The following is a 57,671-nucleotide window of genomic DNA, read 5'->3' on the forward strand; positions in this document are numbered from 1 at the left end:
CGCCAACCCCGGGCTATCAAAAGAACAACTCGTACCGAGTTGCGTGGTTGTAACATTCACCATGAGCGATGTGTTCATTAGGATATTGGCGCATTTTGCTATTTATTTATTCATATGTTGGTATTAATTGTATTATAAAATGAACGTTTCAACGCCGTAAGTGTTGCGCTTTTGATAGCCCAGGGTTGCCAAACGATAGTGCAGGCTACCCTGGGTTAGCGTATGGTTTGTGGGAAACAACGCCGTAGGTGTTGCGCTTTTTTTGATTAATTTGCCATAAAATGTTTCATTATAAGCGTGCCTTCGTGGAAAAAGCTCAACACCTATGGCGTTGAATCTCCTTGCGAACGTTGACCCGGGGTAGGCTCGTTCCTCGCCAACCCCGGGCTATCAAAAGAACAACTCGTACCGAGTTGCGTGGTGAGAGTATTCAGGGCGGCAGATACATTCATTGTAATATTGGCATAGCACCTGTGGCGTTGCGCGCTGTAACAATATTCATTGGCATAAAATTTTTATTGCATGACAATTCCAAATGATTTTTATTATTCATTCAACGATAATTCATTATAAAATCGTTTGACGCAAATGGGCGCACGATTTGGTGCATTTCACCATGCAAAATATAGCGAATCACACGATAATATGACTCAAATCATTTTGCCATCTAAAATAAACTGCATAGACACCTCTGATGAAATCCAATATCACCAGAAAGATACCGCACAGACTAAGGTTGCACACTGCATGGGCACCTCTAATGAAATCCATTAGCATCCCCTTTATTTCTGAGGTCAATTTCTCTCCTCCCTCTTCGATGAATCATTGGTTGCTGTTTGTGAAACCTATGAAACGGAGAGCGCAAGGGGCTGGAAATGGGATGCGAAAAGGCGAAGAACCCAGCACGAAATGGGAGTGGGCACAGCTTCGTTTCCCTTCTTCCATTATGCTTTTTTACGCTTTTCTTTTCGTGTTATTCATTGATTATCATTACCTTTGCAGGCAACTTTGAGGGAGTTGGGGTTAAATATAGATAATCAACTCCCATGTATTTAGGAGGAATTGCGCCCAAATTAAATGGCTGGGAGGGCGTTGTATCTCCACATTTAATAAGGAAAAAGATTGAAAACATTTGAAGAATTAGGCGTGAACGAGAACATTCGACGCGCCATTGAGGAATTAGGCTTCGAACATCCGATGCCTGTTCAGGAAGAAGTTATCCCCTATTTGTTGGGTAACAAAAATGATGTTATCGCATTAGCACAGACGGGTACGGGCAAGACGGCAGCCTTTGGACTTCCCCTTTTGCAGAAGGTCAACGCACAAGATCGTGCCACCCAGGCTATTGTTCTTAGTCCAACACGCGAACTTTGCGTTCAGATTGCCGACGACTTGAAAGACTTTAGCAAATATATCGACGGCATGCACATCGTGCCTGTATATGGAGGGGCGGACATACGGCCGCAGATTCGTGCGATAAAACATGGCACTCAAGTCATTGTTGCGACGCCCGGCAGACTCGTAGATCTAATTAATCGCGGTGTGATGGAACTCGAAAAGGTCAACAATGTCGTTCTTGACGAGGCCGATGAGATGCTAAACATGGGATTTTCTGATAGTATCAACGCCATCTTTGAACAGCTTCCAGAAGACCGCAACACCCTACTCTTCTCGGCAACGATGAGCCGTGAGGTGGAGAAAGTGGCCAAAAGCTATCTCCACGACTATAAGGAGATCGTCGTAGGAAGCCGTAATGAGGGTGCCGAACACGTCAACCACATTTATTATCTCGTACATTCTAAGGACAAATATCTGGCACTTAAACGCATCGTTGATTTCCATCCACGCATCTTTGCCATTATCTTCTGCCGCACAAAAGCCGAAACTCAGGAGGTGGCCGATAAGCTAATCAAAGACGGTTATAATGCCGAAGCCTTGCATGGCGACTTGAGTCAGCAGCAACGCGACCTCACTATGCAGAAGTTTCGCCAGCATACGGTGCAATTACTTGTAGCTACTGACGTTGCCGCTCGTGGGCTTGACGTAGACGATTTGACGCATGTCATCAACTACGGACTGCCTGACGACATCGAAAGCTATACGCATCGAAGTGGTAGAACGGGTCGCGCGGGGAAGAAAGGAACTTCAATCAGCATCATACATATAAAGGAAAAGTGGAAGGTTAGACAGATAGAGAAGCAAATAGGCAAAGACTTTATCGATGGAGAACTGCCAAAGTCTGAAGAGATTTGCAAGAAACAGCTTTTCAAAGTGATGGACGACATCATGAAAACCGATGTTGACGAGGACCAGATTGCCCCCTACATGGCCGATATTATGCGTCAGTTTGAGTATGTAGATAAGGAGGATATTATCAAGAAAATGGTAACCGTTACCTTCGGACGCTTCTTAGATTACTATCAGCATGCACCCGAAATAGAGAAGCCTGTGGCTGGAAAAGGAAGCCGAAGTGAGCGTGGTGAGCGCAACACACGGGGCAAAGTGGGCAACGGACGACGTCAACACGTGGCCGAAGAAGGCTTCCGTCGTCTCTTCATTAACCTTGGAAAGAGTGATGGTTTCTATCCCGGTGAGATCATGCAATACCTCAACAAGCACGTTCATGGACGTCAAGAGGTGGGACACATTGACTTATTGCAGAAGTTCTCTTATATCGAAGTGCCCGAAGACGATGCACAAAAGGTGATGAAAGCCCTTAATGGTACCACGTATAAAGGGCGCGAAGTGAGATGTAACGACGCTGACGAAACCGGACACGGACGCAGTAACGGCCGCATGAGTAGAGGCGAACGCGGAGACAAAACAACGCGAACAAGCCGTAGAAATAACGGCGAACGACAAGGTCGCGGACGTCGAAACACGCACGAAGATGAAACCGATTGGCGCAGTCTTATTGGCGGAAAACCATTTAGATTCAAAGGAGAAGAGCCCGATTTCAACGAAGAAGGCTGGGCAAGAAGACGCCCGAAGAAGAAATAAAAATACTTAAAATAAAGGTGAAGGATAACATTTCTAACACCTTTATTTTATATTTTTGCGTAAGATATGCCTCATCCTCGACGATGAAGGCTTTCGTTTGGACAACATAACAACATTAAACAAAGGGATATGAAGAAAACAATTGCAGCATTATCACTATTGTTTGCCGCGCAAGGAGCCTTTGCAGCAGACGATGTTTTCACGCTGAAGGGCGAACTAAAAGACTTTGGTGACACAGTAGTGGCCATGATTCCAAATGGTTTTGAGTTTCAACGCGACACAATACTCGTAAAGAATGGCAAGTTCACTACTACGATTAAGGTAGACGAACCGAAAGATATCTACTTGGTATCTATGAGCACTTTGCACCGGAAAGACAACAAACAACTCAAGATTGTGGCTGTACCGGGGGAGACAGCTGAACTGAAAGGCGACGCCGTTACAGACTATCAGATAAGTGGAACAAAGTTCTATCAGCAGCTCGGTCAACTCAATCGACAGCTCGCATCGACTCAAAAGGAGTTGGATACCTTTACAGAAAGTCTTTCAAAACGCCTCAAAGCAGGTGAAGAACGCTCAAAGCTGATGGACGAATATGAGGCAAAAGCGCCTGTATATGAAAAGAAAATCAACGACGCTATCTTTGACTTCATCAAGAAACATGCCAGTTGGGAGGCCAGCGCTGTAGCCGCTGTGACGCTCGGAAAGGACCAGATTGAAGAGGGAATCTCCTATCTTTCCAACACCGTTAAGAACGGACGAATGAAGAACTACTATCAAAAGGTGGTCAAAGCCTATAAAGATGAGGCTGAGGCTGAAGCCAAATCAAAGGCTGCTCAGGCTAAAGGTGTCGTGGCACCTAACTTTACCCTCAACGACATCAATGGCAAACCACTCTCTTTGGCAAGTCTAAAAGGCAAATATGTGCTATTGGATTTCTGGGGCTCATGGTGCATTTGGTGCATCCGTGGCATTCCGAAGATGAAGGAATATTATAAGAAATATGACGGAAAGTTTGAGATTTTAGGCATCGATTGCAATGATACTGAAGCCAAATGGAAAGAAGCTGTGAAGAAATATGAGTTGCCTTGGCTCCACGTTTATAACCCAAGAGGCGGTAAAGTGCTTGCCGACTATGGCATACAAGGCTTCCCCACCAAGATACTTATAGGCCCTGATGGCAAGATTGTGAAGACAATCGTTGGCGAAGATGAATCATTCTATAAGTTCTTGGATGATACTTTTGGAAAAAAATAAGTTTGCATCATAATCTTTTTTGTCTGTAAACAAGACATAAAATCAAAGCGAAAGCCTCCGCTACACACGTTGTAGTCGGGGTTTTCTGCATTTTTTAGCACCATCATCCGCCCTACATCGTGAGTCAAAAACGGCCTTTATCTATTGCTTAATAAATTTTTTCGATTGGAGAAATCATTCTAATTCACTAACTTTGCAACAGAAAAAGAATCCCAAACGGGATGATGAAAGGAGATTATTAATAGTAAGAAACATTTAAAAGACAAAGACATGATGAAAATAGAAATGCCAAAATTGGCGTATGCAACAACGGCTTTAGAGCCTGTTATCAGCGAACAAACAATTAATTTCCACTATGGTAAGCACCTGCAGAACTACGTAAATACACTTGGTTCGCTTGTAAAGGACACCGAATGGGAAGGTAAGAGTGTTGAAGAAATCGTTGAAGGAGCCCCTGAAGGCCCTCTGTTCAACAATGCAGGACAGGTATTAAACCACGCCCTCTATTTCGATCAGTTCCGTGCACCACGTCAAAACAACTTGCCAACAGGTAAGATTCTCGACGCTATCAACGACACTTTCGGTAGCTTCGACAACTTCAAGGCACAGTTTACTCAGGCAGCTACAACGCTGTTTGGTTCGGGTTGGGCTTGGCTTTCACAGCAAACGAACGGCAAACTCGTTATCACTAAGGAAGCAAACGGCAGCAATCCATTGCGCCAAGGCCTTACACCTCTCTATGGACTTGACGTGTGGGAACATGCTTATTACCTTGATTTCCAGAACCGACGCGTTGATCATATCGCTGCAAGTTGGGACATTATAGACTGGGAAAAGGTCGAGGCAAGGTTGAAGTAAAGCCTCACCCCCAGCCCCTCTCCAAGGAGAGGGGAGCGCTAAAAGTGAGGAAATGGAGGAGGAATTACAATTCATTATGAAGAAAAAAGATATTGATTTTTGTGTAGAAAAATAGATTAGGAGAGTTATCTTGCTTTAAGTTTTTTCATAAAAACATAGTTACTGAAGTTGATATAGACCGAGAAGGGGAACCATTTTCAATGGTTTCCCTTTCTTGTTTTTTATAGATGGCATGAAAAAAAGTGGGAAAAAGTGGAACAGTTCAGTCACTTTTTCATCATGAAAAGCGTTATATCTATGAACCGGTTCAATGAAAACAGAATGTATAACAATTAAAACATAAAACTATGAACAATGTAACTTCAGCTTATCAGATGATATTTATGATCGCGATTTGCGTCTTGCTGCCTATCACAATGGCCTCTCTTCGTTATAAAAACAAGCAATATGAAACGCAAAAGAAAAGCGATATACTCATGGCAGCCATAGAGAAGAATGCGGATATCAACGTGCAAGACTTCCTCAACAAGTTTAATCCACCACGCAAATCCTTTGAAGAGAAAATGAAAACAATGCTGCATCTCGAACTGCTTTGGGGCGCAATACTCCTCATTTTGGGGCTACTTTGCATGCTTTGTTTCATCGGATTATGCAGCTTTGAAGGCTTCGACACGGAGTATATGACGCTTGGAATTATCTTCGGTATTATTCCAATAGGCATAGGAGCAGGCCTACTCGTAGCTCATTCCAACGGGAAGAAGACCATGGAAAGGAACAAAGCGCAGTCATAAGATGATGACAAGAGACCAATTCGTCAGGCAAATTAGTCAGGAACAAGCTGCATTGCGGCGGTTCCTAACAGCCTTATGTTGTGGTAACAGCACGACAGCTGACGACATGGCTCAAGACACATTGCTGAAAGCCTACATGCAGTTGTCACAATATGATGAACGCAAACGGTTTGCTTCGTGGCTGATGAAGATAGCCTACCACGTATTCATTGACGATCGGCGAAAGCTGAAAAGCCATGCAGAAGAACCGATAACAAGTGCTAAATTCATTCAAGATGCGCAGCAAACCGACAACACCTTTCGCTATCAAGCCCTATACCTTGCGTTAGAATCTCTATCAGAAAAGGTGCGGATAACAATGCTATTACATTACATGCAAGGCTATCAAGTGAAAGAAATAGCCGAAATAACCGATGCCACAGAGAGTGCCGTCAAGAAGCAACTCTCACGGGGTCGCGAGGAACTTAAAAAGAGATTGAAAAATGAATGAGAATAAGTTTTTCAAAGATATGTTAGCAAATTATCGTCCACAACTGTCAGACGACAACGCTTTCATGCAAAAACTGCAACGGCAGATGACGCTTATCGACGAGGTGAAAGCCTATCAGCAGGCACAGAAACAGAAGAACATGCGCATAGCCTCCTTTACATTCGCTGTGGGCTTGTTATTGGGTTGCATCGCAACATTAGTCATCTTTGCACTTCCAACGCCTGTAGAGGGCCTTATTTTCGGTGCAAAAACAACGCTGATGACATTCTTGTTACAGAACATTCTGTATATAGGTTTGGCTATCGGTGCTATCACAATAGGTGGCTCCTGGTGGCTTTCCAAGAGAGCAGAAGCCTGGAGTTTCAGCTTCTGAACATTGAGATTTAGGAATGTGTTGATGCTCGTCTACAGCCTTTACAAATGCCCTTGCACAACTCGCAAATTCAAAAATAGTTCTCCCTTAGCCCAAAATACGCGAGTTTTGAGGATGTTTTGCAATGCATTGACTATCAAACGATTATCTCATTTGCTTGGGATGAATGTGCATTTTGACGTTAAAGATATTGTCATTTGCGTCAGATTAGGCAGTGATTTAAGTCATTTTCTCATGTGATTCCATTCACTTTACGCGGTCATTTGGTGCAAATGGCGCGGTAAAGTGGCGTGGATTGCGCGACTGAGGAGTGCAAACGCCAATGGACATTCATTCGCACTAAAAAACAAAAAGAGGGAACCCATGTGTGGATTCCCTCTTTTTTATGCTTTATTTTGCCTCAGAACATGAGACAGAAAACACTTAATCACTGAGTTTTGCCTTGATAAACTCGCGGTTCAGACGAGCAATGTTGGCAATCTTTTCATTCTTAGGACAAACTGCTTCGCATGCACGTGTGTTCGTACAGTTACCAAATCCGAGTTCATCCATACGCAAAACCATAGCTTTAGCGCGGCGAGCTGCCTCAGGTTTACCTTGTGGAAGCAAAGCCAACTGGCTCACCTTAGAGCTTACAAACAGCATTGCTGAGCCGTTCTTGCAGGCAGCTACGCAGGCACCGCAACCGATACAAGTAGCACAGTCCATAGCTTCGTCGGCATTATCCTTAGCAATGAGGATTGCGTTTGCATCCTGAGCCTGACCTGTTCTGATGGAAGTATAGCCGCCCGCTTGAATGATTTTATCGAATGCAGAGCGGTCAACCATGCAGTCTTTGATTACAGGGAAGCCTGCGGAACGCCAGGGTTCAACGGTGATAATGTCGCCATCGTTGAAACGACGCATGTAAAGTTGGCAGGTTGTTGCACCTCGTTCGGTCTTTCCATGAGGTGTTCCGTTGATGTAAAGTGAACACATACCGCAGATGCCTTCGCGGCAATCGTGGTCGAAAACGAAGGGTTCTTCACCGCCAGCGATAAGTTCTTCATTCAGAATATCAAGCATTTCAAGGAATGAAGTATCATCTGGAATGTTCTTCATCTCGTGTGTATCGAAATGTCCTTGGTCTTGAGGACCATTCTGTTTCCAATACTTTATTGTGAAAGATATACTCTTTGCCATGATGTTATGTTTTTAAACGTTGACATGTAAACAAGTAAACAAGTAGACAGAGTTATTTGTCTAATGACTTAATCAAAGCTGCTAACATCTTGATTATATTCTGAACATCATTCGTTAACTGCTCAACTATATTCAAAGGCATATAACCTAAGTCCTTAGAAAGGAGCAACTGAGTCTCCAATTCACAAGCAGAGCCTAATGCGATACTAAGGAAATTTCCCGTCTGGCGTGTATAACAACGACCATATCCCTCTGCAATATTAGAAGGAATTGATATAGCTGCCCTACGCATTTGAGAGGTAAGTCCGAATGTTTCCTCACGAGGAAACGTCTTGGTTGCTTTATAAACATCCGAGACTAAACTCATTGCTCTTTGCCAAACGACTAAATCCTTATGCGTATTCATACATCAGTTTAAACAAAATGCACTTGTTTATTTTTGTCTTAATTATTAATTAAATCTATTTGAAGCACAACAAGCAAACAACTTGTTAACTCGTTAACTTGTCAGCTCGTTCACTACGTCTCGTTAACTAATTCTTATAGTTACGTGTTTGAACTTTAATAGCCTCGTATTCGAGAGGTTCTTTGATCAACTCTGGAGCCTTAGTATCGTCTCCTTGGTATTCCCAGCAGCCGACATAGAAGAAGTTTTGGTCGTCACGTTTAGCCTCTCCTTCTTCTGTTTGATGCTCTTCGCGGAAGTGACCACCACAACTTTCCTCACGATGTAGGGCGTCATAAGCGATAAGTTCGCCCATCAAGATGAAGTCACGCAAGTGGATTGCCTTGTCAAGCTCAATGTTAAGACCCTCTTTCTTGCCTGGAATAAAGAGGTTGGTATTAAACTCTTCGCGAATCTGTTTGAGTTGTTTCAGACCCTCTTCAAGGCCTTCTTTCGTGCGACCCATACCCACATGTTCCCACATAATGTGGCCAAGTTCTTTGTGAATAGAGTCAACAGAGCGCTTACCTTGAATGCCCATGAGGCGATCTATCTCTTTCTTTACGCCCTCTTCTGCCTCAGCAAATTCAGCGCGGTCGGTTGAAACCTTACCCCATAGCGACTGATCTGCGAGATAATTCTGAATGGTATATGGCAAAACGAAATAGCCGTCAGCCAGTCCTTGCATTAAAGCAGAAGCACCAAGTCGGTTAGCTCCGTGGTCAGAGAAGTTGCACTCACCGATAGAGAACAAGCCCGGCACGGTGGTCATCAACTCATAATCTACCCAGATACCACCCATTGTATAGTGGATAGCAGGGAAGATCATCATTGGATTATAGTATTTCACGCCGTTAATCTCATTGGCAATTTCGCCAGGATTGACGTCGGTAATCTCTTCATACATATCAAAGAGGTTTCCATAACGCTGGAGAATCGTGTCGATTCCGAGGCGATTGATTGACTCAGAGAAGTCGAGGAATACCGCTAATCCCGTATTATTTACGCCGTAACCCTTGTCACATCGTTCCTTAGCTGCACGTGAAGCGACGTCGCGAGGAACAAGATTTCCGAAGGCAGGATAACGTCTTTCGAGGTAGTAATCACGGTCTTCTTCTGGGATATCTGAACCCTTTTTAGTTCCTTCTTGCAGTGCTTTTGCGTCCTCAAGTTTCTTTGGAACCCAGATGCGTCCATCGTTACGGAGAGACTCTGACATAAGGGTTAGCTTAGATTGCTTATCACCATGCACTGGAATACAGGTCGGGTGGATCTGTACATAAGAAGGATTGGCCATGTAAGCACCCTTACGATAGCACTGAACGGCTGCGGTACAGTTACATCCCATAGCATTGGTTGAGAGGAAATATGTGTTTCCGTAACCACCCGTTGCAATGACAACAGCATTTGCAGTGAAGCGTTCGAGCTCACCGGTAATTAGGTTTTTCGCAATGATTCCACGTGCATGTCCGTCGACAATCACTACATCTTCCATCTCATAACGCGTGTAAAGCTTCACCTTTCCAGTTTGAATCTGGCGGCTTAATGAAGAATATGCGCCAAGAAGTAGCTGCTGACCAGTCTGTCCTTTGGCATAGAATGTACGGCTAACTTGCGCTCCTCCGAATGAGCGATTGGCCAACATACCACCATATTCACGTGCAAAAGGAACACCTTGTGCCACACACTGGTCGATGATATCATTTGAAACCTCGGCTAAACGATAAACGTTGGCCTCGCGAGCACGGTAATCTCCGCCCTTAACGGTATCGTAAAAGAGACGATAAACAGAGTCGCCGTCGTTCTGATAGTTCTTTGCTGCGTTAATACCTCCTTGCGCAGCAATAGAGTGAGCGCGTCGAGGTGAGTCTTGAATACAGAAGTTTAACACGTTGAAACCCATCTCACCAAGAGATGCAGCAGCACTGGCGCCGGCCAAACCTGTACCAACAACGATCACGTCTAATTTCAATTTATTCTTTGGATTGACCAAACGCTGGTGAGCCTTATAGTTGGTCCACTTCTCAGCTACTGGTCCTTCAGGTATTCTGGAGTTTAATGTCTTCGTCATGATTGTTCTTAATTAAATATTCATTTGAAATCACTAATAATGCAAAATCAGTTTATGCAGCACAATGAAGGCTTGGTGCACAACCGAAAGCAAAGGCTAATACTACGACAAGGAAAGCCAACATCAATAATGTTACATAAACAGTGCCGATAACTTTCCAGCGATTAAACCACACCTTACCATTGATTCCGATCGTCTGCATAGCGCTCCAGAAACCGTGAGAGAGGTGATACCACAACGCAACTATCCAAATAACATAGAGTATAACGTATACTTTGTTCTGGAAAGTTGCACGAATCAAGCCGAAGCCATCTGTTGGTTCAAGCACTGTACGCATGCCAACGAGCTCGGCAAACATCATGTTATACCAGAAGTTAAACAAGTGAAGAGCAAGTCCTAAGAGCACGATGATACCAAGAACCAACATGTTTTGGCTGGCCCACTCTACCTTTTCAGGCTTCGCAGTGACCTCATAACGGTTGGCACCACGGGCACTTCGGTTCTGTGCGGTAAGGATAAAAGCATAAACAATGTGGCAAACTGCCAAAGCACCAAGTGCTACAGTTGCCGCAACAGCATACCAGTTAGACCCCAAAAGCTCACAAATGATATTGTAAGCTCTTCCAGAGAAGAGCGCAACAACATTCATACAGCAGTGGAAAGTCATGAATAGAATCAATGCAATGCCCGTTAAAGACATCACAACCTTTCTACCAATAGATGAGTTGATTAACCACATAAATGATTGATTTTTAATTATTTAATATTTGATAATATACAATCGACACCGCATAACAGAACAAATCATGCCCTCAAAGAGCACGCTCACTACCTCATATTAGGTAGTATTACCCCATATTTTTAGTGAGTTACCCTTTAAAATGCAATGCAAAAATACTATATTTTGATGATAAATCAAAGCTAATCCATAAAAAAACCAATTTTATTTCTTACTTTTGCGAAAAATAAAAAGATTCTCAATGTATTTTAATTATGACGTAATTGTTATCGGAGGTGGCCATGCTGGTTGTGAAGCCGCTGTGGCATCAGCTCGCATGGGGGCTAAAACCTGCCTGATAACAATGGACATGAACAAGGTTGGTCAAATGAGTTGTAATCCTGCTGTGGGTGGAATTGCAAAGGGACAAATCGTTAGAGAAATCGATGCTTTGGGTGGACAGATGGGCAGAGTAACTGATAAAACCGCCATACAATTCCGCATGTTGAACATCGGAAAGGGTCCCGCGGTGTGGAGTCCACGGGCACAATGCGACCGAGGTAAGTTCATTTGGGAGTGGAGAACAACGCTCGACAACACTGACAATCTTGACATTTGGCAAGACGAAGTCAATGAACTCATCGTTAAAAATCACGAGGTAATTGGAGTTAAAACGATATGGGACGTGGAGTTTTATGCCAAGAGTGTCGTCGTCACCGCAGGCACTTTTCTTAATGGATTGATGCACATCGGCCACAAAATGATAGAAGGTGGCCGTTGCGCCGAACCCGCTGTGCACCACTTTACGGAAAGTATCACCCGATGGGGCATTACATCTTCGCGCATGAAAACAGGCACTCCAGTGAGAATTGACAAGCGAAGTGTCGACTTCAATGCCATGGAAGAGCAGCAAGGCGACCATGATTTTCATCAGTTTAGTTACTTAAACGAGCACCGAACCTTACGCCAATTGCCGTGTTGGACAACGTATACCAACGCTGCCGTTCATGAGGAATTGCAAAAAGGATTGGCTGATTCTCCTTTATTTAATGGACAGATTCAGAGCACGGGTCCACGCTATTGTCCGTCAATTGAGACTAAACTTGTCACCTTCCCCGACAAACATCAGCACCCACTCTTCCTCGAACCAGAAGGAGAAAACACAAACGAGATGTACTTAAACGGGTTTTCTTCAAGCATGCCGATGGACGTTCAGCTGGCTGCTTTGCATAAGATTCCGGCCTTAAGAGAGGCAAAAATATACCGACCAGGCTATGCAATAGAATACGATTACTTTGATCCTACACAACTAAAACACTCGTTGGAATCGAAGATTCTTAGTGGTTTATTCTTTGCCGGACAAGTAAACGGAACGACAGGTTACGAGGAAGCAGGAGGTCAAGGCATAGTAGCGGGCATCAATGCTGCCTTGAAATGCAGCGGAAGTGAACCCTTTGTGATGCAAAGAGACCAAAGCTATATCGGCGTACTCATCGATGATTTGACCACAAAAGGCGTTGATGAACCCTACCGAATGTTTACTTCTCGTGCGGAATATCGCATCTTATTACGCCAAGATGACGCTGATGCGCGCCTCACAGAAAAGGCATACGAGTTAGGCATTGCATCCAGAGAGCGTTACGATTGGTGGCTACAGAAGAAAGAAGCTGTCCAGCGTTTGATTGATTTTTGCAAGGATTTTCCGATTAAAGCGCAAGAAATCAATTCAAAACTTGAGGCCTTAGGCACCACTCCCCTACGCGCTGGATGTAAACTTTCCGATTTAATCGCGCGACCACATCTAACACTTCAAAACCTTTCTGAAATCATTCCTGCACTCAAAGAGGCTATAAACTTGTCTGAAAACAGGAAAGAAGAAATTGCCGAAGCTGCCGAAATACAACTCAAATATCAAGGATATATCGAACGAGAAAAGTTGATTGCCGACAAGATGCACCGCTTAGAGAATATCAAAATCAAAGGAAGATTCAAGTATAGTGAGCTTCATGAGATTTCAACGGAAGGCCGTCAAAAACTCGAAAAGATTAATCCCGAGACCTTAGCACAGGCAAGTAGAATACCAGGAGTATCTCCGAGTGACATCAACGTATTGCTTGTTTTACTAGGAAGATAAACCTTTCGCGAGCAAGAAGGAAGCGACTCGTAAAGCAAACCAATGTTTCACGTGAAACAGAAACATACATATCTTATTGGTTTTTAGTCCATTAGGTGTTAAACAAAAACGTGAAACTGAAAACAAAATGAATGAAATCATCGAACGATTTGCGTCATTTCGTCTTGCAATATGAGTCAAATTGTGCGGTAAAATCATACAAACGAAAACGAATAAAAACATAACATACAACATGAACAAACAAGTATTATTAGACAATCTGCGTTGCATCCCCGACTGGCCCATTCAAGGTGTGAACTTCAGAGACGTGACTACCCTATTCAAAAGCGCCGAAGCACTCAAAGAAATCACTGAAGAGATGTGCGATATCTACGCAGATAAGGGAATAACTAAAATCGTAGGAATAGAAAGCCGAGGCTTTGTGATGTCGTCAGCTGTTGCTGTTCGTTTGGGCGCCGGCGTTGTTTTATGCCGCAAACCCGGTAAACTCCCTTGCGAAACCGTACAGGAAAGTTACGCAAAAGAATATGGTATAGACACCATAGAGATTCATAAGGATGCCATAAACAAAAATGATGTCGTGCTGCTTCACGACGATTTACTCGCTACAGGAGGTACAATGAAGGCAGCTTGTAACTTAGTAAAGAAATTCAAACCAAAGAAAATATATTGTAATTTCATTATAGAATTGAACTCAGAGTTCCCTAACAGCCGTGCGCTTTTCGACAAAGATATAGAGATTTCCTCTTTACTTCAATTCTAAAATCAATGGAGAAGATTTATGTTTCACGTGAAACAAGAATCTTCTCTTTTACTTTATATAAAGGGAGTTCACGCCTATGACACACGAAGAAAACGAGAAGCGTCTGGCCTATCTTAAGAACATAGTTCTCAATATGCCTGAGAAGCCAGGCAGTTATCAGTTCTATGATGAAAACCATACTATCATTTATGTGGGTAAGGCCAAGCGACTCAAGCAACGTGTTTCTTCATATTTCCACAAAGAAGTAGACAGATTCAAGACTAAAGTGTTGGTATCTAAGATAAGAGATATCAGTTATACAGTAGTTAAAACGGAGGAAGATGCACTGTTATTAGAGAATAGTCTCATCAAGAAATATAACCCCCGATACAATGTTTTGTTGAAAGACGGGAAGACTTATCCAAGTATTTGCATCACCAACGAATATTTTCCACGCATCTTTAAGACGCGAACCATCAACAAACACTACGGCACTTTCTATGGTCCCTACCCTCATGTGGGCAGCATGAATGCTATTCTCGACATCATCAAACGCCTTTACAAGCCTCGCACTTGCCGTCTATCTCTGACAAAAGAAGGCATCGCCCAGGGAAAGTTTAAGCCTTGCTTGGAGTACCATATCCATAATTGTGGTGGCCCATGTATTAATAAACAGAGCTATGAAGAGTATCAAGAGAACATGAACCAAGCGCGAGAGATTCTGAAAGGCAACACGCGTGAGGTTTCAAAGCGACTCTATCGATTGATGATGAAGAATGCAGAGTTGCTGAAATTTGAGGTTGCCGAAGATCTCAAAAACAAGATTTCATTGCTCAACGACTTTGTAAGTAAGAGCGAAGTTGTTAGCTATACTATCGACGATGTGGATGTATTTACCATCATAGATGACGATAACAACCGCAACGCTTACATTAATTATATACACGTGCGCAAGGGAACCATCAATCAAAGTTTTACGTTTGAGTATAAGCGTAAACTTGATGAGCGTGATGAAGAGCTGCTTATCACAGCCATCCCTGACATTCGTGAGCGCTTCAAGAGCCATGCAAAAGAGATTATTGTGCCTTTTGAGATGGAGTGGAAGATGAAGGAAGCCACGTTCGTTATACCGCAACGTGGGGATAAAAAGCATCTTCTTGAGCTGTCAGAAATGAATGGAAAGCAGTATAAATTCGACCGTTTGAAGCAGGCAGAGAAGCTAAATCCTGAGCAGAAACAAACGCGATTGATGAAAGAATTGCAAGAGAAATTAAGACTACCTAAGTTACCTTATCAGATAGAATGCTTCGATAACAGCAACATTTCGGGTACCGATGCCGTGGCAGGATGTATCGTTTACAAGGGCATGAAGCCCTCACGAAAAGACTATCGCAAGTATAACATCAAGACAGTTGAGGGACCTGACGACTACGCCTCTATGCAAGAGGTGGTTCGTCGACGTTATTCGCGCATGAAAGAAGAGCATCTTCCCCTGCCCGATCTCATCATTACAGATGGTGGAAAAGGGCAAATGGACGTCGTAAAAGAGGTGGTTGTCGACGAACTTCAACTTGATATACCGATTGCCGGCCTTGCAAAAGACGACCGACATCGCACTAACGAGCTGCTCTATGGCTTTCCCCCACAGACCGTTGGCCTTGATATAAAGAGTGAACTCTTTAAGGTGTTGACACAAATACAGGATGAAGTTCACCGCTTTGCTATCACTTTCCATCGCGACAAGCGTTCAAAGCACGCCCTACATAGCGAACTTGACGACATCAAAGGACTCGGACCGAAGGGTAAAGAGGCTTTACTGAAGCGCTTAAAGACTGTAAAAGGCATCAAAGATGCTGATTATCAGGAGATTGTTAGCATCCTTGGACAAGCAAAAGGGACTTTAGTTTATAAACATTTTCACCCAGATTCGACCACAACAGAATAATTTTTAGTATATTTGCCCTATGAGAATTATCATTCAACGCTGTGCAAACGCCTCAGTAACGATTAATGATTGCGTGAAAGCCGCTATCAATAAGGGTTATCTTATCCTGTTAGGCATCGAAGAAAGTGATACAAAAGACGACGCCAACTGGCTGATACACAAGGCAATAAACCTAAGAATCTTTGATGATGAACAAGGAGTTATGAACAAATCTATCATGGAAATAGGAGGTGAAATCCTTGTTATCTCGCAGTTTACGCTCTTTGCAAGCTATAAGAAAGGCAATAGACCATCGTGGCTTCGGGCTGCAAAACATGAGATATCTGTACCTCTCTACGAGTATTTTTGCAACGAACTATCGAATAAACTCGGTCGACCAGTAGGCACAGGTGAGTTTGGTGCCGACATGAAAGTGGCGCTTATAAACGATGGACCGGTAACAATTTGCATGGATAGTAAGGCAAAAGAGTAAGGCATCTCCCATAAACCACCTCATCAAAAGCCCCACCCCTATCCATGGAAAGATTTAGAGCATAAAGCGCTTTCATTCAAACAATTAGATAATATACAACAATGACCCTTCAAGAAGCACAGCAATCCGTAGACGAATGGATTAAAACTTATGGCGTTCGCTACTTTAACGAACTCACGAATATGGCCTGTCTCACCGAAGAAGTGGGTGAGTTGGCACGCGTCATTGCCCGCAAATACGGCGAGCAGAGTTTCAAACCGAGTGATAAAGCCAATCTTGGCGAGGAGATGGCCGACGTACTTTGGGTGCTCCTTTGCCTTGCCAATCAAACCGGAGTGGACCTCACGACCGAGTTACAAAAGAGTTTTGACAAGAAAACTCGCCGTGATCACGACCGCCATTTGAATAATAACAAACTGAAATAAGTAGCTTTTCTTGCGCTGAGAGCACTTGAGAAGCGAAAACAGCTGAATCATTATAAACTGAAAATAAATCCTTAACAAAGCAACATTATGGCATATACAAAGACCATTTTGCCTGAAAACGGAGGCAAAAACATGAAGAATGACGACAAGAGTAAATATGAAGAAGCTCTTGAACAGTATGACACTACCCTCAACGATGCCGATGTTCAGGCCGCTGTAAAGCAGATTATCGAAGAAAAAGTGCCTCAAAATGACACACGAGACATCAAGAAATTCCTCTTCGGAAGCATCGAACTCACCACCCTTAGCACCACCGACACCGAGGAAAAGGTGCTGCGTATGGTGGAGAAAGTTAATCAATTCGACCGCGAATACCCTGATATCCCCCACGTAGCTGCCGTTTGTGTCTATCCCGTCTTTACCGAACTCGTGGCCAATAGCCTTGAAGTTGACGGCGTACAGATTACTAATGTCTGTGGCAATTTCCCCTCTTCACAGGCTCGAATGGAAGTAAAAGTGGCTGAAACTCAGCTTGCTGTGGCCGACGGCGCTACCGAAATAGACATCGTTATGCCTGTAGGCAAGTTCTTAAGTGACGATTATGAGGGCATGTGCGACGACATTTCAGAGATGAAACAGGCTTGCGGAAACGTGCCAATGAAGGTGATTTTGGAGACTGGCGACCTGCAATCATGCAGTAATATCAAGAAAGCTGCCCTGCTTTCTATGTATGCCGGTGCCGACTATATCAAGACTTCTACGGGCAAAGAAAAGGTAAGTGCCACGCCAGAAGCAGCATATGTAATGTGCAAGGCTATCAAAGAATACTATGATAAGACTGGCATACAGATAGGTTTTAAGCCCGCTGGCGGCATTAACTCGGTCATGGATGCCATTATCTACTATACAATCGTTAAAGAGGTCTTAGGCGAAAAATGGCTCACTAATCAGTGGTTCCGCATGGGAACAAGTCGATTGGCTAACCTCTTGCTTAGTGAAATCCTCGAAAAAGAGACCAAATTCTTCTAAGACATCGTTCAAAACGCCTCGCTTTCTGTAATGAGAAAGCAAGGCGTTTGCATTTAATATTACTATATAACACCCCACTCTATTCCACGTTTCCAAATGATGAGAAAGACTATCACCCTCTTTTTATTGCTTTTCACCCTATCGACGATGAGTCTAAATGCCCAGATTGGCGTTGCACTCTACCTTGAAAAAGCCAGTATCTGCAAACAAACCAATGGTAAATTCAGCCTCAACGACTTCCACAAGAAGCCCATTATCGCCGATGCCGACACTATATTTAGCACCCATTTCGGTTGCTTTATAGTAAGTAAAGCGGGGCAAAAAGGGCTATACGATGCTGAAGGAAAGTGCATGCTTCCTATCACATTTAATAACATTTCCTTCGATAACGGCCGCTATTGGCTCGTCAACAAGGACGGGAAACAAGGTCTTTATTCGCACATGGGCAAAGAAATTCTGCCGCCACGCTATGATAGTATAGAGGTAGCCTGCAGCTTCTGTACCACTGCAAGCAACTATTTCATCGTGAAAAAAGGCTTATATGGCCTCTGTAATAACGAGGGAAAATTTATTGTCGACCCACAATACACCGCCATAAAATATAGATATTTGAGGTTTTTTAAGCTGACAAAAGGGGACAGTTGCCATTATCTCTTCAACTATAAAGACATCATTAAAGACATCACATTAGACGATGCTATGCCCATTACAATGCAAAGAAACGAACAAAAACTCTTCTATTTCAATTATAAACAGGGCAAAGCATGGGGACTTCTACGTGAAGATGGACAGCCAATCATCGCTGTTCAGTATGACAAACCATTAGAGAAAGTTGGCTATATCCACTCAGACAGCACCGCTTATTTCATCGCTTGCAAAGACAATCTATTTGGACTCATTGACATAAACAACAAGATTGTGCTCCCCTTTCAATACAAAAACATCCAACCTACCTATCTCTACAACACCATAGAACTTACTACCGACGAGGGGAAACAACTCTATAACATGACTAAAAAGCAATTAGCGCTCAACCTTTTCTATGACAACAGCAGTGTTTCTGACCGCTATCTATACCTCAAAAGAAATGGCCTTGAAACAGCTGTTGACTGCAAGCATATGCAACTCCTCTTCCCTTTTAAATACAATTCCATATTCAGTCTCGATGATAATGAGCACTTTATCGTCACCACAGACGGCAAAACAGCAGTTGTCAACCGCCAAGATAAGCAGCTGATCCCCTATGGTTACGATGAAATTAAAGTCACAAACAAGCCCAATCTCTTTATCATCAAGAAAGAAAATCAATATGGTATCGTCAACTTAAAGAACGAATTGGTCTATGGAATGACGCCTTACCATATAGAAGCTTATAATGATCACATAGAACTCACCGACATTTCAACGTGGGAAACCATTAAAAAATTGGACTATAACCTCAAAGAAATCAAATAAAAACCATACATTATAAAACCATATCCTTATGAAAAAACTTGCCTTCCTCCTACTTTTCATGGCATGTTCAACCATGATTGGTCATGCACAAGAGACATCTGACTTTTTGACTCCACATCAAAAGCAAAATATAATTGTTCAATCCAACGGCAAATATCGTATATTCAATGACAACGATAAACCCGTAGCAGTCGATATAGATACGGTTCAAAGAGTCCGAGATGGGTTCATTAAAGTGAGAAAAGGAGGAAAAGTTGGGCTTTTGTTCCAGAATGGAACACCATGTATTCCACTCAATTACGATGATATAGATGCGTATACTGGCACTTTTTGGATTGTAACAAAAGGAAAGTATAAAGGGATATTCAACTATGATGGCAAGCAGATACTCCCCCCTGTCTATCAGGAAATCACTGTTGAATGGCAAAACAACTATGACAAGCCGCCTCACTTCATCGTGAAAAAAGAAAAATATGGTCTTTTTGACAGCAAAGGAAACATGGTTGTTCCAACCGAGTATACAAAAATTGAAGCAAAAGATGACCATTGGAAACTCACGAAAGGCTACCCTTTTGAATATATTTTCAATAACGGAAATACTGTAAAAGATGCTACCCTTGCAGATGAAATAAATGGTATTTGCTATCGGAAAGATGATGATTTAATAGTCTATTATCCATACGAAAAAAATGGACTATGGGGACTTATGGATGGGAATGGGCACACGATAATTACGCCACAATATGATCAACAGCTGAGTTTAATCAAATATGAAGCTGAAAATCAACCTATCAAGCTCTTGGCCTGCAAAGATAATTACTATGGCATTATCGAAACAGACAATAGTATTGTTATCCCTTTTCAATATAAAGAAATCACACGAAAGAACTATAAAGGCTTGTTAGAACTTGAAACTAAAGAGGGGAAAAGACTATACAGTCTTGCAAAAAAATGCTTTCTCACCGATTTCAACTATGAAAAGATAGAGAATAAAGGCCATTATTATATCCTTACAAAAGACTACTTAAAAACAATATTTGATGCAGATACTGAACTGGTTCTTTTCCCTTTCAAATACACTTCTATAGACTGTGCCTATGAAGGTGATTTCTTCATTGTAGAGAAAGACCAACAAGAAGGTGTCGTTAACAGCAAAGATGAAGTATGTATCCCACTTGATTACCAGTATATTGACCCTACCTGCAATCCCAATCTGTTCATTATTGAACGTGATAATAAGTATGGAATCGTCAACACAAAGAATGAAACGGTATATCCTTTCAGCAATAACAACATTGTTAATGAATATGATCGTATAGAAATCCATGATGCCTCAACCGACAAAATCATCAAGGTTCTTGATAATAATCTTAAGGAAATCAAATAAAAATCATACATTATAAAACCATATCCTTATGAAAAAACTTGCCTCCCTCCTACTTTTCATGGCATATTCAACCATGATTAGTCATGCAATATCCAATATAAGCCAAGTACAATAGCCCACAAAAATAGCTGTCAAAGGCTAAAATGAAGCATAGGAAAAGACTATACAATATCCTAAAATACACTGTGCAGCATCGCAACTCGGTAGGAGTTGTGCCTCTGAAAACCCCACGTTGGCGAATAAAATGAGATACGTGGGGAATAAATAGACGAAAGATTGTCAGCATAATTCGTGTTATACAACATCACAAACGTATTGTGTGGCGTCGCAACTCGGTACGAGTTGTGCCTCTGATAGCCCCACGTTGGCGAATGAAATGAGATACGTGGGGAATAAATAAGCGTGTAGAATGAACCCGGAACGGGTTCAGCTTTTTCGCATCCGCTACGTAATTGGAAGAAGCAAAACCCGTACCGGGTTTGAAAACCACCTGTTATCACATACCCGAGGTAGGCTCGCTCCTCGCCAACCACGGGCTTTCAAAAGCACAACTCGTACCGAGTTGACCGTACTCCCCTACTTCAAAAAGAGACACAATACCCATCATGATCGTATAATCAAAGGCTTTCAAAAGCATAATTGCCACGCAATAACTACATGAAAAACATCTCATCGCACGACACAACATCCATCATCATCGTATAATAACAGATAATCCGTAAAACAATTTATACCCAATCATCTGACAATTTCTATTAAATCATAGAATAACTTGCACAAATTACCTTGTAACTTGCATCACTTTACACTGTAATGACTATATCAAGCATTGCAACTCGGTACGAGTCGTGCCTCTGAAAACCCCACGTTGGTGAATGAAATGAACCTACGTGGGGGATAAACAGACGAAAGATTGTCTTGCAATTCGCACTATATTACATCACAAACGCACTGTGTGGCGTCGCAACTCGGTACGAGTTGTGCCTCTGATAGCCCCACGTTGGTGAATAAAATGAGCCTACGTGGGGATTAAATGAACGCATGGAATGAACCCAATATGGGTTCTGCTTTTTCCAAATAATAGGAGTTATACTCCATAAATCTCTGATTTCGTATAACAAAATCGTAAAAACATGGGGGCGAAAAGCATCAACAACTGAAGATTTCGCTATCTTTGCAAAAACCAATTCATAATCTTATGCCACAATATCTCAATCAAATTCTGGTGCATTGCGTATTTCATAAACACGCAAAAGCCGTCAATATTCAAGCACAAGACCAATTACCGCTGAATCAGTTTGTTATGCAAACTTGTCACTTTTTACATTGTCCATGTCTCATTGCCAATGGTGTTGCCGACCATCTACACTTCTTATTGGTGCTTGCTACCAACACATCAGTAGCTGATGTGGTGAAAGAGGTGAAACGAAAAGCCACACTCTTCCTGAAAGAACGCAATCCGTCTTATTATCATTCCTTTTGTTGGCAAGGTGGATATGGTGCATTCAGCGTTTCAATTAAGCACAAAGATAGTGTGTATCAATATATTTATCAACAGCAAGAACACCATAAAAAGATTTCAGCAAAAGATGAGTTTGAGGCATTGTTACGCAATGCAGGCATCACAAAATACGATGAAAAATTTTATTGGAGCACGTGAATGGGGAAAAGGCTAAACCCATACTGGGTTTATTCGGCACACACATTTTACCCCACGTAGGCTCATTTCATTCGCCAACGTGGGGCTTTCAAAAGCACAACTCGTACCGAGTTGATTGTACTCCCCGCCTTCAAGAAGAAAATCATGAGTGATATTTTAGTACAATATCATACAACGTTAAACCCAAACCGCCCAATTTCAAGGAGGAATCTGTGAAAGATTGTCAGCATAATTCGTGTTATACAACATCACAAACGCGTTGTGTGACATTGCAACTCGGTACGAATCGTGCTTTTGAAAACTCCTCGTTGGCGAATGAAATGAGCCTACGTGGGGATAAATAGACGAAAGATTGTCTTACGATTCGTGCTATATAGCATCGTAAATACGCTGTGCAGCATCGCAACTCGTACCGAGTTGCGATGCTTACTATAGTCATTTTACGGCGTAAAGTGATGTAAGTTACCCTATAAGTTAATAGAGATTGTCAGATGAGTGGGTATAAATTATTCTACGGATTATCTGTTATTATACAATGACAATGAGTATTATGTCGTGCGATGAGTACCATACTGAACTATTTTGGCTTTCATGTCTATGAATGACAATAGGCGTTGTGTCATGTGATGAGGCGTTTCTCATGTAGTAACTGCGTAGCAGTTATGCTTTTGAAAGCCCGTGGTTGGCGAGGAACGAGCCTACCTCGGGTGAGCGATAACATGTGGTTTTCAAACCCGGTACGGGTTTTGCTTCGTCCAATTACGTTGAGAATGCGAAAAAGCTAAACCCATACTGGGTTTATTCGGCACACACATTTCACCCCACGTAGGCTCATTTCATTCACCAACGTGGGGCTATCAAAAGCACAACTCGTACCGAGTTGATTGTACTCCCCGCCTTCAAGAAGAAAATCATGAGTGGTATTTTAGCACAATGCCATACAACGCTGGAGCCAAACCGCCCAATTTCAAGGAGAAAACTGCATAAAATAGTTTGTGAAATGTGCACAGAGCAGCCCTAAAACCACTCAAATTAAAGAGGAAACCTGCATATAATTTTTAGCAAAATGCGCATGGAATTCCCCTCAAAACACAGCTATACAAGGAGGAATCTATGGAAGATTGTCAGCATAATTCGTGTTATACAACATCACAAACGCATTATGTACCATCACAACTCGGTACGAGTTGTGCCTCTGATAGCCCCACGTTGGTGAATGAAATGAGCCTACGTGGGGAATAAATGAACGCATGGAATGAACCCGGAACGGGTTCAGTTTTTTCGCATCTGCCACGTAATTGGAAAAAGCTAAACCCATACTGGGTTTATTCGGCACACACATTTTACCCCACGTAGGCTCATTTCATTCGCCAACGTGGGGCTTTCAAAAGCACAACTCGTACCGAGTTGGCCGTACTCCCCGCCTTCAAGAAGAGACACAATACCCACCATCATCGTATAATGAAGGGCTTTCAATAGCATAATTGCCACGCAATAACTACATGAAAAACATCTCATCGCGCAACACAACATCCACCATCATCGTATAATCAAAGGCTTTCAAAAGCATAATTGCCACGCAATAACTACATGAAAAACACCTCAGCGCGCAACACAACATCAACCATCATCGCATAATAACAGACTATCCGTAGAACAATTTATACCCAATCATCTGACAATCTCTATTAAATCATAGGGTAATTTGACATACGTTGCAAGGTAAAACAAGGCATTTTGTAACGCTACTCCATAGTATACAACAAGACATTGATAATCAATGGATTATCAACATATTATATTCTGTCTTGAAAGAAAAATCTCAAGGATGCATTCCTTTCCCTTAAGAAAGGACTGGGATGGGGTTAGATAGGGCCTCTTTACTAAATCTTTCGCTCTATCACAAAGTCAAGATAGGCTTTCAATGCTGCTTTTATGGTGCTATCCCCTACCCTTTCATCTATAAACCGCATGCAAGCGGCATGGAATTTCCACATTTGTTGCTCGGCATACTCAATGCCACCACTCTCTTTAGTGAAGGCCACAAGCTGATTGATTTCACTCTGTTTCACCTCGCGGGCTTTCACTTTGCGGGCAAGTGTCATCATCTCTGCGTTGCCGGTAGACTTTAATGCATAGATGACGGGCAGCGTTAGTTTGCCTTCAAGCATATCATTGCCCGTAGGTTTCCCTATCTCTTTTGAGTCGTAATAGTCGAAAATGTCATCACGAATCTGGAAGATGATGCCAAGATTTTGGCCAAACAATCGCGCGGCTTCTACATCGTCATCGCTCGCTCCAGCACTTTCTGCACCAATAGCAGCACAAGATTCGAAGAGCGCGGCAGTCTTTCGCTTGATGATTTCGTAATAGGCTGTCTCAGAAATTGCTTCTTTTTGGATGTTCGTGAGCTGTAGAATCTCGCCATCAGAGAGTGTGCGTCCGAGTTCAGAAAGCCTTCTAACAATCACTTCCGAGTGGGTTTTTGAGACGTAAAGCAGGGCAGTAGAAAGAATGAAATCGCCCACTAATACACTCACTTTATTGTCATATAAGGCATTAACGCTGGCCTGTCCACGCCGCTCACTGCTTTCATCTACGACATCATCATGCACAAGGCTCGCCGTGTGGAGCAACTCAAGACCTACCGCTGCGTGCTGGGTTACGGAAGAAACACAACCGAAATTTTTCGCCATCAGAAGAATAAGCATCGGTCGCATGCGTTTACCTCCGCGCTGACGAATGTGCATCAGCACCTGAGCCAACAATCCGTTATCGTGTGATAACGACTGATTAAAAAGAGAGATAAAATCATCTAATTCAGCAGAAATCGGCTGTTTGATAAGTGATAAATAGTCCATTCTTCCTTGTATTTGTTACAAAAATAAGCATTTTTTATGGTAATGATAGTATAAAATAAGGATTAATGCTTATTTTTTTGTAATTTTACAGCAAATAAAACAACTATGAACAAATTATTTCTCTTAGATGCTTTCGCGTTGATATTTAGGTCGTATTATGCTCTTATCCGTGCTCCGCGCATCAATTCAAAGGGACTTAACACGTCGGCTATCCTTGGATTTGTCAACACGCTGCATGAGATTATCACGAAAGAAAACCCCGAATATCTCGGTGTTGCATTCGATGCAGGCAAGACTTTCCGTCATGAGGCCTTCCCACCCTATAAGGCTCAACGCCAAGAACCGCCTGAAGATATCGCGTTAAGTGTGCCTATCATCAAGGAAATTCTACATGCGTTTCACATCCCTATCCTTGAAGTTGAGGGCTTTGAAGCCGATGATGTCATCGGAACTTTAGCCACTAAGGCTGGTAATGAGGGTGTAGAGACCTATATGCTCACGCCTGATAAGGACTATGGACAACTCATTCGAAAGAATGTTTTCATGTATCGTCCACGCCATGGAGGTGGATATGACATTGTGGGCGAACAGGAAATTGCTGAGAAATATGGTATCAACAAGCCCGAGCAAGTTATCGACTTACTGGCATTAATGGGTGACTCGGCCGACAATTTTCCTGGTTGTCCCGGCGTAGGAGAGAAGACAGCTGTGAAACTTATCAATGAGTTTGGCTCGATAGATGGGCTTCTTGAGCACACCGATCAACTGAAAGGTAAGATGAGAGAAAAGGTAGAAGGTGCCGTCGAAGATATCAAAATGTCGAAGTTTCTCGCAACAATTCGTACCGACGTTCCTATCGAATTAAATCTTGAAGCATTGCGATTGCAACAACCAGATGAACAAAAACTCTCCGAAATCTTTGCCGACTTGGAATTTAAAACGCTTGCAAACAAGATTCTGAACAAAACAGAACAAAAGCAAAAAAGCGTTAATGTAGAACGCGATTTATTTGCCGATATTCCGATCAACAGCCAAGTTAGTTCAGAAAACGCGAGTTTTGAGAGCCTTAAAACTATCAAACATGAATATAAACTGATTGATAATCAAGAGGAAGCACAAAGAATTTGTGACTTTTTCAAGACAAAACAATTTCTCAGTTTAGATACAGAGACAACATCAACTGATGCAATCGAGGCAGAATTGGTAGGCTTATGCTTCGCTGTTGAGGAACATAAAGCGTTTTATGTAGCAATTCCTAACGACCATGAACAAGCCTTACGATATGTTAATATCTTTAAGTCGGTCTATGAAGACCCGTCAATTTTGAAGATTGGTCAAAACATTAAATACGACTATGAGGTGCTAAAGAACTATGGAGTAACCCTCCAAGGCAAGATGTTTGACACCATGTTAGCGCATTATGTGCTTCAACCCGAGTTGCGACATAACATGGACTATATGGCCGAAACATTGCTAAACTATAAGACAATCCATATAGAAGAGCTTATCGGTGCACCTGGAAAGCATCAAAAGTCGATGCGCGACATTGCTCCAGAAGACGCTTATGAGTATGGCGCGGAGGATGCAGATATCACCCTTCAGCTACGAAACGTGCTCGAACCAAAGTTAAAAGAGGTCGCCATGGAAGCCCTTTTCTGGGACATTGAGACGCCACTTATCCCCGTACTTGCCGACATGGAACTCAATGGAGTGCGTGTAGACACGGCCACACTCCATGATACTGCCGAGATCTTTACAGAGCGAATGAACCGCCTTGAGCGTCATATCTACGAAGAAGCAGGCGAGACTTTCAACATTGCCAGCCCTAAACAAGTGGGTGATATCCTTTTCGGTAAGCTGCAAATCATGGAGAAACCGAAGAAAACTAAGACCGGACAATATGTCACTAACGAGGAAGTGTTGCAGTCACTACGGGCAAAGAATCCCATTGTTGAAGACATTTTAGCCCACCGAGGACTAAAGAAACTACTCGGCACTTATGTCGAAGCACTCCCCAAACTGATTCATAAGCGCACCCAACATATACACACTTCGTTCAACCAAGCCCTTACGGCCACAGGACGATTATCGTCGAGTGACCCCAACTTACAAAACATTCCAGTGAGAAGTGAGGACGGAAAAGAGATACGAAAGTGCTTTGTTCCCGAGCCAGGATGCCTGTTTTTCTCAGCTGATTACTCACAGATTGAACTACGAATCATGGCTCATCTCAGTGGTGATGAGAATATGATTGAGGCCTTCCGCGAGGGCTTTGACATCCACGCGGCTACCGCTGCGAAGATATGGCACAAGCAGATTGCCGACGTAACTCCTGAAGAACGCAAGAAGGCCAAGCAGGCAAACTTCGGTATTATCTATGGCATCACCACCTATGGACTGGCACAACGCATGGGAATTGATAACAAAGAAGCTCGTATGCTCATAGAAGATTACTTCACAACCTTCCCGAAAGTGAAGGCTTATATGGAACAAGCGAAAGAAGAAGCACGCCAAAAAGGTTACGCCGAAACCCTCTTTGGGCGCCGTCGTTACCTGCCAGATATCAACTCAAAGAATGGTACTGTGCGTGGCTTTGCAGAGCGAAATGCCATCAATGCGCCTATACAAGGCTCGGAAGCCGATATCATCAAGATTGCCATGATACGCATCTGGCAACGCTTTAAGGCTGAAAACATCCGTTCAAAAATGATTCTTCAAGTGCACGATGAACTCAACTTCTCTGTTTATCCAGAGGAAAAAGAGCGCGTAGAAAAGATTGTTCTCGAAGAAATGCAAGGCGCATGCCAGCTGAAAGTGCCTCTAACAGCCGATGCAGGTTGGGGAAATAACTGGCTCGAAGCACACTAAAAGGGGAGAGAAATAACTATCCTCCCCCTTCAATCTCTATAAATTATCCAACGTAACAGGGATTTCTTTGCGCTTTTTCTGCGCCATTTGTTTCCCTTTCATCGCCTTTATCGCGGTAGAATCTACTTGTGCTGGCGGTTCAATGGCATAGCTTTGCCACTTCTTTACATGGCGTTCGCTGCGGTCAGAGAGCTTTCCTGTGAGGTATTTTTCAAGGATAATAGCGGCGAGAGGAGCAGCAAGATCGGCGCCAAATCCACCGTTATCAATATACACAGAGATAGCAATCTTCGGATTGCTCATAGGAGCAAAGCCGATAAACACCGAGTGATCATCGCCTATATTCTCTGCCGTTCCCGTCTTACCACATATCTGATAGGTCGGTGTATTGATGCTTGCGCACGTGCCATTTGTTACCGCTGAGCGCATGCCGGCAATGACTTCTTCAATCGCTTTCGGTGTACCTTTAATGTTATGACGCACGGTGAACTGCTCATCGAGTGGCTTTTTGGCCGTAGGTTTGTGCACATGTGGCGTATAGAAAAACCCGCGATTGGCTATGATAGCCGCAAGATTGCAGAGTTGCAGCGGTGTAGTCTTCACCTCACCCTGCCCCATTCCGAGCCACATTATCGTCTGGGCATTCCACCGATTGCCAAAAGTGTGTTGACAATAAGAGGCATCTGGAACAAAACCTCCTTGCTCATTGGGGAGATCTATGCCAAGCGGCATCCCAAGACCCATGCTGGTCATGTAGTCATACCAAGTGTTCAGTGCCTGCGACTGCCCTTTATACTGCGTGCGGTTCTCTATCATTGCCATGAAAGCCTTGCAGAAATAAGCGTTACACGAGGTGCTAAGTGCGCCCGTAAGTGCACGTGGTGAGCTATGTTTATGACATCCGATGTGAATCTTATCACGCCAAAAGCCCTCATTACACGTATATTTTGTGTTATGGTTAATGATATTTTCGGAGACGAAAGCAATGGTATTAGCGAGCTTAAACGTAGAACCTGGCGAATAAACTGTTTCGATGGCATGGTTGACCTCATCATTTTCGTGAGACGAACTCGCCATACACAACACCTCACCTGTAGCTGGTTCGATGGCCACAATACTCCCTTGCTTGCCCTCTAAAAGCTTGTTGGCTAACTTTTGCAAGCCCTGATTAACCGTGAGATGCTTATCTTTCGGCAGAATATGACCTTGAATGGTCAGCGAAAATACAAATAAAGAGACGATTATCCCTAATTTTCTCATGTTTCGTTTTGATTGTTTTGCAAACAGACACATCGTCTTTTGCCGCATGTTCTCTAATTTTTTGTTGTGCCCCATGTGCCCTCTCTCCTTGTGAAAGCCATGCTTTAACGTGCACAAACTCACTGATTTAGCGCTATGAAAACTCCCTTTTACACCATAAAAAGAAGCCGTTTCTCAGCTATTACTTGCAAACTTACGAAAAAAAACTAAAAATTGGGATAGAAAAACAAAAATAAACGAGGACCTCCCCCAGCCGATTGCTGGCCGGTAAGCATTATTGTCATATAAAAGTTAAAGTCAGAATTCCATGCTTCCGTGCGACACTTTGGGGCTAAAAATCTCTTTTTAGCCTTTCTGCAATGTGCAGAAGCATGAAATATCTCTTTTTGGCCTTTCTGCAGTGTGCAGAAGCATGAAAAACTTCTTTTTAGCCTTTCTGCAGTGTGCAGAAGCATGAAAAATCTCTTTTTTATCTTTCTGCAGTGTGCAGTAGCATGAAAAACCTCTTTTTAGCCTTTCTGCAGTGTGCAGAAGCATGGAAAACTTCATTTTGGCCTTTCTGAAATGTTCAGAAGCACGAAAAACCTCATTTGTTAGATTTTTCCTTGTCTCTCACCCTCCCTTATCCCGTTAGGCCCCCCCTCCCCTTTACTTCCCTTCGGTCAGTGACCGTTGGTTCGGGGAGGGATTTCTTTGAAGGCGACACCTATGAAGGGGCAAGCGCGAGGACTACTGAAGCGCCTCCGCCCTGAAGCCGGAGCGGCGGTAGTTGACGCTCACGGTGACGCCACTACTGTAGGGGTACATGTAGTACGCGAAGCCACTGCCCCATGGGTCAGCACTTGACGACCAATAGTAGCCAACGTTGCCAACACTGACCAGCTGACCAGAGTCGTAGTAACCCAAGGCGGGCAGGTAGAAGTAATTACCTGCATCAGCCGCATCGGGGAGAGTCTGAGATACAGACCAGCCTTGTCCTTTGCTATTTGTTCGCCAATCGTTTCCGTCTACAGCTTTGTTAGCGTCAAATCCGCTTATATTCGCCTTCTTCTTAAACCACATACCACCTTTATATAAATGACCCATGGTTGTCCAAAGTTCGTCTGCGTCCCAACGTGGTTCGCCCTTGGCGGCGTACCAGGTCATCTCGTTAGCATTTGGAAGACCTGCGCAACTATGAGTTGCATCGAAGCGACTTGAACCGCCGCCCTCATGGTACCAACGAGACACATCACTGTTACTCTGCGCGTAATTAGAGGAATAATCATAGTTTAGTGTCGGCTGGCCTGTGAATCCAGGCAAGTGCTTTGTCCATTCATAACCATACCAATATTGCTGCTGTGCATCCCACATGTAGTAATGGTCGCCGTCATAATCATACGGATTAAGATTAGAAGTTATATCATTGATTGAACCTGCCGTACAGTTAAGTGTTACAATTTTAGAAACTGTTCCTTCTATTGCTCCTCCTGGATTGTCCGTTGTATTGCGAAGCCAGTAACGAATACGGAAAGTATGGGTGCCTGGAGCAACAACTGCATAAGTAGCATTCTTGCTCATATCATCAGCAGAGTTGTCTATATCAAAGCCCGAACCAGTTGTTACCGTAATTGTCTTTGAACCACCCGAAGCGAGGGTAAGAGCTCCATTAGCTGCTATGTCGTAAGTTCCGGCAATATCATCGTCGCTCATAATCTCAACCTTAATCAACTTGCTGCGCTTTACATATTCGTTACTTGTGCGAGGAATGAAACAGAGATAAGAAGCTTTATGATTAAGGGTGAATTTATAAACATTACCAGCCTTGCTGCCTGTAGCGATTCCGCAATCTCCTGACTCACCAGCATGGTCAAAGTTGTTTGGGGCAGACTGTGTTTGTGCTGCCTTTATCTCTACTTGCGGTTGCGTTCCTGTCACAGCCATGTTTGTATATAGAATGTCGTGTGAAGCACCAGTATAAGCACCCGAAAGGGTAAACTTTCCTTCCGCCTTATTAGTAGCAAAGGGGAATGTTACAGCTCCACTCTGCTGCCAATTTCCTCCATCGTCCTTTACCCATATCTTATCCGTGCTACTCCAATTTACGGAAGCACCTGCGCCCTTTGTATGGTTGAGAATTGCTGTACGCGTTGTAGCATCTGGCTGGGACGTACCTGTAAATACGGTTGTACCCACTGGAATGTTATCTTTCTTCTGCTTTTCGTCCTGTGTAACGTTATCATTCGCACAGCTGGCAGCAAACAATAAGGCTGTGAAACCATAACACATACCTCGCATTACTGAACCGATAGTCGTTCTATTCATAAACTTATTCATTTTCGTTTCCTTTCTGATAATCTTTATTTCTTTTCTGTGTCGTCCCAAGAAAAGCCTTCCTGATCTTCATCATTAAAGAAGTTACGTTTGGCATCACCCGCTGTTGTTCCAGGTTGAATCGTTCCTGCATTACCGCTGCCATGAACCAGTAGGGATTCCGCCTCAGTGCAAATGATGTTGCATTGAGGTTTTTGATAAATCTTTCTTTCAATTACTATCATTTCATTTAATTTTTAGGGGATACGAAGTCAGCGCATCCTGTTTATATTGATTAAAATAATTGTTATTTCATTCTTATTTTGTTCTAAATCTAGTTTGCAAACGGGCATAAAAAAGCGAACAAAGGAAACTCCGAAAAGTCCTTTGTTTACAAGGGTTACGGCACGCTTCGCGCGCGCGTATGCGAGAAGAAAAAATGTCTTAGTGACGCTAGGTGCGAATGTGTGTGTGTGTGTGTGTGTGTGTTAGCAAATTATTTGGATTGACCAAAGATAAAGTGCAAAAAGTTGCAAAGAATCGGATAATTCTTTGCAGTACTTCGTTCACTTGATATGTCATTGCTAATTGTTTCACGGCGGCAAAGGTATAACATCTTCTTAGAATATGCAAGAAAATCATAACTATTTAGCAGTATTGACCAGTCTGTATTCTTTCTTCTATAGTCTTCGTATAAAGATGCTCGTCTTTCTTGAACTTCATTCGATTGTAGAAACAGCGAAGAAGCACGACAAACCTCCATATAATGCAATTCAAACCTTATTTAAGGTTTGACAAATTGATATGCACTGTATATATTGGTTACCGCTGAATAGTTACATTTGCCCTTAAAGAACATAAAAAAGGATAATTCTTTCGGGTATTCCAAAAGATTGCGTTAATTTTGCAAGAACAACTGAATGAGAAGACAATGAGTTTGACAAGCATCGCAGGAAAGTTGTTCCTGCCACGACAAAAAGATTTGGAACGCTATGCCACAGAGGCCGTGAAGATGCAGCAAAAGGTGCTAAAGCGTCTTGTTGAACATGGCCGTCATACCGAGTATGGGCGCAAGTTTGGCATGCAAAGCAGTCGTTATGAAGACTTTGCACAAGGTATTCCTGTTGTCAGCTACGAGGAACTGAAAGGCGATATCGACCGCATGCGCCACGGAGAAGCCAATGTTCTATGGCCCGGTCGTGTCAAATGGTATGCAAAATCATCAGGAACAACCAACGACAAGAGCAAGTTTATCCCTGTCTCTAAAGACGGATTGAACCATATTCACTATGCCGGTGGCGTAGATGTTGTAGCGCTTTACCTGCGTAATAACCCTCAAAGCAGACTCTTTGATGGCCGTAGTCTCATCCTCGGAGGTAGTCATTCACCCAACTATAATGTGGCAAATTCTCTCGTCGGAGACCTCAGTGCTATCCTCATTGAGAATATAAACCCATTAGCAAATCTCGTCAGAGTGCCTAAGAAATCGACTGCTTTGTTGAGCGATTTTGAATTAAAACGCGACCTCATTGCACGTGAATGTCTTCATAAAAACGTGACAAACATCTCTGGAGTTCCAAGCTGGATGTTAAGTGTTTTGGTGCGTGTTATGGAACTATCGGGCAAGAAACACCTTGAAGAAGTGTGGCCAAACCTCGAAGTTTTCTTTCATGGTGGCATTGCGTTTACACCTTATCGACCGCAATATGAGATGCTCATCACGAGCCAAAAGATGCACTATATGGAGACGTATAATGCCAGTGAAGGCTTCTTTGGCATTCAAAGCGACTTCCAAGATAAGAGTCTTTTGCTGATGACCGACTATGATGTGTTCTATGAATTCATTCCTATGGATGAGTTTGGCACCGACAATCCAACGATTGTCCCACTCGAAGGGGTGCAAACAGGCATCAACTATGCCATGGTAATCACCACGAGTTGCGGTCTGTGGCGCTACGTTATTGGCGACACAGTGAGCTTCACGAGCACGAATCCCTATAAGTTTGTCATCACCGGTCGCACCAAATACTTCATCAATGCCTTTGGCGAAGAGCTCATCATGGACAATGCTGAGAAGGGTTTGGCTTATGCTTGTGCGCAGACTGGGGCTGAAATCAGCGAATACACTGCAGCACCTGTCTTCATGGATAGCAAGGCAAAGTGTCGCCATCAGTGGCTCATCGAGTTTGCAAAAGCACCTGATTCTCTTGAACGCTTTGCCACTTTGCTTGACAAAAAGCTACAAGAAATCAACAGCGACTATGAGGCTAAGCGCTTTCATGACATCACTTTGCAACCGCTTGAAGTGGTTCTTGCACGCCCAGGACAATTCAACAACTGGCTCAAAGCAAAGGGAAAGCTTGGCGGACAACATAAAATTCCGAGATTAAGCAATAGCAGAAAGGTTATCGAAGAGGTGATGAACATCTCTCCTTCGCCCTCTCTGGGAGAGGAACGCCTATCCAATTGAGCCTTATCTCATGAAAGAAAACAAGAGCGCTATGTGGAAATATATCAAGAAAATCAAGCTGTTCACAAATCGTTTACAGCTTGGATATCCTGGTTTAACAAAAGAAAAACGGAGTCAAAATACAGCTCAAGTTAGCCCGTCTCTATGGGTTCTCCCCTCCTTGAAAGGGATAGGGGGAGGTCTCTCCCTGCTGTTGACGGTTATTATCGGGGGAGTTTTCACCTCGTGTGCACGCATGGGAAACCCTGATGGAGGCTGGTATGACGAGACACCCCCTAAGGTTTTGGGGGCCACGCCTGCCGACAAAGCCACTGAGGTGAAGGTACAGAAGGTGAAAATCAGCTTTGATGAGTTTGTAAAAATCGACAATCCAACAGAAAATGTGATTGTCTCTCCACCCCAATTACAGGCTCCTGAGATTAAGGCTACAGGCAAATCTATCGAAGTTAAGCTGCTCGATTCGTTGAAAGCCAACACCACTTATACCATTGATTTCAGTGATGCTATCAGCGATAACAACGAGGGTAACCCCCTCGGTAACTACACTTATAGCTTCTCTACGGGTGCAGAAATCGACACGATGGAGGTCTCTGGTTATGTCGTTGCAGCCGAAAACCTCGAACCAGTGAAAGGAATCCTTGTCGGTCTCTATGCAAATCTGGCTGACTCGGCCTTTGAAAAACAACCCATGTTGCGTGTAAGTCGCACGGATAGTCGTGGTCATTTCGTCATCAAAGGCGTCAAACGTGGCACCTATCGCGTATATGCCTTGCAGGATGTTGACGGAAACTATCAGTTCAATCAAAAGAGTGAGATGATTGCTTTCAATCATGAGCTCATCAAACCCTCGGTGATGGACGACACCAGACAAGACACTTTATGGTCTGATTCCCTGCATATTGCCGACATCAAACGCGTGGGATATGCACATTTTCTGCCCGATAACATCACGCTGTGTGCCTTTCATGAGGTGCTCACAAGCCGCTATCTGCTAAGTGTTACGCGCAATGAAGCCAACCATTTTGCCGTGAATTTCAGTTATGGTAATCCCAAATTGCCTCAAATAAAAGGTCTGAATTTCAACGCACATGATGCCTTTATCGCCATTCCTAACGCCAAACGCGACACCATCGACTATTGGTTGCGCGACACAGCCTTGGTCAATCAAGACACCTTGCGCATGGAAATGACTTATCTGATGACCGATTCGGCGGGCCAACTCGTCAGTCAAACCGACACCCTTGAGGTGTTGTCGAAACAGCCTTACGAGCGAAGAATGAAACAACTCAAGGCTACCTATGAGAAATGGCAAAAGCAACAGGAGAAATTGAAAAAGAAAGGAGAGCCTTATCAGACGGAGATGCCACGACCAACGCTGGCTATTCGCATGCAAAACACCAATGAAATAGATCCCGAAAAGCGACTGCAGTTGCAGTTTGAAACGCCAATTTCTGCCATCGACACCACGAAAGTACACCTCTATACAAAGGTAGACTCGCTGTGGTATCGTGCCAACTACCAACTGCTGCCTGCCGCCCGACGCAATGCCGAGGGGCACTTTGTGCGGCCTGACTCGCTGAAATATGGCATGAACTATGAGATTTCGGCCGATTGGAAGCCCGGACAAGACTATAGTTTTGAAACCGACAGCACAGCCTTTACCGACATCTATGGGGCTGTTACGCCGAAATATAAACAAGGATTCAAGGTGAAGGGCGACGACGAATTTGGCTCTTTGGTCATCACGCTAACGGGCTTGGATGGCCAACCCAGCATCGTTCAACTGCTCGACCGCAACGACAAAGTGATTAAAGAGGTTGCAGCCGAACACCAACAGGCCGAATTCTATTATCTCAAACCCGAGACTTACTACCTGCGTCTCTTTGTAGATAGTAACCACAATGGCATCTGGGACACGGGCGACTATGCCAAAGACCGCCAGCCTGAGGCTGTATACTACTACCCGGGAAAGATTGAATGTAAGGCGAAATGGGACTTGACGGAAAGTTGGAACCCCACTTCCACCCCACTCTATCAGCAAAAACCTGGCGCTATCACAAAGCAAAAGGCCGACAAACAAAAGACTATCAGACGACGGAATGCCGAGCGTGCGAAGCAAATGGGCCTTCCCTATACGCCTGAAACCAACCCACGCTAAGTAAAAAAAGAAAGGAAAGAAAGGAAAGAAAAGATGAAACAACAACGTAAACTCCTACTGCAGGCAGCCTCAACACTGCGCCGCTGTGCCCTCGTGGCCTTGCTTTTGTGCAGTGCAACGATAGTGACCAATGCCCAAGAAGGGCCATGTGCCTTCCGAAACACCGCGTTTAAATCGGGCGAGTTCCTCACCTACAACCTCTATTACAACTGGAAATTCGTGTGGGTGAAAGCCGGAACAGCCAGCATGTACACCGTGCAGAGCCGCTATGAAGGCAAGAATGCCTATCGCTGTAGCCTCACTACACGCGGCAATGGCAAGCTCGATAACTTCTTTGTACTGCGAGATACGCTGCTCTGTTATAACAGTTTAAACATGGAACCGCTGTATTTTCGCAAGGGCGCACGCGAGGGAAAGCGCTACACAGTGGATGAAGTCTTCTACAATTACAACGGAGGAAAGGCCAATGTTCGCCAGCACCGACTCCACAACGACGGCTCAAACACGTGGGTGAAACATAGTTATAGCGACTGCGTCTACGACATGTTGAGCATCTTTATGCGTGCCCGCTCCTTTGATCCGATAAACTGGAAGAAGGGAACGGCTATCAGTTTCCCTATCGTTGACGGCGATGATCGTACCCCAGCTGAATTGCGTTTCGACGGAAAGGCTACGATAAAGGCGGATAACGACGTTAAATACAACTGCTTGAAATTGGCTTATCTCGAACTCGATGACGGCAAATATAAACGTATTGTCGACTTCTATGTGACCGATGATGCCAATCATGTGCCTGTGCGTCTTGACATGTATCTGCGCTTTGGGGCTGCAAAGGCGTTCTTGGTCGGTGCAAAAGGACTCAGAAATTAACGCTGTGGCGCGTTTGCATCCATAGCAACGATTTACACAGCGATACAAAATAAGCCGCTTATACGCAACGATAAGCGGCTTATTTTGATTCTTTTCGTGTACAGGGCTGCCGAACTTTGTCAACCGAGCGAAAACGCGTTGCAATATCCTTTCACGCAAACCAGCTTTTGAACTGCCGTTAATCAGGCGGTGATTCCTCTCATTTCATCGCGCAATGTTCGTTGAATTGCGCCACCTTTTGCACCAAATTTCAAACCTCCTCTATATCAAGCGCTTAGCCATACACGGCCACACGTCCCACCTCCGCATTTATTCTTCGCACCATGCACATGGCCTTGGCGAGCCGTTTAGTCCATGATTTAGCGACCAGCATAGCCCAACGAAAGCACACTGATTGTCACCTCGCCTGCCCGCGCCAATTCTTTCGCACAGGCAAGCATTGTGGCTCCTGTCGTGATAACATCGTCGATGAGCAACACATGATGTCCGCGCACTCGTTCAGGATGATGTAATTGAAATGCGCCCTTAACGTTTTCGCGCCGCCATTCAATGGTTTGCTGCGTCTGACTGCCATTATAATGCAGGCGGGTTAAAATGTGTTCGTCAATCGCTATGGAAGTAACGTGAGCAATTCCCTCGGCAATCAACAGACTCTGATTATAGCCACGCTCACGACATCTGCCGCGGGTCAGTGGCACAGGCACTATAAAATCGATGCCTTCAAAAAAGCCTTCAGCCTTCAATTCAGTGGCCATGAGTTCGCCAAGTCGCTGTCCGATGGTGGCTTGATGCCTGTATTTCAGTGCATAAATGGCCTTACTGACAGGGGCATGCGCGGCATAAACAACCCAAGAGGCACCGCGTTCAATCGGCACCTGCTTCCAAAACAGGCGACAAACGGGATTGTCGCGCGCCTCAACGCCATAGTGAGTGCGTGGCAGATGACGGTTGCAGGTGGTGCAAACCGCGTGTTCGGTGGGCGCCAACCGATGCTGACAAATCACACAGGCGCGTGGTTTGACAACCTCTTTCACATGCCGTAACAGGCTAATCATCCAAGCTTTCGCCAATTTCTTCTATGCAAAGTCGAACCAATCGCATGTCAAATCCCCGCCCCAAAGCATACTTCATGAGCTTCATTGAGCGTTCATAGTCGTTGCGACCCTTTATCGTTGGCCACTTATGTTGAATGAGAGGGCGAAGTTTTTCTAAATACATCTCGTCGGGAATCTCCTCAAAGAAGGGGTCGGAAAGGCTTCGCGGAATGCCTTTTAGATAAAGCGCCTGCTCCACTTTTCGCCGTCCCCAGCCATTAAATTCTATCTTGTCTTTGATAAACGCCTCACAAAAGCGGGCATCATCCACAAAGTGATGGGTTGTGAGATAGGCCATGATACGCGCTTGCGCCTCATCATCAATCTCCCACTTCCGAAGTTTTTCGAGCATCTCTTGTGTGCAATGTTCTCCTTTTGCACATAGCGTTGCCAATCTACTTTGAGCTTGTTGTTCTGTCATAAGAATGAAAAGCGTTCACCTCCTCCGACACTTCCCAAGCCGAAAAGGTAGAAATGGAGGAATATTATCTTATTTTTTTAAACTTACTTTTTGATAGATGGTGATGTGTAGTGTTGTTTGTTCATCTGCTGCCACCTATATATGGTGACGTGCAGCGTTGTTTACTATCTTGCAACTCCTATCACTACCCTCTCCTTTCCATATTGGTCGGTCTTCACTTCCACCTGCTCATAGCCCTTGCTTTCCAACAATTCGCACATTTCTTTGGCAAAAAGAGGATTGATTTCAAACGCCAAAAGACCATGAGGATTGAGGTGAGTTGTGCCATAATCTGCAATGGCACGATAGAACAATAGCGGGTCATTGTCGGGCACGAAAAGGGCAGTGTGAGGCTCATGTGCCAAGACCTGTTCGGTCATGTCCTTGCGCTCGCTGTCACAAACATACGGAGGATTGGACACGATGATATCAAACGGCGTGGCCGCGAGTGCTGCTTCATCGAGCGAAAGCACGTCATGCCACTCAAAATTCACCTGAGCTTGCAAGCGATGTGCATTCTCTCGTGCCGTGAGTAGGGCTTCGCCACTGATATCCCAGGCTGAAACACTGCTGTTCCAAAGGTCGAGTGCGAGGGTGACGGCAATACATCCACTACCTGTTCCAATGTCTAACACACGCAGGGGCACAGGCGGTTGCAACGCACAATAAGATTGGTTATATGCCGAAAGAATTGTTTTGCAGAGCACTTCTGTTTCAGGTCGTGGGATAAGTACATGGGGATTGACCACGTAATCACGCCCAAAGAAGCGTGCCGTTCCCGTGACATATTGCACCGGAATGCCTGCTTCCAACTGCTGAAGTGACGTTTCCAAACGCTGTTGTTCGGCAGTAGTGAGGTTGTCAAGACCGCCAGCATAGAGGTCGGTCAGCGTCAGTTGGAACAGTTCTTCCACGAGCGTTCTGACAACAGCTTTGGCTTCTCGCTCATCATAATGAGGCAACAAACGCTGCCATAAGTTACTATAAGTCATTGATTTCATTAAGTTTTTGAATAAAATTCATGCGTGCCTGTCTCACCTCTTCTTTCGCCTTGTCGTCAAACAACGCATTAAGGTCCAGATAATTATTCTTATGTCGGTCGGCCGAAGCATTATCCAAGAGTTCTACAATGTGGCCCATGCGCAGATGGTCTAAGCTTAGTGCCGGCTGATAACGCTCGTCTTCATCCTTGGAAGTGGCAACCACCGTAACGAGTTTCACACGTTCCAACCGCATCAAAGCATCGCTAACAAGGCGCACAGGGACTCCCGTGAGCTGCTTTAATGCCAAGACTGTCAGTGCAGGCTGGCCCTCGCTGAATCGCTTTGTGATATGTTTCATCACGAGCAAAGCAATCTTTCGTCGGTTGGCCTCACTGATATCGTGTGGACTTATCATGTATTCGTAGTAGTCAAAATACTGGTTCATGTAACACAATTCGGCACAAAACAGGCAGATATACCACGATATTTGCATCCATAACATGAATAGAGGCAGCGCGGCAAGTGACCCATATACCGCGTTATATCCAGAGAGAAAGAGTTGTCCATGCACGTAACCCCACTGCACAAGAAGCATGGCAATAGCGGCCAAGATGGCTGGACCGACAACGGCAGTGAACTTCACTCGCGTGTTGGGCATCACCATAAAGAGTGCCACAAAGATAAGCGTCAGCACAACAAACGGCAGTAAGCTCACCACAACGCGGGCGATTGGACCCAGAAGAAAGAAGGCTTGCAGGTGCTCAGTAGTAGTGTTTGCAATAATACTTACGCCTGACATGACGATGATAATCACGGGTACAAGGAACATCATTGCAAGGTTATCAGAGAGGAATCTGCCGATAGATCGCTTCGTGTTTACTTGCCAAATGATGTTGAAAACGCTTTCAACGTTATAGATAAGACTTAGTACACTGTAGAGCATAAATAGCAAACCTATGCCTATAAACAAGCCTGTTTGCGCGTGCTGTAAATAGGAATCAGCCAAGGCAATGATAGAGTTGGCGGCCTCAGGCTGGCTACCTAACGATGTGCGCAGCCACGTTTCGATGTATTGAGAGAGGCCAAAGCCGCGACCAATCGCAAAGATAAGGGCGAAGATGGGCACGATAGCGAGAATCGTACTGAATGAAAGTTGGGTGGCATAGTCCACATGTCCGCGCTCAATAAATAGCTTGACAGCCATATAAATCTTGCGAATGACATTCATTCCGATGCGTTTCCATCGGCTATTTTCATGGTCATCCTGTCGCCAGGTGCCAAAAACCATGAAATATTTGAGTTTAGATCGTTTATTCATGCAGTTGCAAATTTAAGGAAATAAAGTTAGGTTTGCAATGAAATGGGATTCAAATTTTTCGTTCTTCTGCCTCAACCTCGCTGATGAAACCATGCGATGCTGCCCACGTAGGCATGCTTTCGGCGCACTATTCCCCCTGCTTTTTCATGTTGCGTGGGTGGTGGTTGAGAATCTCTTCGCGCAGAGTGGTCGTGTCGATATGCGTATAGATTTCGGTTGTTCCAATGTGTTCATGACCGAGCATCGCCTGAATGGCACGCAGGTCTGCCCCACCCTGCAACAACGCCGTAGCGAAACTATGGCGCAAGGTGTGGGGAGAAATGGTCTTCTTGATGCCTGCTTCCTCAGCCTGTCGCTTGATCATGATGAGTATCATCGTGCGGGTGAGGTGATGACCACGGCGATTGAGGAACACAAAGTCTTCCTCTCCGGGTTTGATATCAAGGTGAACGCGGTCGGAAAACCATAGGCGTAACTCTTTGATGGCACGTGGAGAAATGGGCACAAGTCGCTCTTTCGACCCCTTACCGAGCACGCGAATGAAGCCATCATCAAGGTAAAGTTCGGAGAGTTTCAGGTGGACCAGTTCGCTCACACGCAGCCCACAAGAGAACAACACCTCAATAATTGTGCGGTTGCGCTGGCCTTCTGGTTTGCTGAGGTCTATGCTTTCTTCCAAGCGGTCGACCTCTTCGGTGGACAGCACCTCGGGTAAGTGTTGGCCCAAAACAGGCGATTCGAGCAATTCTGTAGGGTCATTGTCGATATAACCATCCAATAACAGGAAGCGAAAGAACGAGCGAATGCCACTCAATATGCGTGACTGCGAGCGTGGACCGATATGAAACTCGTGCAGAGAAGCAGCAAAATGCTGCAAGTCTTCAAGCTGCAGACCCAGCAAATCGCGTTCTTCGCGCTTGCAATAATCAATGAGCCACGCGATGTCATGACTGTAGGCATCGAGCGTATTGGGCGAATAATTGCGCTCTAACTTTAGATAACGCAAATAGGCCTTTAAGATATTGGCACTGCTTTTCTTGTCGGTTTCCATTTATTTTATTATTTTTGCTGCTGCAGCCTTTGTCCAACGATGAAGCGTTATGACTGCATGTCTGTCACCATTGCTGCAAAGATAAACAAAAAAACCGAATATATGAAGATACAAATCATCAATGGTCCCAATCTAAACTTATTGGGAACACGCGAGCCCGGCATCTATGGCAGCAGCTCGTTTGAGGCTTTCCTGCCGAAACTTCAAGCGCAGTTTCCCGATGTCGAGCTTCATTATTTCCAGAGTAATGTAGAGGGTGAGCTAATCAATCAGATGCAAGCGGTAGGCTTCGACACTGATGGCATCGTGTTGAACGCCGGCGCCTACACCCACACAAGCATTGCCCTGCACGATTGTATCCGTGCGATTGTGTGCCCTGTTGTTGAGGTTCACATCAGCAATGTGTTCAAACGAGAGGATTTCCGCCATCATTCTTTCTTGAGTCCAGCCTGTCTTGGTGTCATCTGTGGCTTCGGTCTGCACGGCTATGCCATGGCCATTGATGCACTGATTGACCACCATTCAAACGCAAAATAGGGTATGAGCAGACACGGAGACGCTCAGGTTGACGCATTGCAACACGTGGAAGACCCTATCAACGACTACATTGCACAGCACATCGACGCAGAAGACGACTATCTTTATCGCCTTTATCGCGCCACAAACATCCACACCATACACGGTAGAATGGCCAGCGGACACATCCAAGGCAGGTTGTTGAAGATGCTCGTCACCATGATTCAGCCCCGCAATGTGCTTGAAGTGGGCACGTTTAGTGGCTATAGTGCCCTCTGCTTAGCCGAGGGATTGCCGCCCGAAGGCAAGCTCTATACGTTTGAAATCAACGACGAAATGGAAGACTTTACGCGTCCATGGATAGCGCAATCTGCCGTAGCCGACAAGATTGTTTTCACCATTGGAGACGCTAATGTGCTGGCTCCGAAGCTCGGAATCACGTTTGATCTGGCCTTCATTGACGGCGATAAACGCACCTATATCGAGACTTATGAGATGACGATGCGCCTGCTTCGAACGGGCGGTTACATTCTTGCCGACAACACGTTGTGGGATGGTCATGTCATCGACCCAGCCTATGACCACGACCAACAGACGATAGGCATACGCGCATTCAACGACCATGTCAAGGCCGATTCACGTGTAGAAAAGGTTATTCTGCCGCTGCGCGATGGACTTTCTCTCATCCGAAAGATTAAAGACTAAATCCATTTTAAACCCAAACACTGATGGGAAGGAACAAATTTTCACAACAAGAGATTCACGAAATCGGTAGGTTGCTGCGACTAAAAAATGCGGGCAACCGACTGAAACAAAAGATGATACGACACGATTTGCGTGTAGACTATGAATTTAACATCTCTGATTTCAACGAACCCGGTAAGGCTTTTGGAGAAGAAGAACTGCAACAAGCCATTCAACGCGGTGCAATCCAAGTCCTCGACGACGCCACAATTGCGGCCATGAAGGCTAAACGAGCACGCGACAAGGTACGGGATGAGGCTGAAATGCAACAGGAAGCAAAGGCTGAAGGAGCCGTAGACTGGAAGGAAGCCATGAAAGAATGGGAGGCGTGGCAACAGGAAGAGGACCGCAATGAGGGTGTATAAACGCGCTGATTGCAGTCTTTTTATGCCATCAACTCTATGACTTCACACGATAAAACGCCACGAATCAGCGCATGACCTCACCGCCAATCGCTGCACAAGGCACGATATTGGCGGTGAGCGCACTTATATTTCTTTCGTAAAACGCTTAGTTTTCTTCCGTAAAAAACTTAGATTTCTTTCGTAAAACGCTCGGGAATCACGGGCATCGCACCGGCTTGTGTGCACACATAAGCACTCACATTGACGGCCAACTGATGAGCCTCTTCAAGGGTTTTCCCTGCGAGTAAGGCTGCACAGAACGACGCTGTGAAGCTATCTCCGGCACCAACGGTGTCGGCAACCTCAACATGTGGGGTCTCAATAAACGACTTAACAGCCGGCCCAAAGACATAGCTGCCATTGATACCACAGGTGACAATGAGCATCTTTAGATTATATTTACCGAGTATCAGCCAGCATTTGTTTTCAATATCCAAGCCGGGATAGCCAAAGAGTCGACCGATAGTGATGAGTTCTTCGTCGTTGATTTTCAGAATATCACACGCTGCCACCGACTCACGAATAATGTCTTTGGTGTAGAAATTCTGTCGAAGATTGATGTCAAGCACCTTTAAGCAGTCTTTCGGAGTAGCCTTGAGAAACTGTTGAATGGTGTTGCGTGAAACACTGTTACGCTGTGCCAATGTGCCAAAACACACCACTTGCGCACGCTTTGCAGCGGCTTCAATCTCCTCATTAAAAGGAATATTGTCCCACGCCACATTCTGTTTGATGTCATAAGTGGGCACTCCCTCTTCGTCAAGTGTCACTTGTACGGTGCCCGTTGGCTCTGCAACAATCGGCATGATATAAGGAAGTTTGACGGCATCGAGTTCTTTTCGTGTCTGATCGCCAAGGATATCATTGCCCAACGCACTGATGGCTACGGCGTCATAACCAAACTGATGTACGTGATAAGCAAAGTTAACAGGTGCTCCTCCAAGCTTAGTGCCTTGAGGAAGGCAGTCCCATAACGACTCTCCGATACCCACAATCGTTCTTTTTTCCATAGGAATTTTGTTTTATAGTCCCCCAAACGCTTCCTCCTTCTGAATGAAAGAAGTAGGGCGATGAGGCCTGTTGGTTAATAATTGTGTTTCATTTTATCTTCTCTGTTCGTGCATCTTGCGGGCTGAACGCCCTTTTCTTGCACGCCGATGTGCTTCATTTGATGCGCTCGTGGCTGTGCTTTTATCGGCTAAATCTGCCCTTATGCCAAGCCCATAACAGGTCCATGACACTTTATTTCAAGTCATAAATCGTTACGCGCGCACCCTTACTGACCGTCAACTTATCGTAAGGCACCCTGGGAAACACCAGATTTGTCATCGCCATTCGACCGCTTGCATCGAAGACTTCAACGCTGCATTTGTCGACGAAGAGACGCAATTGAGTGAGCTTTCCGTGTGTCGGTGCGATGGTAATGGCCTTGAAATGATTGCTGAAATCTGTGAGTCCGCTCGCTGTTCTGTCCATACTGAACGTGTGATCTTTGGGCTGATAGGTCATCACTACCTGCTCATGGTGGGCATTGCTGAGGGTAATCGTGGTAGGTTGTGCCTGCGAACGAAGGTCGATGAGTATCTCACAAGCTGCTGTGGGATGGCTCACCTTGTTACCACGCAAGGCCAACAGCTCTCTTGAAGGCGTGACACTGACATAGGTTTCGCCCTGATCGACAAACAAACCGAGGTCGCGTGGCACGCTGTTGGCACTGCGAAACTGTTGTGTAGGCACCTGATTGCCATACTGCCAATTGCTCATCCATGCCATGGCTACACGCCGATTGTCGGGTGCATTGTCAAAGGTCACGGTGGCATAATGGTCTTTTCCATAGTCCATCCATTTCGTTACATTGGGCTGACTCTCACAAACAAACTTATGACCATCAAAAGATCCCACGAAATATTGCGTTGCACTGCCTCCAAAAGGGCCTCCAGGATTGATGTTACAAAGCAGCAACCACTTCGCCTCCTTTGTGCCTTCGACAGGTAGTTTCATGAGATCGGGGCACTCCCAAACGCCATCATGGTTGCCATATTCACGTCCAAACGCACTCTCAAAGGTCCAGTTTTTCAAGTCCTTTGAACTGTAAATGTTCATCTGTTGGCCTGCAGCGAGGATAAGATTCCAGGCATTGAGGTCTGCATTCCAAAACACTTTAGGGTCTCGAAAATCGAGAACTTTGTCGGTCAATATAGGGTTCCCGGCATATTTTGTGAAGCACTTTCCGTTGTCACTACTATGGGCTAAGCTCTGCACCTGACTTGTTCCAGCCGATGTATAGAAGGCAACAACGGCATCTTTTCCCATGCCGGCAGTGTTCGCTTTGTCTACAACTGCCGACCCACTAAAGATAGTTCCCAACCCATCGGGACGGATAGGGCAGCCCTCAAAGGTCCAATGCACGAGGTCTTTCGACGTGGAATGACCCCATGTCATGTTCTCCCATTGCGAGCCATAAGGGTTGTATTGGAAATAGAGATGCCACACCCCGTCTTTATAAAACATGCCATTGGGGTCGTTCATCCAGCCCCAGAGTGGGGTGTGATGATAGAAAGGACGATATTTTTCGCGGTTCGTCGTGTCAAAATGTGCCGCACTTTGCATGACTTTCCAAGCCGTAAAGTCCTTGACATCGCCTGTAAAACGTCGCTCGTTATGAAACGTAACATCAAGCAACACAGGTTTATTTGTGTAGCGACCCAGGTCCAACGGTACGCTATAATCAACGTGGTCGGCAGCTAACTTCACGTTGAGTGTCTCAACAACCTCATTGTCTACAATCACGCTTAGCGCCGCCTGGGCTTCATCTTCCTCAATAGGGAGCAGCAGATAGCGTTGCTCTGGGGTGAGACTTACTAACACATGATTGTCACTGAGCGCTGAGATTTTCATCGGCACTGACTGAGAAAATGCTTGAGTTATCATCATCCAGCAAATTAATAAACATAACATTCGGGGATGACGAAACGACCTTCGCACCCACGTTAACTTCATTTCAGCGTGTACTTGCATTTTATTTCTTGCTTAAGTTACATTTTTCTGAAACCTCTCCATTGTGCTTTTCTGCATCAACGAGCACCACAAAAGAGTAGGGAAGAAGGCAAACGGAAGACTGCCATGGGGCATCACAAGACCGCATACGACCGAAACACGCACACAACTCATGAGAACATGGATTGCACGCCCACCTGAATACTCTCTGCAACTGTCGTTGTTGAGCGTGCTCCTGCCGGTGTCTGACACGCTGATTGCTTTCGGGGAGGTGTCTGAAGAACAGCCAACAGGAACACAAATAGAGTTGGTTCAAAGATAGAAAAGAATCGATGAAAGTCCAAATAAAACCTCATTTATTTTTTCTTTTTCATCAAACATCTTCGTTTTGTCCTCGTTCTTGTTTATTTTTTCCGCTTTCATGCCATGCCTCAGGCAGCCAAACTGCCCCCAGAACTCATCGAAACAGAAAGATAAAGCCATTGAAACGAAAAGAAGACAGAGCAATCATCACGATCACTCTGCCCCTGTTTCAAAACAAAAAACTATAACCTTTAACATGACAAAACATTCTTTTCTCGTCGCATGCTTGTAGGCCTTACCGAGCCACGACTATGGCTCATGCACCACAGCCCGCGCCCTTTGCAGCCTAATTATCCAACACCTTCGTGCTGTTTTCTTTCCGAGCTTGGCGCGATAAGCCTTCCGAATCAGGAGAAGCGATGGCGCCCAACAGGGCAGTGGCTAACGCGATAATGATTTTAATGACTAACTTCCATTGATTACTTCTTATTTTATCCATGATGTTTTTTGTGTTTTAATGTGATTTGTAGCGATTGTTTTTCTCTTTTTTCGGTGTTGTCTGCGGCATAAAACCATAGCATTGGAGGCGCAATCATCTGTTTTCCCTCCGCCCTTCCGCCTGCAAGAGCAGGGTAGGAGAGGGCAGAGGCTGTTGTCGGGTGACGGGATGAGGCCCCTGCTTAGCAAGCCTTCATGCCAGCAGACCGATGCACTCACGCGGCGTTAAGCCTGAGGCTGCGTCTTTTTCTTCTTCTCAATGGTATACTGAGTGCTTTCCTGCACCACCGCACCACTAAGCATTGGTTTGATCAACTTACGCGAATCACCGTCCTTATGCGACTCAGGCATGAAGATGACACGCATGTTTTTGACGTGCTTCAAGGGGTTAAAGCCCTTGGCAGTCTCGGCACCTTTCGTGCTGATTCCAATCTTAAACGTGCCAAAACCATCGAGTTTCACACGCTTAGAGTCCTGGATCTGCATCGTCATCACCTCGACAAGTTCGGTCAAAACGGCCTTCACGTCGCTCTTCTTCATAGAGCAGTTGCGCTCGATGATAGCCGAAATGTCGTCAAGGTTGGCTGTACCATTGTGGATAGCACGTGCATAATACTTGCCGAAACCAGCGTTTTTCTTGTTGTTGTTCTTGTAAATCTTGTAAATAACTGCCATAATTGTTACCCTTTCTTTGGTTTAGTTTGTTAATAATTTTACGATAGTTTTTCCGTACGGAATATTGCGAAACGTTTGCTTTCAAATGGATAGTTCCTTCGCTTTGTGTCGGTTGCGGCTGCTATCTCTGCAATAACTCACATGGAGCCACATGCAACCATTGTTCATGACGTGCTCAAAGAGCAGCTGATCGAAGTCCAACACATGCTTGATATAACGAAAATAGCGCCGTCCCATCTCCTCATTGGAGACATGAATATCGGCGGCTTCGCCTTTGAGATGCTGCGAGTGAGACTCTCCGAAAAGTGCCTCGTTAACGGCTTTTGAGCGATAAGCACTCGTCACGATAATGCGACCGAAACGCTCACGCAAAGGTTCGAGCACATGAGTGCAAAGCGCCTGAAGATTTGCTTCGGCTTCAGCGTCGGGTGTATTGTCTAAACCGAGCCTTATCGCCGTGGCCGATCGTTGCATCTCTTGTTTTGAGAAATGAGGCGAATACATTTCTATGGGTTCATTTTTCATCTTTTTCGAAGTTTTGAGGTTAAAGAAAATGGTTATCCTGAACACGTTGCAAAGATACAAAATCAAGACCCCCTTTGTCAAGTTTTATGTGATACAAAAAAGTGATACATGCTGAAAATCGTCAAGATTTAATCTCCGTTAACCATGATAGCGCTATGAGTGAAGAAATACTTCCATATTAATCACTAACTTTGTAGCCGCAAATCACCTGGTAATTAGGGGCAAAACACAGCGTAACCCCATAGAAAAACTAACGGATGTAGCCTGAGATTGACAGCGTAATTAAATGGAAATCAAGTTGTTATCTTCTCACTGCATCAAGAAAAAAACAGTAAAATGAACGAAAAAGAATGTATGTTTGAAACCATGAAGAGCGAGATTCTTGCAATTCTTGCCCTCCCGCCATCGGCAGGTTACACCTGGAAAGGCACAACGACCGACCTGCTTGAAGTGATCAATGCCGTAGTCATGCGCTATGAACTCATTGACGACACGGGCCAATGTTACACCTTCGGCCGACTGACCCACGACATTTGTCTGCGTCTTAACCGCCGTGAGCCACACAATCCGCGTGCATATCTGGCCAAAGCGCGCCTAAGAAAGAACCTTCGTCGACCTCCTCTCATGTTGCGTTATGAAGCTGCTTTACACCACACGGCAAGTCCGTTATTCAACCAAATTGTCAAGAAATAGTTTTGTTTATCGGGTATTATCGACGAAATATCCGCAAAATCGTCAAATTTGTCCGCAAAATGTGTAACGCAACTCATAGGGGATTTCGTAACTTTGCAGCAGAATCAAGAACATCAACGGCGGCAACACTTGAAAAAACAAGATTCTATAGGCCTTGCCTTTACAGGGAATCAGTATTCCAAGACATAATAAAGGGTAACGACAGAAAACAAAACATAAGGGTTAATGAAAGGAGAGACCCAACTGGATGTGATATCCGGTAATTAGTCTATCTCTGTAGTTATTAGCATTTGATTTAGCAAGTAAAAAGACATTCAGGTTAGACTAGCCCCCTCGCATATGTGAGGGGGCGACTTTTTTAAACAGCCTTCATGACAGGTTTCCACAAATTTCATGCCACAGGCACTATGCTTTCGATAAATTTTTACAGCCATTTCATGGGGTCAAGGCACACAAAAGTCTCGACAAAGCCACTCCCCACTGGCGGAATCATAAAACCAACGGCGACAGCGATGCAAGCAAGTGAGCTGCCAAGAAAAATCATTTGTTGACAACAAAACTTTGCTTTGGTGGCGGAAATGCAAACGAGTCATCTGCCAAAGAAAAACATCTTTTGCCAGCAGCGCATTGTTTCGGCGGCGGCAACGCAAGCAAGTGAGCCTCTAAAAGATTTAAAAATATGCGACCTAAACAAAGCATCGACGACGACGAAAACGCTACTACGTGAAATTATTTAATTGTAAATAAAAATACGACGACGACGAAACACTTCGGCATTGCAGTCTTTTTCTTTTTCGACGTCTTTTTCTTTATCTTGTTCTTGTTATTGTTCTTAAGGAGCGCTAACGTCTTGATACTCAATGGTCTCATTTGTTAATTCCTGTAAAAATAATATTTTTTGGAGAAAAACAAAATTAAAAAACTCTTAAGATTTATTTATTTCACCTCAATTTTTGCTTCATTTTTCGCCACATTTGTTTATATTTTTCATCGTTTTTCACCTCATTTTCCACTCCATTTTGCACGTTCTCATTCACTCGTTTCAACACCATCGCATGACAACCGCCCTCACCTTTCTCCCCAAAAGTTTGTCCGTAGCCTGACCAACACTATCGTTTTCCTCCTCCACGGCAGTCCAAGTCGTCAGTCGTTGGCCTGATTCTCCGCCAACTTTCGCCCCTCCTCACCCACCAAAATAAGGGAGAAGGGAGAATGGGGGAAACGGATTGAGCAGCAGAGGGTTGGGAGGTTGCGGTGAGAAGGAATTGGAAGGAGAGAGAAAAAGGACAGCAAACGCGGCCGAAGAAGGCATGAACCATGCACGCACGAAAAGCGAACAATAAGGAAAAAAGGATGCGAAAAAGCCACGATTTATTTTGTATTTTACTTTGTATTGTCTGTGATAATCTTTATCTTTGCAGAAAGTAAATTCATCATGGCAAATCAATCTCAGTGGCAAGAGGATTATTGGTTGCCGCTGTTGCAACTGTATCTCAGGAAACCCGTGGGCATTAAACCTGCTTACTCACGGCCAATGGTGTTGCTTGCCCTTGAACTTAACATTCCACCGAAACAGCTTTCAGAACAGATGGTGACGCTCGACAAACGCGAATCGGCCTCACTTCAGCAGTTGTGGAAACGTTTTGCCACACACCAAAAACAGCTTTCACACGAGGTGCAAACCATGCGAGAGATGCGTGGTTTCAATCATCCCGAACAATTTTATGAGGGCGTCAGCAAGGCCGAGACATGGCAAACAGACTTCCGACCGCTTGAGGTTGATAGCATACTGACCCCACTTCATCTCATCATTATCCTTGATCTTTATTTTCGGCTGACGCCAATCACGATGGTGAGTGACACACCCGAAATCAAGGAGTTGGCCTCGTTACTGGCCCTCAAGCCAGAGAAGGTGGCCGAAGTGATGTGTGTGTTTCAGCTGTGTGACCCCTATCTGAGCCGTTTGGCCTTTGAGGTGAGCGACCTCTTTGCCGCTTGTCACGATGTGTGGCAACGCTATGGCAACCTCGAACCCAATGTGTTGGCGCGTGAAGCAGCCCTAATGAAAGAATATTTTAAGACAGCATGGCACAAAAACTAATACAAACTCAGGAACAGAAGCTCACGCAGCAGATGAAACTCTCACAGCAACAGATGCTGCAAGTGCATTTGTTGGAGATGCCATTGACCGAACTTGAAGAGAACATCAATGCTGAACTCGACGATAATCCCGCCCTCGAAAAAGACGATTCTGCCATGGGATTGACCGACAATGAGGGGGAGGATGGATATTCAGACAATGAAGATGGCGACGACTTTGACACCATAAATGAGAGAGAAGAGCGTCAGGATGCGCTGGATGCTGCCTTGGAAAATATTGGGAAAGACGACATTATGCCGCAAACTCCCTATGCAAACAATCACGATAATGCCGACTATGAAGAGACGGTTTATGGTGACACTACCTCGTTTTATGACAAGCTGAAGGAGCAAATGGACATGCTCACACTGACTGAAAAGGAGTATGCTGTGATGGAATATCTCATTGGAAGTCTTGACGATGACGGCCTCTTGCGCAAAGATTTGAATACCATCAGCGACGAATTGGCTATCTATCATAACCTCGATGTGAGCGAAGCGGAGATTGAACGCGTGCTCAAGATGCTGCAAAATATGGACCCTGCCGGCATTGGTGCACGCTCGTTGCAAGAATGTTTGTTGCTGCAGGTGGAACGAATGCGCGAAGAAGGCACGCAAAACACACGTCTTTTAGATGTTATGGAGCGTGTGTTCAAAGAGTGTTTTGATGCTTTTACAAAGAAACATTGGGACAAAATAAAACAGCAACTCGGTCTTAGTGATCTCCAGGTTGAGACACTTCAACGCGAGATTCGCAAACTAAATCCGAAACCCGGCGCCTCACTTGGCGAGACAGAAGGCCGAAACATGCAGCAGATTACACCTGATTTTATTGTCGATACGGCTGACGATGGCACGATAACCTTTAGTCTTAATCAAGGACATATCCCCGATTTGAAGGTTTCTCCATCGTTTACGGAGATGATAGATGCCTATCGCAACAACAAGGAGGGCATGAGTAGACAAACCAAAGAGGCGCTGCTCTATGTCAAAGAAAAGGTGGCTAAGGCCCAGGGATTCATCGAAGCGGTGAAACAACGCCGTCAAACGCTCATCCTAACGATGCAGGCTATCATCGCATGGCAAAAGAAATTCTTTCAAGACGGAGATGAAAGTGACCTGCGACCCATGATATTAAAGGACATCGCTGACAAGACTGGGCTCGACATTTCGACCATAAGCCGAGTGAGTAATGTGAAATATGCCCAGACAAAATGGGGCACCTTTCCCCTTCGTTTCTTCTTCACCGACGCATATACTACAGATGAAGGTGAGGAGATGTCTACGCGAAAGATTAAAATTGCGCTGAAAAACGTTATCGAAAAGGAAGATAAACGCAAGCCACTCAGCGACGAAGCACTGACCAAACTCATGAAGGAAAAGGGATTTCCGATTGCCCGGCGCACGATAGCCAAATACAGAGAGCAACTCAATATCCCTGTGGCGAGGTTGAGAAAGGCATAGAAGAAGTAAAAAACAACAATGATATAAAGATGCACACTTCCGCATTTTAAGAAGGAGAAAGAGACACACGAGGTTGCACTTCCTTTCTTAGTAAGGGCCGAAGTAGGCTTATTCTTATGAACGAAAAAAACATTATATGGACAGCACGCATATTTAGTTTGGTCTTTACTCCATTCTATCTCCCCATTGTGGGCCTTGCTTCGCTGTTTCTTTTCAGTTATCTGAGCCTCATCCCGTTAGGATATAAGCTCACGGTTTTAGGCCTTGTCTACGTGTTTACCATCCTTTTGCCCACCTATCTGATTCGACTCTATCGGCACTATCAAGGTTGGCGCCCCTTCGATTTCATCGTTCGTGAGCGTCGCATGGTGCCCTATGTCATCTCGATTGTGTGCTATTCGGTGTGCTACTACCTCATGAGTATAGCCCATATCCCTCATTTCATGGGCAGCATCCTTGTGGCGGCGGTGTTGATACAGGTGGTTTGCGCACTGATTAATGTGTGGTGGAAGGTCTCTATGCACGAAACAGCCATCGGAGGCGTAGCGGGTGCCCTGTTAGCCTTTGCCATTATCTTCATGTTTAACCCTATATGGTGGTTCTGTCTCGTGATGCTCATCTCGGGAATCGTGGGTTCCAGTCGCATGATTTTGCGCCAACACTCGCTCTCTCAGATTGTAGCGGGGTGGTTTCTTGGCTTTATTCTTGCCTATCTTACCATTGCCTATGTGTGACATCAACCCTTATTTGAAACATTAAATACTTAAAAATATACAGTTATGACACCAATTATCAGTATTATTATGGGTAGCACAAGCGACTTACCCGTAATGGAAAAGGCCTGCAAATGGCTCAATGACAATGAAATTCCATTTGAAGTGAACGCGCTTTCTGCCCATCGTACTCCCGAGGCTGTAGAGACTTTTGCCCGCAATGCCAAACAAAGGGGCATCAAAGTGATTATCGCTGCCGCTGGAATGGCTGCCGCCTTACCAGGTGTAATCGCTGCTTCGACACCACTGCCAGTGATTGGTGTGCCCATCAAAGGCATGCTCGATGGTCTTGATGCCATGCTTTCTATCATCCAGATGCCACCCGGAATCCCTGTGGCTACAGTTGGAGTGAATGCTGCTCAGAATGCCGCTATCCTCGCAACTGAAATGATTGCCCTCTCTGATGAATCCATTGCAGCAAAGGTTGACGCCTGGAAAGCTGGACTCGGAAAGAAGATTGAGAAGGCAAACGAAGACCTGAAAGAGGTAAAGTACGAATATAAGTGTAATTAAATACCCAGCCCCGACCTCTCTCCAAGGGTGGGGAGAAGTTAAAGGTAGGCTTTTGTTGGACTTCTTATCACTATGAATATCGATTTATTTCAATACAAACGGCGTGAGACTTCGACTGTACATATCGGCGCAATAGACATGGGAAGTGACTTCCCTGTGCGTGTACAGAGCATGACAACCACAAATACTAACGACACGGAAGCATGCGTTCGGCAGGCTGAAGAGATTATCAAGGCGGGCGGAGAACTGGTGCGTTTGACGACACAAGGAAAGCGCGAAGCTGAAAATCTCAAAAATATTAATGCTCAACTGCGCGCAGAAGGCTATACGACACCCCTCGTTGCTGATGTACATTTCAATCCAAACGTGGCCGATGTCGCTGCACTCTACGCTGAGAAAGTACGCATAAACCCCGGTAACTACGTTGATCCTGCACGCAAATTCATCAAGCAAGAATACACTGATGAGGAGTATGCGGCAGAGTTAAAGAAGATAGAAGACCGCCTCATTCCGTTCTTAAACATCTGTAAAGCCAATCACACGGCCATACGCATCGGTGTCAACCACGGCAGTCTGAGCGACAGAATACGCAACCGTTACGGCGATACGCCCGAAGGGATTGTAGAGAGTTGCATGGAGTTTCTACGTGTATGTAAACGCGAAAACTTTACAGATGTGGTCATCTCTATTAAGTCTTCAAACACTGTAGTCATGGTGCGCTCGGTGCGATTACTTGTTCATCAGATGGATAAAGAGGGCATGAACTATCCGCTTCACCTTGGAGTTACCGAGGCAGGAGAGGGCGAAGACGGACGCATTAAGAGTGCCGTGGGCATTGGAGCACTGCTATCTGACGGCATCGGAGACACCATTCGTGTGAGTCTGAGTGAAGAACCGGCTGCCGAAATTCCTGTTGCCCACCACTTGGTTGACTACATCCGCCAGCGCGAAGGCCATCTGATTGTTCCGGGAACGCAAGCAAAAGCCTTTAACTGGTTGCGCCCGGAACGTCGCTTTACGCGTGCCGTTGCAGGTATAGGAGGCAGTAACGCCCCGATAGTGATAGCTTCGGCACTCAGCGGAAACGAGCAAGAGGCCGACTATATCTATGCCGGACAGGAGATTAAAGACCGCAAGGAAGGACAAAAATACATTGTCGACTACAACCAGTTTATGGCGCTCGAAGACAAAACAGGCGTCTATCCCATCTTCCCTGTGACGGCCATTCCGTTCATAGCCATGGTGAAAGCCGACGTGAAATTCCTCGTTTTGCAGTTTGGTGCACCGACAGAAGAGTATCTCACTTGCCTCAAATTGCATCCTGAAATCGTAGTCGTTAGCATGAGTAATCACCCAAATCGCTTGGCCGAACAACGCGCTTTGGTGCACGAAATGTGGGAGAATGGAGCCTATAACCCTGTGGTCTTCGCTGAGATGTATCATCATTCCGCAGCCGAAAAAAGTGAGTTCCAACTCGAATCGGCGGCAGACATGGGCGCCTTGATGATTGATGGACTGACCGACGGACTATGGCTCATGAACGAAGGGGATATTCCGCAAAGTGTCATCACCGACACGGCATTCGGCATTTTGCAGGCTGCTCGTCTCCGTACAAGCAAGACTGAATATATCAGTTGCCCGGGTTGCGGTCGCACGCTCTATGATCTTCGCGAAACGATTGCCCGCATCCGTGAAGCCACAAAAGGCATGAAGGGACTTAAAATCGGCATCATGGGCTGCATAGTCAATGGTCCCGGTGAGATGGCTGATGCTGATTATGGCTATGTTGGCGCAGGAATCAACCATGTAAGCCTGTACAGAAAACAGGTTTGTGTGGAGAAAAACATCCCCCAGGAAGTGGCTGTTGAGCATCTACTGGCACTGATTCGGAAGGATAGGGAGGGGGAGTATAGTTAACGAGTAAACGGGAGTTAGTTGACAAGTAGACGAGTTGACGGGTTGACGAGTTGCTTGTTTTGTTTACAAGTTAACGAGTTGACGGGTTGACGAGTTATTTGTTTTATTGATGAATAAACGAGGTGACGGGTTGACGAGTTATTTGTTTTATTGATGAATAAAAGGGGTGATGAGATGATGAGTTATCCGAGGGATAATAAAACCTTGTTGGATAACGGAGGATATCGGATAGTTGTGGCGCAAATTAACGTAAAAGGATGAGTTTTTTCACCCTAAAGTAAAGGATAATCAAATCGTAAAAGACGATGAGTTTACGAGAAATATTGAATCATAGAAGGGCGGTTCGGCATTTCGATCCAACCAAACCACTTGATAATGCGGTTGTAAAGGATTGCATAGAACAGGCAACATTGGCGCCAACGAGTTCGAATTTGCAACTCTGGGAGGCTTATCATGTCACGGATAAAAAGGTGATGGAGGCGCTGACAACGGCTTGTTTCAATCAGCAAATGGCACGCACGGCGCAACAATTTGTTGTCTTTGTGACACGACAAGACCTGTATAAGCAACATGCAAAAGCGGTACTTGCCGAGGGAATTGAGGAAATCAAGCGTAATAGTCCGGCCGAAAAACAGGAGAAACGCATTAAAAAACAAACGCTATACTATGCCAAACTCATCCCCTTTATCTATTCGCGGGGCCTCGGTTTGTGGGGCCTTGTGCGCAAAGTATTGGCCCAAGGGGTCGGTCTTTTCCGTCCGATGATGCGCCAAGTGAGTGAAAGCGACATGCGAGTTGTCGTGCACAAGAGTTGTGCTTTGGCTGCACAAACGTTTATGTTGGCCATGAGTGAGGCCGGATATGACACGTGTCCGCTCGAAGGTTTCGATAGTTTGTTGGTGAAAAAGGCCCTGCATCTGCCCCATGATTGCGGAATAAATATGGTGATTCCGTGTGGAATCCGTTTACCAGATGGCGTTAGAGGTGAGCGATTCAGACTCCCATTTGAGGAACAATATCATCAGATTTAAACATTAGTTCTGCCAAATAATAACCCTTTTTACGGCAGAACTAATCATCATCACGCCTTACAAATGATGCCTTATGCATAAAATTAGCCAACAATTATGCATTAACCAAGCTCATCATGATGCATTATGCATTATGCATTATGCATTAAAAATTATGCCTTATGCATTAAAAATCACTTTCCTTTCAGCAGTTTTTTGATATCATTGAGCTTATTGAGTGCTTCAACAGGCGTGAGATTATTCACATCAAGCTCAAGGATTTCATCGCGAATCTGGGCCAACAAGGGGTCATCGAGCTGGAAAAAGCTGAGTTCCATGCCGTCTCTGTGCTCAGCAATCTTATTGGTATTGGGCTTACCT

At 44.7% G+C, this 57,671-nt stretch carries 52 protein-coding genes (1 of these 52 running past the window's edge); 31 read left to right on the forward strand and 21 right to left on the reverse strand.

Annotation, left to right across the window (positions count from 1 at the left end; all coding sequences use genetic code 11):
• Positions 1–323 precede the first annotated feature (323 nt).
• A complete protein-coding gene (locus tag HMPREF9145_RS14130) occupies positions 324–452 on the reverse strand; it encodes a hypothetical protein (RefSeq protein WP_081697709.1) in 129 nt (42 codons plus the stop codon).
• Between the two features lie 670 nt (positions 453–1,122).
• Here HMPREF9145_RS14130 and HMPREF9145_RS07645 point away from each other — a divergent pair.
• From HMPREF9145_RS07645 to HMPREF9145_RS07670, 6 genes are all read left to right on the forward strand, one after another.
• The gene (locus HMPREF9145_RS07645) at positions 1,123–3,000 is read left to right on the forward strand and encodes a DEAD/DEAH box helicase (protein ID WP_021825773.1); all 1,878 of its coding nucleotides are present in this window, start codon (positions 1,123–1,125) and stop codon (positions 2,998–3,000) included.
• Between the two features lie 129 nt (positions 3,001–3,129).
• Entirely contained in the window at positions 3,130–4,257 is a 1,128-nt protein-coding gene (locus HMPREF9145_RS07650) for a TlpA disulfide reductase family protein (RefSeq protein ID WP_021825806.1), read from the forward strand.
• 270 nt (positions 4,258–4,527) lie between these two features.
• On the forward strand, positions 4,528–5,115 hold the full coding sequence (locus HMPREF9145_RS07655) for a superoxide dismutase (protein WP_021825895.1): 588 nt from the start codon (positions 4,528–4,530) through the stop codon (positions 5,113–5,115).
• A gap of 347 nt (positions 5,116–5,462) precedes the next feature.
• Positions 5,463–5,906, forward strand: a complete 444-nt coding sequence (locus HMPREF9145_RS07660) for a hypothetical protein (RefSeq protein ID WP_021825823.1) — start codon at positions 5,463–5,465, stop codon at positions 5,904–5,906.
• Between the two features lies 1 nt (position 5,907).
• Entirely contained in the window at positions 5,908–6,396 is a 489-nt protein-coding gene (locus HMPREF9145_RS07665) for an RNA polymerase sigma factor (protein ID WP_021825872.1), read from the forward strand.
• Entirely contained in the window at positions 6,389–6,769 is a 381-nt protein-coding gene (locus HMPREF9145_RS07670; RefSeq protein ID WP_021825993.1) for a hypothetical protein, read from the forward strand. The genes HMPREF9145_RS07665 and HMPREF9145_RS07670 overlap by 8 nt, the downstream gene beginning before the upstream one ends.
• Before the next feature lie 423 nt (positions 6,770–7,192).
• On the opposite strand, the gene HMPREF9145_RS07675 is transcribed toward HMPREF9145_RS07670, so the two are convergent.
• The 4 genes from HMPREF9145_RS07675 to HMPREF9145_RS07690 all read right to left on the reverse strand — a co-directional run bounded on the left by HMPREF9145_RS07675 (position 7,193) and on the right by HMPREF9145_RS07690 (position 11,206).
• Entirely contained in the window at positions 7,193–7,951 is a 759-nt protein-coding gene (locus HMPREF9145_RS07675; RefSeq protein ID WP_007134903.1) for a succinate dehydrogenase/fumarate reductase iron-sulfur subunit, read from the reverse strand.
• 52 nt (positions 7,952–8,003) lie between these two features.
• Entirely contained in the window at positions 8,004–8,357 is a 354-nt protein-coding gene (locus HMPREF9145_RS07680; RefSeq protein ID WP_021825809.1) for a four helix bundle protein, read from the reverse strand.
• 127 nt (positions 8,358–8,484) lie between these two features.
• The gene (locus HMPREF9145_RS07685; RefSeq protein WP_007134905.1) at positions 8,485–10,467 is read right to left on the reverse strand and encodes a fumarate reductase/succinate dehydrogenase flavoprotein subunit; all 1,983 of its coding nucleotides are present in this window, start codon (positions 10,465–10,467) and stop codon (positions 8,485–8,487) included.
• Between the two features lie 52 nt (positions 10,468–10,519).
• Positions 10,520–11,206 carry a succinate dehydrogenase cytochrome B subunit, b558 family gene (locus tag HMPREF9145_RS07690; RefSeq protein WP_021825771.1) on the reverse strand — a complete coding sequence of 229 codons (687 nt, stop codon included), beginning with the start codon at positions 11,204–11,206 and terminating at the stop codon, positions 10,520–10,522.
• Between the two features lie 241 nt (positions 11,207–11,447).
• Between HMPREF9145_RS07690 and mnmG the strand changes: the two genes are divergently transcribed.
• The 10 genes from mnmG to HMPREF9145_RS14135 all read left to right on the forward strand — a co-directional run bounded on the left by mnmG (position 11,448) and on the right by HMPREF9145_RS14135 (position 23,676).
• The gene (gene mnmG, locus HMPREF9145_RS07695) at positions 11,448–13,319 is read left to right on the forward strand and encodes a tRNA uridine-5-carboxymethylaminomethyl(34) synthesis enzyme MnmG (RefSeq protein WP_021825948.1); all 1,872 of its coding nucleotides are present in this window, start codon (positions 11,448–11,450) and stop codon (positions 13,317–13,319) included.
• Between the two features lie 232 nt (positions 13,320–13,551).
• Positions 13,552–14,082: an adenine phosphoribosyltransferase gene (locus tag HMPREF9145_RS07700; protein ID WP_021825854.1), complete on the forward strand. Its 531-nt coding sequence runs from the start codon at positions 13,552–13,554 to the stop codon at positions 14,080–14,082.
• A 76-nt stretch (positions 14,083–14,158) separates the two neighbouring features.
• A complete protein-coding gene (gene uvrC, locus HMPREF9145_RS07705; RefSeq protein ID WP_021825921.1) occupies positions 14,159–16,006 on the forward strand; it encodes an excinuclease ABC subunit UvrC in 1,848 nt (615 codons plus the stop codon).
• Positions 16,007–16,025: 19 nt separating this feature from the next.
• On the forward strand, positions 16,026–16,478 hold the full coding sequence (dtd, locus tag HMPREF9145_RS07710; protein ID WP_021825978.1) for a D-aminoacyl-tRNA deacylase: 453 nt from the start codon (positions 16,026–16,028) through the stop codon (positions 16,476–16,478).
• Positions 16,479–16,579: 101 nt separating this feature from the next.
• Positions 16,580–16,903 carry a nucleotide pyrophosphohydrolase gene (locus tag HMPREF9145_RS07715; protein ID WP_021825780.1) on the forward strand — a complete coding sequence of 108 codons (324 nt, stop codon included), beginning with the start codon at positions 16,580–16,582 and terminating at the stop codon, positions 16,901–16,903.
• Positions 16,904–16,990: 87 nt separating this feature from the next.
• Positions 16,991–17,932, forward strand: coding sequence for a deoxyribose-phosphate aldolase (gene deoC / locus HMPREF9145_RS07720; RefSeq protein ID WP_021825871.1), 942 nt, complete (start codon positions 16,991–16,993; stop codon positions 17,930–17,932).
• Positions 17,933–18,028: 96 nt separating this feature from the next.
• Positions 18,029–19,387, forward strand: coding sequence for a WG repeat-containing protein (locus HMPREF9145_RS07725; RefSeq protein ID WP_021826014.1), 1,359 nt, complete (start codon positions 18,029–18,031; stop codon positions 19,385–19,387).
• Positions 19,388–19,415: 28 nt separating this feature from the next.
• The gene (locus tag HMPREF9145_RS07730) at positions 19,416–20,774 is read left to right on the forward strand and encodes a WG repeat-containing protein (protein ID WP_021825880.1); all 1,359 of its coding nucleotides are present in this window, start codon (positions 19,416–19,418) and stop codon (positions 20,772–20,774) included.
• Positions 20,775–21,972: 1,198 nt separating this feature from the next.
• The gene (locus HMPREF9145_RS07735) at positions 21,973–22,434 is read left to right on the forward strand and encodes a transposase (RefSeq protein ID WP_021825825.1); all 462 of its coding nucleotides are present in this window, start codon (positions 21,973–21,975) and stop codon (positions 22,432–22,434) included.
• 1,113 nt (positions 22,435–23,547) lie between these two features.
• Entirely contained in the window at positions 23,548–23,676 is a 129-nt protein-coding gene (locus HMPREF9145_RS14135; RefSeq protein WP_262502504.1) for a hypothetical protein, read from the forward strand.
• A 66-nt stretch (positions 23,677–23,742) separates the two neighbouring features.
• Here HMPREF9145_RS14135 and HMPREF9145_RS13480 read toward each other — a convergent pair whose 3' ends face one another.
• Both HMPREF9145_RS13480 and HMPREF9145_RS07740 read right to left on the reverse strand, forming a co-directional pair.
• Positions 23,743–23,916: a hypothetical protein gene (locus HMPREF9145_RS13480; protein ID WP_155945288.1), complete on the reverse strand. Its 174-nt coding sequence runs from the start codon at positions 23,914–23,916 to the stop codon at positions 23,743–23,745.
• Between the two features lie 401 nt (positions 23,917–24,317).
• Entirely contained in the window at positions 24,318–25,295 is a 978-nt protein-coding gene (locus HMPREF9145_RS07740; protein WP_021825951.1) for a polyprenyl synthetase family protein, read from the reverse strand.
• Positions 25,296–25,400: 105 nt separating this feature from the next.
• Between HMPREF9145_RS07740 and polA the strand changes: the two genes are divergently transcribed.
• Positions 25,401–28,163: a DNA polymerase I gene (gene polA, locus HMPREF9145_RS07745; RefSeq protein WP_021825769.1), complete on the forward strand. Its 2,763-nt coding sequence runs from the start codon at positions 25,401–25,403 to the stop codon at positions 28,161–28,163.
• Positions 28,164–28,199: 36 nt separating this feature from the next.
• Here the strand turns inward: polA and HMPREF9145_RS07750 are convergent, their stop codons facing one another.
• The 3 genes from HMPREF9145_RS07750 to HMPREF9145_RS07760 all read right to left on the reverse strand — a co-directional run bounded on the left by HMPREF9145_RS07750 (position 28,200) and on the right by HMPREF9145_RS07760 (position 31,960).
• Positions 28,200–29,423, reverse strand: coding sequence for a penicillin-binding transpeptidase domain-containing protein (locus HMPREF9145_RS07750; protein ID WP_036907056.1), 1,224 nt, complete (start codon positions 29,421–29,423; stop codon positions 28,200–28,202).
• A gap of 729 nt (positions 29,424–30,152) precedes the next feature.
• The gene (locus tag HMPREF9145_RS07755) at positions 30,153–31,739 is read right to left on the reverse strand and encodes a hypothetical protein (protein WP_021825935.1); all 1,587 of its coding nucleotides are present in this window, start codon (positions 31,737–31,739) and stop codon (positions 30,153–30,155) included.
• Positions 31,740–31,762: 23 nt separating this feature from the next.
• Positions 31,763–31,960: a hypothetical protein gene (locus tag HMPREF9145_RS07760; RefSeq protein ID WP_021825889.1), complete on the reverse strand. Its 198-nt coding sequence runs from the start codon at positions 31,958–31,960 to the stop codon at positions 31,763–31,765.
• Positions 31,961–32,646: 686 nt separating this feature from the next.
• Between HMPREF9145_RS07760 and HMPREF9145_RS07770 the strand changes: the two genes are divergently transcribed.
• The 3 genes from HMPREF9145_RS07770 to HMPREF9145_RS07780 are packed head-to-tail and all read left to right on the forward strand — an operon-like array spanning position 32,647 to position 37,213.
• Positions 32,647–34,185, forward strand: a complete 1,539-nt coding sequence (locus tag HMPREF9145_RS07770) for a GH3 auxin-responsive promoter family protein (protein ID WP_036907062.1) — start codon at positions 32,647–32,649, stop codon at positions 34,183–34,185.
• Positions 34,186–34,195: 10 nt separating this feature from the next.
• The gene (locus tag HMPREF9145_RS07775; protein WP_036907064.1) at positions 34,196–36,343 is read left to right on the forward strand and encodes an Ig-like domain-containing protein; all 2,148 of its coding nucleotides are present in this window, start codon (positions 34,196–34,198) and stop codon (positions 36,341–36,343) included.
• A gap of 33 nt (positions 36,344–36,376) precedes the next feature.
• The gene (locus HMPREF9145_RS07780; protein ID WP_021826003.1) at positions 36,377–37,213 is read left to right on the forward strand and encodes a DUF3108 domain-containing protein; all 837 of its coding nucleotides are present in this window, start codon (positions 36,377–36,379) and stop codon (positions 37,211–37,213) included.
• Between the two features lie 359 nt (positions 37,214–37,572).
• On the opposite strand, the gene HMPREF9145_RS07785 is transcribed toward HMPREF9145_RS07780, so the two are convergent.
• The 5 genes from HMPREF9145_RS07785 to xerA all read right to left on the reverse strand — a co-directional run bounded on the left by HMPREF9145_RS07785 (position 37,573) and on the right by xerA (position 42,119).
• Positions 37,573–38,268 (reverse strand): ComF family protein, encoded by a 696-nt coding sequence (locus HMPREF9145_RS07785; protein ID WP_021825866.1) that lies wholly within the window; start codon positions 38,266–38,268, stop codon positions 37,573–37,575.
• Complete coding sequence (locus HMPREF9145_RS07790) at positions 38,261–38,728, reverse strand: regulatory protein RecX (RefSeq protein WP_021825785.1); 468 nt, start codon at positions 38,726–38,728, stop codon at positions 38,261–38,263. Before HMPREF9145_RS07790 ends, HMPREF9145_RS07785 begins: the two co-directional genes overlap by 8 nt.
• A 164-nt stretch (positions 38,729–38,892) precedes the next feature.
• Positions 38,893–39,759, reverse strand: a complete 867-nt coding sequence (prmC, locus tag HMPREF9145_RS07795) for a peptide chain release factor N(5)-glutamine methyltransferase (protein ID WP_021825859.1) — start codon at positions 39,757–39,759, stop codon at positions 38,893–38,895.
• On the reverse strand, positions 39,749–41,068 hold the full coding sequence (locus HMPREF9145_RS07800) for a YihY/virulence factor BrkB family protein (protein ID WP_021825919.1): 1,320 nt from the start codon (positions 41,066–41,068) through the stop codon (positions 39,749–39,751). Before HMPREF9145_RS07800 ends, prmC begins: the two co-directional genes overlap by 11 nt.
• 127 nt (positions 41,069–41,195) lie before the next feature.
• Entirely contained in the window at positions 41,196–42,119 is a 924-nt protein-coding gene (gene xerA / locus HMPREF9145_RS07805) for a site-specific tyrosine recombinase/integron integrase (protein WP_021825983.1), read from the reverse strand.
• Positions 42,120–42,221: 102 nt separating this feature from the next.
• Between xerA and aroQ the strand changes: the two genes are divergently transcribed.
• Genes aroQ through HMPREF9145_RS07820 form a run of 3 tightly spaced genes read left to right on the forward strand, consistent with a single transcriptional unit; the run spans position 42,222 to position 43,744 of the window.
• Positions 42,222–42,656 carry a type II 3-dehydroquinate dehydratase gene (aroQ, locus tag HMPREF9145_RS07810; RefSeq protein WP_036907143.1) on the forward strand — a complete coding sequence of 145 codons (435 nt, stop codon included), beginning with the start codon at positions 42,222–42,224 and terminating at the stop codon, positions 42,654–42,656.
• A 3-nt stretch (positions 42,657–42,659) separates the two neighbouring features.
• The gene (locus HMPREF9145_RS07815; RefSeq protein ID WP_036907066.1) at positions 42,660–43,340 is read left to right on the forward strand and encodes an O-methyltransferase; all 681 of its coding nucleotides are present in this window, start codon (positions 42,660–42,662) and stop codon (positions 43,338–43,340) included.
• Positions 43,341–43,363: 23 nt separating this feature from the next.
• Entirely contained in the window at positions 43,364–43,744 is a 381-nt protein-coding gene (locus HMPREF9145_RS07820; protein ID WP_036907068.1) for a hypothetical protein, read from the forward strand.
• A 167-nt stretch (positions 43,745–43,911) separates the two neighbouring features.
• Here the strand turns inward: HMPREF9145_RS07820 and HMPREF9145_RS07825 are convergent, their stop codons facing one another.
• Positions 43,912–44,793, reverse strand: coding sequence for a carbohydrate kinase family protein (locus HMPREF9145_RS07825; RefSeq protein WP_021825975.1), 882 nt, complete (start codon positions 44,791–44,793; stop codon positions 43,912–43,914).
• Between the two features lie 232 nt (positions 44,794–45,025).
• Positions 45,026–46,717, reverse strand: coding sequence for a DUF4980 domain-containing protein (locus HMPREF9145_RS07830; protein ID WP_052026751.1), 1,692 nt, complete (start codon positions 46,715–46,717; stop codon positions 45,026–45,028).
• Positions 46,718–46,844: 127 nt separating this feature from the next.
• Between HMPREF9145_RS07830 and HMPREF9145_RS07835 the strand changes: the two genes are divergently transcribed.
• The gene (locus HMPREF9145_RS07835) at positions 46,845–47,102 is read left to right on the forward strand and encodes a hypothetical protein (protein WP_036907073.1); all 258 of its coding nucleotides are present in this window, start codon (positions 46,845–46,847) and stop codon (positions 47,100–47,102) included.
• A 327-nt stretch (positions 47,103–47,429) separates the two neighbouring features.
• Here HMPREF9145_RS07835 and HMPREF9145_RS12880 read toward each other — a convergent pair whose 3' ends face one another.
• The 3 genes from HMPREF9145_RS12880 to HMPREF9145_RS07845 all read right to left on the reverse strand — a co-directional run bounded on the left by HMPREF9145_RS12880 (position 47,430) and on the right by HMPREF9145_RS07845 (position 48,781).
• On the reverse strand, positions 47,430–47,582 hold the full coding sequence (locus HMPREF9145_RS12880) for a smalltalk protein (RefSeq protein WP_007134940.1): 153 nt from the start codon (positions 47,580–47,582) through the stop codon (positions 47,430–47,432).
• Between the two features lie 224 nt (positions 47,583–47,806).
• Entirely contained in the window at positions 47,807–48,256 is a 450-nt protein-coding gene (locus HMPREF9145_RS07840) for an HU family DNA-binding protein (protein WP_021825929.1), read from the reverse strand.
• A gap of 81 nt (positions 48,257–48,337) precedes the next feature.
• Positions 48,338–48,781 (reverse strand): D-Ala-D-Ala carboxypeptidase family metallohydrolase, encoded by a 444-nt coding sequence (locus HMPREF9145_RS07845; RefSeq protein ID WP_021825770.1) that lies wholly within the window; start codon positions 48,779–48,781, stop codon positions 48,338–48,340.
• A gap of 336 nt (positions 48,782–49,117) precedes the next feature.
• Between HMPREF9145_RS07845 and HMPREF9145_RS07850 the strand changes: the two genes are divergently transcribed.
• The 7 genes from HMPREF9145_RS07850 to HMPREF9145_RS07880 all read left to right on the forward strand — a co-directional run bounded on the left by HMPREF9145_RS07850 (position 49,118) and on the right by HMPREF9145_RS07880 (position 57,311).
• The gene (locus HMPREF9145_RS07850; RefSeq protein WP_021825833.1) at positions 49,118–49,474 is read left to right on the forward strand and encodes a hypothetical protein; all 357 of its coding nucleotides are present in this window, start codon (positions 49,118–49,120) and stop codon (positions 49,472–49,474) included.
• 1,435 nt (positions 49,475–50,909) lie between these two features.
• Positions 50,910–51,575 (forward strand): hypothetical protein, encoded by a 666-nt coding sequence (locus HMPREF9145_RS07855; protein ID WP_036907076.1) that lies wholly within the window; start codon positions 50,910–50,912, stop codon positions 51,573–51,575.
• Positions 51,560–53,077 (forward strand): RNA polymerase factor sigma-54, encoded by a 1,518-nt coding sequence (gene rpoN, locus HMPREF9145_RS07860; protein WP_021825925.1) that lies wholly within the window; start codon positions 51,560–51,562, stop codon positions 53,075–53,077. The genes HMPREF9145_RS07855 and rpoN overlap by 16 nt, the downstream gene beginning before the upstream one ends.
• 116 nt (positions 53,078–53,193) lie before the next feature.
• Positions 53,194–53,811, forward strand: coding sequence for a phosphatase PAP2 family protein (locus HMPREF9145_RS07865; protein WP_021826002.1), 618 nt, complete (start codon positions 53,194–53,196; stop codon positions 53,809–53,811).
• A 45-nt stretch (positions 53,812–53,856) separates the two neighbouring features.
• A complete protein-coding gene (gene purE, locus HMPREF9145_RS07870) occupies positions 53,857–54,363 on the forward strand; it encodes a 5-(carboxyamino)imidazole ribonucleotide mutase (RefSeq protein WP_021825814.1) in 507 nt (168 codons plus the stop codon).
• A gap of 72 nt (positions 54,364–54,435) precedes the next feature.
• Entirely contained in the window at positions 54,436–56,280 is a 1,845-nt protein-coding gene (locus HMPREF9145_RS07875; RefSeq protein WP_021825879.1) for a 4-hydroxy-3-methylbut-2-en-1-yl diphosphate synthase, read from the forward strand.
• 305 nt (positions 56,281–56,585) lie between these two features.
• Positions 56,586–57,311 carry a nitroreductase family protein gene (locus HMPREF9145_RS07880; RefSeq protein WP_021825939.1) on the forward strand — a complete coding sequence of 242 codons (726 nt, stop codon included), beginning with the start codon at positions 56,586–56,588 and terminating at the stop codon, positions 57,309–57,311.
• A gap of 173 nt (positions 57,312–57,484) precedes the next feature.
• On the opposite strand, the gene mutS is transcribed toward HMPREF9145_RS07880, so the two are convergent.
• Positions 57,485–57,671: the 3' end of a DNA mismatch repair protein MutS gene (mutS, locus tag HMPREF9145_RS07885; RefSeq protein WP_007134955.1), read on the reverse strand. 2,474 nt of this gene lie beyond the right edge of the window; the window shows 187 of its 2,661 coding nt (coding positions 2,475–2,661); the start codon falls outside the window, past its right edge; it ends in the stop codon at positions 57,485–57,487.

The organism is Segatella salivae F0493, from assembly GCF_000477535.1.
Taxonomy (GTDB): Bacteria; Bacteroidota; Bacteroidia; order Bacteroidales; family Bacteroidaceae; genus Prevotella; species Prevotella salivae.

Bases quoted from the DNA above. Each gene is read 5' to 3' on its own strand.
- mnmG (WP_021825948.1), top strand. From the start codon at position 11,448: ATGTATTTTAATTATGACGTAATTGTTATCGGAGGTGGCCATGCTGGT.
- purE (WP_021825814.1), top strand. From the start codon at position 53,857: ATGACACCAATTATCAGTATTATTATGGGTAGCACAAGCGACTTACCC.
- HMPREF9145_RS07775 (WP_036907064.1), top strand. From the start codon at position 34,196: ATGAAAGAAAACAAGAGCGCTATGTGGAAATATATCAAGAAAATCAAG.
- HMPREF9145_RS14130 (WP_081697709.1), bottom strand. From the start codon at position 452: ATGAATGTATCTGCCGCCCTGAATACTCTCACCACGCAACTCGGTACG.
- xerA (WP_021825983.1), bottom strand. From the start codon at position 42,119: ATGGAAACCGACAAGAAAAGCAGTGCCAATATCTTAAAGGCCTATTTG.
- HMPREF9145_RS07815 (WP_036907066.1), top strand. From the start codon at position 42,660: ATGAGCAGACACGGAGACGCTCAGGTTGACGCATTGCAACACGTGGAA.
- HMPREF9145_RS07680 (WP_021825809.1), bottom strand. From the start codon at position 8,357: ATGAATACGCATAAGGATTTAGTCGTTTGGCAAAGAGCAATGAGTTTA.
- HMPREF9145_RS07850 (WP_021825833.1), top strand. From the start codon at position 49,118: ATGAACGAAAAAGAATGTATGTTTGAAACCATGAAGAGCGAGATTCTT.
- HMPREF9145_RS12880 (WP_007134940.1), bottom strand. From the start codon at position 47,582: ATGGATAAAATAAGAAGTAATCAATGGAAGTTAGTCATTAAAATCATT.
- HMPREF9145_RS07840 (WP_021825929.1), bottom strand. From the start codon at position 48,256: ATGGCAGTTATTTACAAGATTTACAAGAACAACAACAAGAAAAACGCT.
- HMPREF9145_RS07650 (WP_021825806.1), top strand. From the start codon at position 3,130: ATGAAGAAAACAATTGCAGCATTATCACTATTGTTTGCCGCGCAAGGA.
- HMPREF9145_RS07825 (WP_021825975.1), bottom strand. From the start codon at position 44,793: ATGGAAAAAAGAACGATTGTGGGTATCGGAGAGTCGTTATGGGACTGC.
- HMPREF9145_RS07685 (WP_007134905.1), bottom strand. From the start codon at position 10,467: ATGACGAAGACATTAAACTCCAGAATACCTGAAGGACCAGTAGCTGAG.
- HMPREF9145_RS07670 (WP_021825993.1), top strand. From the start codon at position 6,389: ATGAATGAGAATAAGTTTTTCAAAGATATGTTAGCAAATTATCGTCCA.
- HMPREF9145_RS07660 (WP_021825823.1), top strand. From the start codon at position 5,463: ATGAACAATGTAACTTCAGCTTATCAGATGATATTTATGATCGCGATT.
- HMPREF9145_RS07655 (WP_021825895.1), top strand. From the start codon at position 4,528: ATGATGAAAATAGAAATGCCAAAATTGGCGTATGCAACAACGGCTTTA.
- HMPREF9145_RS07760 (WP_021825889.1), bottom strand. From the start codon at position 31,960: ATGATAGTAATTGAAAGAAAGATTTATCAAAAACCTCAATGCAACATC.
- HMPREF9145_RS07865 (WP_021826002.1), top strand. From the start codon at position 53,194: ATGAACGAAAAAAACATTATATGGACAGCACGCATATTTAGTTTGGTC.
- HMPREF9145_RS07750 (WP_036907056.1), bottom strand. From the start codon at position 29,423: ATGAGAAAATTAGGGATAATCGTCTCTTTATTTGTATTTTCGCTGACC.
- deoC (WP_021825871.1), top strand. From the start codon at position 16,991: ATGGCATATACAAAGACCATTTTGCCTGAAAACGGAGGCAAAAACATG.
- HMPREF9145_RS07820 (WP_036907068.1), top strand. From the start codon at position 43,364: ATGGGAAGGAACAAATTTTCACAACAAGAGATTCACGAAATCGGTAGG.
- dtd (WP_021825978.1), top strand. From the start codon at position 16,026: ATGAGAATTATCATTCAACGCTGTGCAAACGCCTCAGTAACGATTAAT.
- uvrC (WP_021825921.1), top strand. From the start codon at position 14,159: ATGACACACGAAGAAAACGAGAAGCGTCTGGCCTATCTTAAGAACATA.
- HMPREF9145_RS07855 (WP_036907076.1), top strand. From the start codon at position 50,910: ATGGCAAATCAATCTCAGTGGCAAGAGGATTATTGGTTGCCGCTGTTG.
- prmC (WP_021825859.1), bottom strand. From the start codon at position 39,759: ATGACTTATAGTAACTTATGGCAGCGTTTGTTGCCTCATTATGATGAG.
- polA (WP_021825769.1), top strand. From the start codon at position 25,401: ATGAACAAATTATTTCTCTTAGATGCTTTCGCGTTGATATTTAGGTCG.
- HMPREF9145_RS13480 (WP_155945288.1), bottom strand. From the start codon at position 23,916: ATGCTATTGAAAGCCCTTCATTATACGATGATGGTGGGTATTGTGTCT.
- HMPREF9145_RS14135 (WP_262502504.1), top strand. From the start codon at position 23,548: ATGGAAGATTGTCAGCATAATTCGTGTTATACAACATCACAAACGCAT.
- HMPREF9145_RS07740 (WP_021825951.1), bottom strand. From the start codon at position 25,295: ATGGACTATTTATCACTTATCAAACAGCCGATTTCTGCTGAATTAGAT.
- HMPREF9145_RS07715 (WP_021825780.1), top strand. From the start codon at position 16,580: ATGACCCTTCAAGAAGCACAGCAATCCGTAGACGAATGGATTAAAACT.
- HMPREF9145_RS07675 (WP_007134903.1), bottom strand. From the start codon at position 7,951: ATGGCAAAGAGTATATCTTTCACAATAAAGTATTGGAAACAGAATGGT.
- HMPREF9145_RS07730 (WP_021825880.1), top strand. From the start codon at position 19,416: ATGAAAAAACTTGCCTTCCTCCTACTTTTCATGGCATGTTCAACCATG.
- HMPREF9145_RS07770 (WP_036907062.1), top strand. From the start codon at position 32,647: ATGAGTTTGACAAGCATCGCAGGAAAGTTGTTCCTGCCACGACAAAAA.
- HMPREF9145_RS07780 (WP_021826003.1), top strand. From the start codon at position 36,377: ATGAAACAACAACGTAAACTCCTACTGCAGGCAGCCTCAACACTGCGC.
- aroQ (WP_036907143.1), top strand. From the start codon at position 42,222: ATGAAGATACAAATCATCAATGGTCCCAATCTAAACTTATTGGGAACA.
- HMPREF9145_RS07785 (WP_021825866.1), bottom strand. From the start codon at position 38,268: ATGATTAGCCTGTTACGGCATGTGAAAGAGGTTGTCAAACCACGCGCC.
- HMPREF9145_RS07690 (WP_021825771.1), bottom strand. From the start codon at position 11,206: ATGTGGTTAATCAACTCATCTATTGGTAGAAAGGTTGTGATGTCTTTA.
- HMPREF9145_RS07700 (WP_021825854.1), top strand. From the start codon at position 13,552: ATGAACAAACAAGTATTATTAGACAATCTGCGTTGCATCCCCGACTGG.
- HMPREF9145_RS07830 (WP_052026751.1), bottom strand. From the start codon at position 46,717: ATGATGATAACTCAAGCATTTTCTCAGTCAGTGCCGATGAAAATCTCA.
- HMPREF9145_RS07735 (WP_021825825.1), top strand. From the start codon at position 21,973: ATGCCACAATATCTCAATCAAATTCTGGTGCATTGCGTATTTCATAAA.
- HMPREF9145_RS07790 (WP_021825785.1), bottom strand. From the start codon at position 38,728: ATGACAGAACAACAAGCTCAAAGTAGATTGGCAACGCTATGTGCAAAA.
- HMPREF9145_RS07725 (WP_021826014.1), top strand. From the start codon at position 18,029: ATGATGAGAAAGACTATCACCCTCTTTTTATTGCTTTTCACCCTATCG.
- HMPREF9145_RS07800 (WP_021825919.1), bottom strand. From the start codon at position 41,068: ATGAATAAACGATCTAAACTCAAATATTTCATGGTTTTTGGCACCTGG.
- HMPREF9145_RS07880 (WP_021825939.1), top strand. From the start codon at position 56,586: ATGAGTTTACGAGAAATATTGAATCATAGAAGGGCGGTTCGGCATTTC.
- HMPREF9145_RS07875 (WP_021825879.1), top strand. From the start codon at position 54,436: ATGAATATCGATTTATTTCAATACAAACGGCGTGAGACTTCGACTGTA.
- HMPREF9145_RS07755 (WP_021825935.1), bottom strand. From the start codon at position 31,739: ATGAATAAGTTTATGAATAGAACGACTATCGGTTCAGTAATGCGAGGT.
- rpoN (WP_021825925.1), top strand. From the start codon at position 51,560: ATGGCACAAAAACTAATACAAACTCAGGAACAGAAGCTCACGCAGCAG.
- HMPREF9145_RS07665 (WP_021825872.1), top strand. From the start codon at position 5,908: ATGATGACAAGAGACCAATTCGTCAGGCAAATTAGTCAGGAACAAGCT.
- HMPREF9145_RS07845 (WP_021825770.1), bottom strand. From the start codon at position 48,781: ATGAAAAATGAACCCATAGAAATGTATTCGCCTCATTTCTCAAAACAA.